The organism is Nocardioides conyzicola, assembly GCF_039543825.1.
GTDB classification, from domain to species: domain Bacteria; phylum Actinomycetota; class Actinomycetes; order Propionibacteriales; family Nocardioidaceae; genus Nocardioides; species Nocardioides conyzicola.
In genome coordinates this window covers 281,067-336,795 of the sequence record NZ_BAABKM010000004.1, presented here as the reverse complement: position 1 = coordinate 336,795, position 55,729 = coordinate 281,067, and the positions used below count along the sequence as shown (strand labels likewise).

The following is a 55,729-nucleotide window of genomic DNA, read 5'->3' as shown; positions in this document are numbered from 1 at the left end:
CCGCGCGCTCGTCGAGCTCGCCGAGGCAGCAGGCACGGACTGGGCGCTGGGGACCGCCGCCCTGATGACTGCGGAGGTCAGCGACGACGAGGTGGCCGAGGCGCACTACCGGGTTGCCGTCGAGAGGCTCAGCTCGACGGGCGTGGACATGGAGCTCGCCCGCACGCACCTGCTGTACGGCGAGTGGCTGGTCCGGACAGGCCGAGCCGCTGAGGCTCGGTCGAACCTCCACCTCGCGCACGACCTGCTGGCCCGCATGGGCGCGACCGCGTTCGTCGAGCGCGCCCGCCGGGCGCTGGCGGCCGCCGGAACCCCTGCCGCCGACCACTCGCCGCAGGCCGTCGTACGGACGGTCGACTCGCTGACGCCCAAGGAGTCCCAGATAGCGCGCCTGGCCGCGGACGGCCTGACCAACCCGGAGATCGGAGCGCGGCTCTACATCAGCGCGCACACCGTCGAGTGGCACCTGCGGAAGGTCTTCGCGAAGCTCGGGATCCGCTCGCGCAGGGACATCGGCGCCGTGCTGGTCAGCGAGACTCCTGCATAGAGATACCGGTAGTCCCCAGGTCGACGACCTCGTGCACGGCTCCGGCGAAGGCTTCCGGTGCCTCCTGGGGCAGGTTGTGCCCGGCGGCGGGCACGCGGTGGTGGCGTCGGGGACCGGTGAACCGCCCGGTGTCGGGCAGCCCCTCATGCACCGGGAAGTTGCCGTCGGCCTCACCCTCCAGCGTCACCGTCGGCACGGTGATCGCCGGGGTGAGCGACAGGGCGCGCTCCAGCACGTCGTACTCGGGTGCACCGGGGGCGTGGCCGAGACGGTGCCGGTACGAGTGCAGCACGACCTCGACGTAGTCGGGGTTCTCGAACGACACCGCGGTGCGGTCGAGCGTCGCCTGGTCGAACGGCCAAGCCGGTGAGTTGCGGCGCCAGATGACCTCGGCGATCCCGCGAGGGTCGGCCGTGAGACCCGCGCGGCCCCGCTCGGTGAGGAAGTAGTAGAAGTACCAGAAGCCCGCCTCGAGCTCCGGCTGGATCGGCCGGCCGGAGGCGGCGATGTCCTGGATGAGGTAGCCGTTCACGCTGACGAGGCCGGTGACCCGCTCGGGCCACGTCGCCGCCACCACACAGGCCGCCCGGCCACCCCAGTCGTAGCCCGCGAGGACGGCTCGCGGGATCTCGAGTGCGTCGAGCAGGGCGACGACGTCGGCACCCAGCGCCGCCTGCTGGCCCGAGCGTGGCGCCTGCTCGTCGAGGAAGCGCGTGGGGCCGTGTCCGCGGAGGTACGGCACGAACACCCGGTATCCCTGCCGGGCGAGGAGCGGGGCGACCTCGGCGTAGCTGTGGACGTCGTACGGGTAGCCGTGCAGCAGGACGACGGCCGGACCGTCCGCCGGTCCGGTTTCGACGTACGCGATGTCCAGGACGTCGGTCCGGGCGTGCTTTAGGGGGGTCATGGGCGGGGTCCTCTCACGTCACGAACCGCGTCGCGGCCCGGTCATCACGAGTGACCGGACCATGTGCCGGTTCGTGACAGGAGGAAGCAGCCATGACCGACGGAGCCAGCCCGCTGCACCGGGAGATCGACGACGAGCTCGACCGACTCCGGATGAGCGGCGACCGGGACGGGGACGACGAGCCGGAGCTCGTGCCTTTCGCGACCCGGCTGACGATCTTGCACGACGCCGTCGTCGCCTCGGAAGAGCGGGAGAAGAGCCGATGAACCGGCCGCCCAGCCCTCGGTACATCGCGCGTCAGGCCCGCAATGCCGAGCTGGTCGAGCGGTTGGCGGACGCCACGGGACGCGACCGCGAGGCCGTCGTCGAGGATCTGGTGCTCGCGAACCTGGAGGTCGCCCGGGCGGTCGCGCGCCGCTACGGCGGTCGGTCGGACTTCCTGGGGGACCTGGAACAGGTGGCGTGCCTGGCACTCGTGCGCGCCGCACAGGACTTCGATCCCAGCCGAGGACACGAGTTCCTCGCCTACGCCGTCACCTCCATGACGGGTGCCATGAAGCACTTCTTCCGTGACTCGGCGTGGATGATCCGTCCGCCGCGACCGGTGCAGAAGCGCCACACGGAGAGCCGTGAGGGCGCCGACCACGTCGCCGACGGGGTCGAGGTCGAGACGTGCTTCCGACCCTGGAGCCTGGACGCTCCGACACCGGGCGAAGGTGCACCCCTCGGTGAGACACTCCCCGCCGGCTGGGACGGGACGTGGGAGGAGTCGGAGGCACGACTGATGCTGTGGCCGCACCTGCGCGCGCTGCCACCCAGGGCACGTCACCTCCTGCACCGGCGCTTCGTCGACGACTGCACCCAGCAGGAGATCGCCGACGAGCTCGGCGTCTCGCAGATGCACGTGTCACGTCTGCTCAACCGCTACGTGGGGGAGCTGCGCGACCGGATGACAGCCGCGGCCTGAGACGCCGATGCTGAACGACTGGGAGTTACGCCAGCTGGCCGGGATCGAGGAGGAGCTGAGTTCCGACAAGCACCTCGGACGGGTGTTGTCCTCGTCGACTGGGATCGGACTCGCGTGCTCTCGCGTCCGGCGGCACTTCTATCCAGCCGGCTTCCTCGCCGGGGCAGTCGCCTACATGGGACTGGTGATGGGTGACGCGCAGCGGGGGACCGTCGGCTGGGCCGTGCTGGTCTTGCTCCTGGTCTGGATCTTCCTCGAGGTGCGTGCGACGGGCCTTAGAGGCTTCCTCCTGCGGGCGATGCAAGGCGCTTCGTCCTCATACCGCCGCGAGTGAGTCAGCCGACAGGTGCTGCGCGCCGAGAACTCCCAGGAGCTCCAGCTTCGCGTGACTCTCGCTTCCTGGTTCCGCGGTGAACACGACGAGTGCCTGTGACTGGTCCGGATCTAGCAAGGTCTGGCCGTGGAGAACCACCTCCCCGACGGACGCGTTCAGGACGCGCTTCGGTTCGCAGGAGGGGCCCGCCACCGGATGCTCCTCCCACAGCGCGGCGAATTCTGGGCTCTCGGTGAGCAGGGCGGCGACGATCGCGTCGGCTCGCGACCTCGGGCCCGAGGTCGCGGCGGCTTCCGCGATCCGCGCCACCAGGGTCCGTGAGTGTGCTGGTCGGTCCTCTGGTGGCGACTGCCTTCGCGCGTCCGGGTCGGTGAACCATCGGTACACACGGCTACGCATCAGGCCGGTGTACGCCGTCTCGTCGCCCAGCAGCGCCACCGCGAGCGGTGTCTGCACCAGGGTCTCGCCGAGGGTGTTCACGATCTGAGCCGGTGTGTCCTGCAACCGGTCGAAGACCCGCATCAGGCCGGCGTTCACGTGGTCGGCCCGCACCTCCGTCCGGGCCGGGGCGTACCCGGCGAGCCGGAAGACGTGGTCGCGCTCTGCCAGCGTCAGGTGCAGACCCCGGCTGATCGCCCCGAGCACCTGCTCGGAGGGCAGCGGCCCACGGGGCTGCTCGATCCGGGTGTAGTAGTCCGTCGAGATGCCACTGAGCGCCGCGACCTCCTCGCGACGCAGACCAGGTGTCCGACGCCGCCGGCCGCGGGGCACCCCGACGTCCTCGGGCTGGAGTGCCTCGCGCCGGGTCCGGAGGAACTCTGCGAGTCGTGCGCGATCCATGTCAGGTCAACGCTCGACGCCTCCTCGCTAGTCCCGTCAGCCATGCCCCGACCGGGCATGGTTGGCGTCCCTGCGACGTCGCATCGTTGGAGCCATGACAGACATCAAGCACGTTCATGAGACAGCAGAAGCGACTCCGATCATGGTCCCCGGACATTGGATCGCCGGGGCCGTGGTCCCCGGCGACGGCGCCGACCTGGACATCGTCAGCCCGGTCAACGGGAGGCTCGTCGCCACCGTCCCGCTCGGATCGGCCGACACGGTCGACCAGGCGGTGGCCGCGGCTCGAGCTGCTTCGCCGACCTGGGCGGCCACCACGCCCGCCGCGCGCGCCGCGATTGTGCGGCGGCTCGCCGAGGAGCTGACCGCGCGGAGTGAGGACGTCGCCCAGGCGGTCTCCACCGAGATCGGCGTCCCCATCACGTTCGCCCGCCTGGCCCAGGCCGGCTTCCCGCCCTTCGTCACGGCCGCGATGGCAGACGTCGCAGAGGAGTTCGAGTGGGAGGAGCAGGTCGCCGGAGCCACGCTCGTGCGTGAACCGGTCGGGGTCGTCGGTGCCATCACCCCGTGGAACTTCCCACTGCAGCAGGTGATCACGAAGGTCGTCCCGGCCATGCTGGCGGGCAACACCGTCGTCCTGAAGCCCGCGGAGCTCGCCCCGCTGACGGGTCCCATCCTGGCCGAAGCGACCGCGGCTGCCGGCATCCCGGCCGGGGTCCTGAACATCGTCTACGGCACCGGTCCGGTCGTCGGTGAGGCCATCGCCACCCACCCGGGAGTCGACATGATCTCGTTCACCGGCTCGACCGCCGCAGGCAAGCGGGTCGCCGCCGTCGCGGCAGGCACCGTGAAGAAGGTCGCGCTTGAGCTCGGCGGGAAGACCGCCAACATCGTCCTGGACGACGCCGACCTCGAACATGCGATCCCGGAGACGCTGAAGTACGCCTGGAGCAACAGCGGCCAGGCGTGTGGCGCCTGGACGCGGCTGCTCATCCCGGCATCCCGTCACGACGAGATCATGGAGAAGCTCGTCGCAGCGGCTAAGGAGTACACGCTGGGCGACCCCTCCGACGAGGACACCCGGCTCGGACCGGTCGCCTCCGAGGCCCAGTGGCAGCGGGTGAATGGCTACATCGAGCAGGGCCTCGCCGAGGGTGCCGACCTCGTGTTCGGCGGCCCCGGTCGCGTGGAGGGCCTGGAGCAGGGCGCCTTCATCCGGCCCACGATCTTCGCCAACGTCGAACCCGACTCGACGATCGCGCAGGAGGAGATCTTCGGCCCGGTCCTCAGCGTCATCGACTACGACGATGACGACGACGCGGTCCGGATCGCGAACGGGACCCAGTACGGCCTCACCGCCTCGGTGTTCGGTACGCCGGACCGTGCCCTCGCGATCGCGCGTCGCCTCGAGGTCGGCCAGGTCCACGTCAACGGCGCCTCGTTCACCCCGCTCGCCCCGTTCGGCGGCCGGAAGCAGTCGGGGCGGGCCGGGAGATGGGCAAGGCCGGCCTCGAGGAGTTCACGGAAGTCAAGGCGATCCTGGTCTGACCCTCTCGCGGATGTCACGCGCCTGCCTCGCTGCCGGTCGGTACATGTACGACCGGCAGTGGAGGGGGAAGACAGTGACAGGGACGACGGAACTGCTCGTGTGGTTCATAGCGAGCGCCGTCGGCGTCCCGGTCGTGATCGGTCTGGGGCTGTGGCGAGCGATCAGGGCGAACGAACCGTCGCGCAACGGACCGCCCCCGGACGACCCATGGTCATCCGGGGGCGAAGTGCGTTGAACAGTCGTGGCGGCCTCTGGTTGCGGCGGGCGCGCCCATCTCGCCTCAGGTCTTTCGATGGCCCAGACGCGGTGAAATGGGGCACACACGGCACATGAGTGCGTTCGTTTGCGGTGCGGCCCCAGCCGTTCTGTTCAGTGGTTCTGCGGCGGCGGTCTTCGCTCTAGCGTCCACGAGCCCCGGTGGTTACGTGCAGTAGGAGTCGGCGTCGCGTGAGCATTAGGGGCTCGAGGTCCAAGGTCGCCGGACGTGGCGGACTGCGCCGTGGAGGGGCGTGCGCTTTTGCAGTTGCTACTCGGGCGACAAAGAGCGGTGGTTCCGGGAGATCTGGGACCGCGTTGTCGACCTCAATAACGCCGGGTGGCGGCGACTCGGCTCTAGAACGGGTATTCGACCTGCGGCGTGGCGCGGACCGGGTCAGCGAACTGCTCGTCGCTGAGGGCAGGTCCATCGATGCCATAGTCAGGATCGTCGTAGATATCAAACCCGCCTCCTCCACTAGGAACGAACCGGAAACGGGGGCTCACGAGAGCGCTCGCGGGAAGGATGAACCGTCGGATGAACGGGTCGGACTCAGCTTCGAGGCGCACGTATGCGCGGCCAATGGGGCCGTTGACGTACTTCGGTCCTGTCCCGTGTGGGTTGAATAGCATGTCGACGATGCCCGCGAGGAGACGGATCGCCTGGAGGGCGGCGTCGCGCGCGTCGCCAGTGTCGAGGTCGGTGTTGTAGTGCACGGTCCGGTTCCGCGCCGTCTTGAGCGCCTTGAAGTCCCGTTTGACGTCGTTGGCGAGCACGCCCCACCCCTCGAGGGCGTGGATGCATCTATCCCACCGGTCGAAGGTGTCTCGGTCGGCGACGTGCTCTGTCGCGGATGGTCGGCGTAGTCACCGCGGAGCGTGAGGACGAGGTGATTCAAGATGCGTTCGCCGAGCGCGCCGGCGCCGACGAGCGCCGGGTAGTAGGTGCCGAACGTGAATGCATCCCTGACCTGGTTGAGGTACTCGTTGTGGAGTGGGACGACCGACCAGGGCGCCGGACCGAGATCGACGAAGTCCTGCAACTTCTGCTCGTAGTTCGCAACACCGAACTGATGGATGAGCTGCTCGCGAAGCCTCGACTTGTTGTTCCGGTTCAGCTCAGCCGTTTGGGTTTCAACCTCGGGGCCGTCGGCGAAGTCGAACAGCATGGCGCGGGTGTCGAACGTCATCGCGATGGGGGTGTACCTCCTGGCCCCATCTTCGGGTCCGCGCGCACGCCCGAGCTCGTCGACCTGGACCACTGCCACGTGTGAAGTGTCGCCGATGCCGCCGACAGCGGTGGCGAGTTGGGGTTACCGGCGTCTCCATGCGTCGGGGCGCGCCAGGGGCTCTGATACACGTACCCGGTGAGTACCTCGGAAGACGAGGCGTGCATGTCGACAAGTCGCCGCAGCGGGTCGCGGGGGAACGGCACGTCGGCCGGATCTGGCGTCGCGACGTCCTCGCGCTGTCCGTCGCGCAGGAGACGGAAGGCGGCCTGATTCCGGGCTTGGTTGAAGTCCCACGGGTGCGGGTTGGTGCCGATGAACCAGAAGTGGTCGGTCGCTCGTCTGGCGAAATCTAGGTCGTCGTTGAGGCTGTCGGTCTCGCCCAGCGTGACGTCGGTGCGGCTCGCCAGCCCGGCGGCGAAATTCACGAGCTCGAGCATGGCGAGGGTGACGACATAGAGAAGGACGAGCTCGCTCGCGTAGTGGTCATAGTGTGGCGTGCTTCCGTCGCGGCTGTCGCCGTAGAGCCTCCGGTGGGTGTGCGAGACCGGGTGGGCGTACGCGGACAGGAAGCGGTAATGAACGCCGAGCCGCCCGACGTCGGCCTCCTCGGCCAGGTCGTTGACCGCAAGATTGTCCAGCAGGGCCGACCACGTCAGGTACGTGCGCCACCTGGCTTCGTTCTCCCGGGCGAGCGCTCGCAGCTCCTGACGGCCGAACCCGACCTCGTCATCCCTGGCTGTGTCGCTCGCTCCGCCGACTGGGCGCCCGATGCTGCCGTCGTATTCCTCAAGGAGGAAGTAGTAGATGCTGAGCCGTTCCCGGTTTCCCTGGTCGTCCGGGTTCGTATAGATCCCCTCCCGGCAGATCCTGACGTCGCCCCTCTTCGTCCGCGTCCACTTAACGATGTATGCGGTCCACTCGGCGCCGGCCTCGCGGTCGGCCTGCCACTGCTCCCACGTCCCAGTCGAGATGCCGCGGACGTTCTGGACCCAGGTACGGCCACGGAAGAGCAGTGCATCCAGGACGACGTGCTCAATGCTGGTGCGTGTGACGGCGAGCGCGGGCGCATACAGATGTTGGTCGACCAACTTGACGGCACCTTCGAGGTGAAGAGCAAGGTTGGCGGCCCTGTCGGCCTTGTCCGCGAACTCCATCAGGTAGGTGTCGCCGAACTCGAGGTTGACGCGTAGGTCGCGAAGCCGGGTGTGCAGGCGCGTCCACGCGGCGCGAAGGAGTCTGTGGTCGTCGTCACCGGTCACGACCCCACCCTGCCGCACAACCCGAGGACTCGCTCGGTTCCACACCTGTGGTGTCTAAGCCGCGGCCCGAGCTCGATCGGGTCGATGGTGGAATCGCTGGCGACTCGTGAACCCGTCAAGAAGACGCGCGGCTCGGCAGGCCGCGGGGAACATGGATATGACGCCGAGCAGCTCGCGGCCACCCTGCAAAGGCCTCAAGGGCTGAGTGATCACGGGGTCCTGCACAATGGCAGATCAGTGTGTCCGACACGCGGCGGGATGCCGCACCTCGGATCCGCGCTCGTCGCGACATCTGGCAGATGCTCCACATGATGTTGGCGCGACGCTCCGTGTGCGGGTGCGGCGGTGAGACTCCGGACGCCTAATTGGGAGGGTTGTCCGCCAACCAGCTCGTCATCGCCTTGTTTTGGATCGACGCCGTGTAGCAGCCAATGGACGCGTCGTACGTGAAGAATCCAGCGTATCCGGTCGGGAGAAGGTTGTTGACGAACTCCCGCCCAGCCATGACTCGGGGTCGATACCCCGACCCATGCTTCTGCTCTCCAAGCGAGCAGAGCTTGGCAGCGCTATTCACCACATTGCCCACGTAGACGATGTCGTTGACGCCGCTTCCATAGAACCCGGTCTTGATCATCAGGGCGCGACCCCAGTCGAGGCCGATCCCCACTCGCAGCGCCTCGTACCCCCTGTACAACAGTCTTGCATTCAAGCCGTCGAGTAGCGACGAAACCCGGCCCGCGGCCTCGACGACTCGGTCAACTTGCTCCTTCAATCTTGCGTCGAAAACGCCCCAGACACCGTCACCCACGATGTTGATTTCGTCGCAGTCGGGGCTACCGTCCAAGACGGCGACTACCTCGGAGATGAATGCGCGGTAGAGCTTGGCGAGCGCTGGCTCGCTGTACTTGCCGGGCAGGTTCGACGAATTGCGGATGTCGACAAACAACGCCGCAACTCGCACGAAGTAGCCGTTGCTAAAGGTGAGGTCGTCGCGTGACGGAAGGTCGTCACGCTGCGGAAAATTTTCGTCCGGCGCCGCGAGAACCTCATCAATACGCTTGAAACTGGCGGTGTAGGTAAAGCTCGTGCCCGAACTCTTCACTTCGGCCACACCGCCGCCGCGCCGATGAGACCAGAACCAATCGTCAGCAGGACCATCGCCAGCTGCAGCGTTGTGTGCTTGTTCCACGAGATCTTGGAGGCGGTAACCAGCTGGGTGGCCAACACTTCGAGTTGCTCATCAATTGATTGGTGCAAGAGCGCGGCCTTTAGGTCTGCTGGCTTCCAGTGCCGCAGGTGCCCGAAGTATACGTAGTTGCTCGGCCAGTTCTTTCTTGCTTGGCGCCGCTTGAGCCTCGGGAAGACAGCAAAAGCAGCGACTAGGACGCCGAGCGCGAGGGCGGCTAGCCCTGCGGTCACAAAGCGGTCGCGCCAACCATGAAGGCCGTCGAGTAGCCGTCCGTCCCCTGTCAAGATGACACAGAATCCGAGGACCGCGCCGCCGAGGCTGAGCACGATGGACGACTTGGTGTCGACCTTAGAGGTCCAATCGCTGATCGCTGCGTGCGTTTGCCAGGCGAATGCCAGTCCTCGCTCGTCCGGCGGAGTCGGAGGTGACTCGACCTCCTTCTCCGCGTGCGACCACCAGCTCATGGCTTCCACCCATAGTTGGACCAATACACCCTGTGGTTCACCCCGCCAACCTCGATCCTGTCGTGAGTCTTCCACCGGCTCTCGGAGCCATCGGAAGAAATCTTCGACGACTCGGCCAAGCGGTCGTGGACACGATCCGTGATGTGCAGATCTGCGCATCGAAGGGCGCTGAGCTTGGCGGCTACGTTCGGCGCCGAACCGATACTAACGAGGTCGTTGTTGTCGCGGACGCCGCCGCGAACCAAGAGAGCTTCGCCAGTATCAATACCGACACCGTGCTTGGTCGTCCAGACGTCACGAAGGTCTGGCCACTTCGTCTTGAGTGCCGGCGCAAGTACGAAGTCCACCGCCCAGTTCAAGGCCAGCGCCGCCCGTGCGGCGTCGGTGTTTTTCGATTTACCGATGTAGATGGCCATCACCCGGTCGCCGTCGAAGCTGCGAATGGCCCCGCCGTAGTTACGGAGAATTCGCGAGGCTGCGTTTAGGTAGGCCCGAATGACCCTGCCCGCGATCTCTGCGTCAACCTGGTGACCGAGCGTCGACGAGTCAGCAAGATCGGCGTAGAAATAGGTCGCGTCGACGCGCACGGCGCCATTCTTGAGCACGACGTCATCCGTCTCCGGGATCACTGTGCCTTTGCGTACGGACCAATCCGCGTCGAGCACATCCTCGACTCCTGCGATCACATCGTCGCGTACTGTCACCGGAACCTCCTCCGCGCTCATTGTGCAGAGTCCCACCGACATTGGCGACCGAGCTCATTGGAACGGCGTCACGGGCGGCTGCTGGAAGCTAACGCGTACGCGGCGTGACGGGCGGCTGCTGGAAGCTAACGCGTACGCGGCGTGACGATGGATCGTTCGGTCCAGGCCTCCACGCCCTTGGCCGAAGTTCGCAGTCGTCGATGACGTCGAACACCTTCGAAACGTCCGAGATATGTCCGGGAGCGCCCGCTCGTGCCTCGCTCTCAGGGTTTGTTCAGTTCCTGGGCACCAAATCATGACTTAGCCAGGGACGCCAATCGACGGATGTACGTGATGTCGGCTTACTGGTCTGTGGCACGGAGCGGTAGGGGTTTGACCTGCCCCATACTGGGCGGCTGGACCGTGACTCTGGCAGTGCGTCTTGCGACGGCGAAGGCAGGCTTCCGAGCCCGGGCCGACGAGCTCCGCGAGCGCGACGGGGTGACGCCAAATGCGTCCATTTAGTGTCCACAAACGATCGTGATTTCTCGGATACAGTCAGTTACGCTCGCAGAGCGGGTGAACGTCAAACCCGCTCTAAATAAGGAAGATCCGTCCTTCACCGTACTTGTCGGTAGTCGCTGAAACTGCCCCAATCCTCCAAGGGGTCGCAGGTTCAAATCCTGTCAGCCCGACTGGAGGACCGCAGGTCAGAGGCCGTTTCCGCTGGTAGCGGGGGCGGCCTCTGCTGCGTTCTGGGGTCAGCAGGTCGCGCGCACCCACGAGTCCTGCTGCCAGACGATGAGGCCGCGGCGTTCGAACTCCTCGAGCCAGCCGCCCATCGGCCAGGTGCCCCAGCGACGTTCGTAGATCTTCGCGTTGCGGAGGATGTCGTCGAGGTGCTCGATCGGGGGGCGGGAGACCGGGTGGTACTGGTGGTAGGCCCGGGCGTCGCCCGTCCAGCTGAGGTCGATGCCGGCGGCGCGCAGGGACTGGCCGAAGTCGGTGTCCTCGCCGCCGTAGCCGACGTACTCCTCGCAGAAGCCGCCGGACCGGCGCCAGGAGGATCCCGAGAGAGCGAACGAGAGCGACCAGAACAGCTCCGGCCGGGCGTCTCCCCGGGTCTCGCCCCGCTCCAGCCGTGGACGGGCCGGGTGGGGATCGTCGAGGTCGGCGAGCGTTGCCAGCGAGTACCCGCCAGCGGGCGGGGGCGGCAGGTAGGTCACCGGTCCCTGCCACACGGTGTCGGGGGAGGTCGAGACGAGACGGCAGTAGTCCGCCACCAGGTCGGGCGAGGCGAGGCAGTCGACGTCGAGGGCGATGACGACGTCGCAGCCGGCCTCGAACGCCGCGTCGATGCCCCGGTTGCGCGCCGCCGCGAGCGGAAGGCCCAGCGGGGCAGTCTCGATCGGCAGGACCCGTGCCGCGAGGCCGCCGTGGGCCGGTCGGTCGTCGAGCTCGGGATCGTCCATGGCGACCACGACATAGACGTCCGGCCGACACGTCGAGACCGCCAGGGAGAGGTGCTGGGACCGGAGGTGGGCGTGTCGACCGTGCGCGATCGTCACGACTCCGACGCCGCTCATGATGAGATCAGCTCCGCGAGGCGCTCGGCGGCGCGCCCGTCGCACCACGACGACCAGGCGTCGCCGTCGAGGTGCTGCGCACGGCGGAGGCGCTCCGACCAGCCACGGTCGGGGAAGCGGTCCTCGACGAGGACCGGCCATCCGCCGGCCGCCAGGGCGGCGGCGCTGGTCCGCTGCTCGTCGTACGGTCTGTCCTGCGGGATCACGATGGCCGCGGTCCGCGCCGCAGCGATCTCCGCCAGGCTGTTCTGGCCGGCGTTGGTGATCACGACGTCGGCGTCGTGCACGTCCGCGCGCGGGTCCTCGCTCCAGCGGCCGTGACGCCCGAGCACGACCCACTCCCACTGCTCCGACTGACGTCGAGCGCTGTCGATCCGGTCGGGGGTCAGGTCGTCGCCACCACCACCGGTCATCAGCACGACCCGCGGGGGACCGGGACGCCGTGAGGTGGGGAGGCGGACGGGATAGCGCGAGAGAGCGCCCAGGGGGCGCACGCGCTCGCGAGACGCGGTCGGTAGCCCCGGGAGCATGTTCTGCGCCTCTGGCGGCCACATCGCGACCAGGTGCGTCGAGATGTCGAAGCCGAGCTGGTGAGCGGCGTCGGCGCGCTGCCCGGGCAGCACGACGGTGACGACGGGTACGCCATGCAGTCGTCCCAGCAGGGCGACCTCGACCGACACGTCGGCGACCAGGACCCTGGGTCGGTGCTCGTCGAGCCAGGCCGAGATCTGCGCGGTCCTCGTGCTGAGCCCGGCGTCTCCCCGAGGTACCCAGTGCAGGCGACCGTGGGCGGTGGGGTCGACGGCCGTCGGTGCGATGTCGTCGCGCTCCAGCTGGACCCACGGACCGGACCACCCCGCCGGGGCGGGCAGCGAGGACAGCCCGGTCACCGGCTCGTCGAGCGCGGCCGCGAGAGCAAGCGCGCGGTGCAGGTGACCGCGTCCGTGGTGGTGGACGTAGTAGCCGATCATGCGGCGGAGCTGCGGACCAGGAGACCGGCATACCGCTCCTCGTAGGCGTCGACCATCCGGCGTGCGCTGAAGTGCCGTACGACGTGGTCGCGGACCGCCCGCCGGTCGCACGTCAGGGACCTGACGATGGCGGCGGCCAGGTCGTTCGGCCGGTCGCCGGACGTCAGGGCGCCGGTGCCCTCGGCGACGATCTCGGGAAGGGCGCCTCGCGCCAGCGCGGCCACGGGCGTGCCGCAGGCCATCGACTCGATGGCCACCAGACCGAACGGCTCCTCCCACGCAGGCGTCACGACGGCGACCGCCGACCGTGCCACCAGCTCGGCCAGCCGCGGGTGGTCGAGGTGACCGGCGTACGTCACGTCACCGCCGAGACGGGGCTCGACCTCGCGCGCGAAGTAGTCCGGGTCCGGGGCGGGACCCGCGAGCACGAGCGGTATGCCGGCGAGCCGGGCCGCGTCGATCGCGAGGTGCGGCGCCTTCTCCGTGACGAGGCGTCCGGTCCACATGGCCGACCTGCCACCCGGGCCGGGCTCCCACCGGTCGATCGCCACGCCGTTGTGCACGACCGTGGCGTCGACGACATGTCTCCATGCGGCGGCCGAGGACCTGCTCACCGCGGTGCAGTGGACGGGCACGGCGGACGCGGCCATCGCTGACTCGAGCCAGGGCGTCGGAGGGGTGTGGAGCGTGGTCAGCACGGGGATGTCGAGCATCTCCGACATCGCGATCGGCAGGTGGTGGAGGCTGTTGTTGTGCACGACGTCGAAACGGCGTGATCCGGATCTGGCCAGGTCGAGCATGAGCGACAGGTAGGCATGGTGGTCGGTCATCCACTCCTCGGACGGTGCGTGCACGTCACGCAGAGCGGTGGAGCTGAACCGGATGCCGTGCACGTCGAGCTCGGCCACGGGCAGGGCCGGATCGGACCCCGGGGCGGCGAAGAGCGTGACCTCGTGCCCGCGGTCGACCAGCTCACCCGCGAGCTGGTGCGTGAGCGACTCGAGCCCGCCGGCGAAGGGCTGGTTGACCGGGTACCTGCTCGACGCGATCAGGCAGATGCGCAGGGGAGTCATCTGCTCAGCGACCGGTAGAGGTGGTCGTGAGCGGCGGCGATCGCCTGGCGCTGCACGCGGCGCTCGTCGAGGCCCGCGCCGAAGGCGGGCCGGTCCCAGTACGCCGTGGCGATGGCGGCGACGAGCGAGTTCGGGTCGAAGTGATCCTCGTCGTGCGTGTAGCTCAGCACCGGTCCCTGGTCGCGGTAGAACCCGCACGTGGGCGCCACGACCGTCGTACCGAGGTCGCGGCACGCCTCCAACCAACCCGAGTGGGTCCCGAAGCGGTAGGGGAGGACGGAGACGTCGAGCGACGCCAGGTAGGTCCAGAGCTCGTCGTCGGGCAGGAAGTCATGCACCCGCAGGTCGATGAGGCCCTCGGCGGCGGCGCCACGGAGGTAGTCGGCGAGCTGGTCGTCCCTGCGGGCACCGTCGTCGTCCATGACGTCGCGGTGAGCGTTGACCTGCAGCACGGCGCCGGGCAGCACGGCGCCGGGCAGCTCGGTGACGGCGCGCACCAGGGTCGGCAGGATCCGCAGGGGCGCCATGCTCGGCCGCAGGCTCTTCACGTGCAGACCGACCCGGAACGCCGCCCCTGGCGAGGGACGGTCGCGCTGCAGGGTCGCCATGTCCTCGAGCTCGACCACGTGCGGGTGCGGGATGACCACGGCCTCACGTCCCCATCGGCGTCGGATCTCCGAGGCAGCGCCCGCGGTGAGCGTGACGAGCGCGTCCGCGGCAGGGATGAGGACGTCGAGCTGGGCGTCGTGCGCCTCCCGCGAGAGGTGGTGCGGGTTGCGCAGGTCGTGCACGGTGAAGACGAAGGGCTTGCCCCGCCGGCGGAGGGTGTCGACCAGGTCGCGCAGCTCCTCCGGGTCGCAGGCGTCGAAGCCGAAGTGCAGGTGGAACACGTCGAAGTCCGCCGTGGCAGCCCAGGACGGCTGCAGCATGACCGGTGGCCACCAGACGGCGCCCGCCGGAGCCGTCGGTCGCAGCGGGTCGGGATCGGGCAGCCGCTCCGGCCCGGGCGTGGACTCGGAGCTCAGGTGACGGACGTACACGTGACCCGCGGGGACCGAGGCGATCCGCAGACGGGGGACGTCCTCGTCGCGCGTGTCGGGGACGGCGATCCGGGCCTGGGTGTCAGTCACCTCGTGTCGGTACCCCGCTGTGCTGAAGGACAGCCTCCACCCTCAAGGGTGGAGCCGGCGCTGCTTGTCGGTGCCGGGAAGCCTTGCTTGACTGGTCCCGTGGCGACGAGCGTGGTGCTGATGGCGGACACGCACCTGCCCAAGCGGGCCCGGGAGCTGCCCGGCGAGCTCTGGGACGCGATCGACACGGCAGACGTCGTGGTCCACGCTGGCGACTGGGTCGACGAGCGGCTGCTCGACGACTGCGAGAGGCGAGCACGCTCGCTCGTCGGGGTGTGGGGCAACAACGACCACGGCGCCTTGAGGGACCGTCTGCCGGAGGTCGCTCGCGTCGAGATCGAGGGCGTGGCCTTCGGGGTGGTGCACGAGACCGGCTCGGCGAAGGGCCGAGAGGCGCGGTGCAGCGCGCGGTTCCCGGATCTCGACGTGCTCGTCTTCGGGCACAGCCACATCCCGTGGGACACCAGGACGTCCACCGGGCTGCGGCTGCTGAACCCCGGTTCGCCGACGGACCGGCGCCGACAGCCGAGCTGCACGTACATGACCCTCCGCGTCAGCGCCGGAGACGTGACGGACGTCGTGCTCCACGCCGTCGCGAGGTAGCAGGTCTCGGCTCAAGGGCGGCGCCGATAGGCGACCGGCTTGTCGCGAACGGCATCGCTCAGACCGCCGAGGACGGTGCGCGGGCGGAGGACCGGAGTCCTGCCGGAGTCGGCGTTCGCCATCGGCTGGACGACCTCCTCGAGGACGGCGACGCCGCTGTGCGTGGGCTGCCAACCGAGGTCACGTTCGGCCCTGCCGCAGTCGAGGAGCGGGACGTCGTGGGCGAGGTCGATCCACCCCGGATCGATCGGCTGCAGGCGAGCGTGCCACGAGCCCGCGACCGCGCCGCGGACGATCCGGCGGGGCACCTGGAGGTGGCGAGCACCCAGTGCCTGCGCGATGTCCGCCGTGGTGACGGGCAGGCCCGCGGCCAGGTTGAACGCGCCGGACTCGCCGGTGGCCAGCACACGACCGAACGCGTCGGCGACGTCGTCGGCGTGCACCATCGGGATCTGGAGAGAACCGTCCAACGGCAGCACGGGAACGAGTCGGAGGACCCGAGCCGGGAGCAGCGCCGGCAGGGCGTAGCGCAGCAGGGCGCTGCCGGCGCTGCGCTGCCCGATGATGCCCGGCCGCATCCGGGTGACCCGGACGTCGGGGCTCGCCGCACTGAACGCGTCGAGGAGCCGTTCGGCCTGGGCCTTGTGCTGGCTGTACGGCGAGCCAGGGACCCCATCGGTCGGGTAGTCCTCGTCCACCGGGGTGTTGCCGCGCTTCGGCGAGTACGCGCCGACCGACGACATGTGGACCAGGTGGGGCACCTGCGCGGCGGCGACCGCGGACAGCACGCGTCGGGTGCCCTGGACGCCCAGCTCGGCCAGGTAGCCCAGGTCGTGGGACGGCTGGAATCCCCACGCCAGGTGCACGACGGCGCCCGCGCCGCGGAAGGTCGAGTCCAGGATCGGCTGACAGCTCGGGTCGGTGAGGTCCGTGCTGACCCACGCGACCCGGCTCCCGCTCGCTCTGTCGGGGAGCCGCCGAGCGATTCCCACCACCTCGTGGTCGGTGTGCTCCACGAGGTGGCGGAGCAGTGCGGTCCCGACGTTCCCGGTTGCTCCGGTGACGACGATCCGCATCAACGCTCCCTGTGCAGCGACGAGTGGGCGAGCCGACCGTGACGGGGTCGAGGGGGGTGGTGGACCATCGCTTGCGACCTCCAGAGGGGGAATCTCTTCCGGTACCCCGTCGGACGGGAAAGAACCGCCCTGGTGATCGGGTGGCCTCAGCCCACCTCGGCCACCACTGCAGGGACCTGTTCCGGCATGTCGCGGGCGAGGTAGCCCACGGTGCCGACAGCGGCTGCGAGCCGTTCGCCGATCCGGGCGTGCACGTAGGCGCCCCACACGGCCGCCTGGGCGGGGTCGGCGCACCGGGCCAGCAGGCCCGTGACGATCCCGGCCTGCACGTCGCCCGATCCCGAGACACCCAGCCCCGGTCCGCCGCCCTCGACCACCCACGCCCGACCGGACGGAGCGACGACGTACTTGCTGCTTCCTCCGCACAGGACGACGACCCGCGAGCGCTCGGCGACCGCGCGAGCGGCAGCGAGCGGGTCGCGCAGGACCTCGTCCTCGTCGGATCCGGCCGTGTGCGCGAGCTCGGACGGATTGACGTTGAGGACCGCTCGTCCCTCCAGGTGATGAAGGCCCTCCGGGTGCTGGGTGAGGTACGCCGACCCGAGGGCATCGACGACGACCGGACAGGTGAGGCGGGGGAGCACACGCTCGAGGAGCGACGTGCTCGCCGCCGGTTCGACGAACCCGGGGCCGACGAGCGCCACATCGGCGGCCTGGGCGCGGTCCACGATGTCGTCGGCGGCCCCGACGGCGATGCTGTCCGCGTCGGTCGCCAGGGCGAGGACCTGCGACTCCGGGACCGCCACAGCGAGCGCGGCCGCGGTCGGGGACACCGTGGCCAGTGCGAGCTTGCCGGCGCCGCCACGCAGTGACGCCTCCCCGGCGAGCCTCACCGCGCCCGGGGTCTGGGTGGAGCCCCCGACCACGAGGACCTGCCCACGCGACTCCTTGCCCGTCCCGGGCTCCGGCAGTGCCCAGTCGCGCAGCGTCGCCGGCGTCACCACCACCGGGTCAGGCGTGGACATCGCCGCTCCCGGTGGGGGAGGCCTCTGCGGTGCGCTCGGTCCCGGCCGCGTCGACGGCGGCGGTGTCCGCGAACACGTCCAGCTCCAGCACGTCGGCGTCCCGGTGGAACCGGGTGAACGACGCGTTCGGGATCTGGACCTCGCGGTCGATGGCGAGCAACGACTGCTCGTCGAGACCCTCCAGGGCGTACCGGAAGCTCATGATGACCGCCTGGTGGGTGAACATCCAGATGCGCTCGCGGTCGTACCCGTGGCGCAGGTCCGTCAACAGGCTGCGCACGCGAAGGACCACGTCCGCCCAGCTCTCCCCGCTGGGAGGCTGGTAGTAGAACTTGCCGAGCTTCTTGCGCCGAGCGGCCTCATCAGGGTGCTGTGCTCGGATGCCGTATCCGGTCAGGCCGTCGAAGATGCCCAGGTCCCGCTCACGCAGTCGCTCGTCGTAGGCGACCTCGATGCCACGGTCACGCATCGCTCGCTCGGCGGTCTCGGCCGCGCGTCGGTACGGCGAGCTGAGCACGGTGGTCGGCAGGTCGGACTCGGCCAGGCCGGACACCCAGGCCGCGACCGCATCGGCCTGCTCCCGCCCGGTGGGCGACAGCTCGACGTCGGCGTCACGCTGGTCCAGGTCGAGGTGCTCCGCCCGGGCCTCGCGAGCCGCGGTGTCGGCGAGGTTGCCCACGCTCTCACCGTGCCGGACGAGGACGATCGTCTGGGGTCCGTCGGTCCATCTGGGTAGCACCATTGTCCTCGTGTACCCCCGCCGGACGCGGGCATTCCCGGCCGTGCCTGGCCGTCAGCGGTCGGTCAGACAAGCACTGGTCAGTCGCCGGGCCACTCGCCGGTCCAGCGCTCGAAGACGCGGGCGCCGCCCCGGTTGATGAGGGCTCGGACGACGGTGAAGATGGCGCCCTGGATGGCGGCCGCGACGAGGATCTTCCGCAAGCGGTACTCCGACTCGAGCGGCTTGGGCGGGTCCTCCGAGCTGTCGGGATCGAGCCGCTTCCAGAGCTGCTGGAAGATCTGGCTGGCGATGAGGCCCCCCAGCAGGCTGGCCACCAGGCCCCAGGGCCGGTAGAGCAGCTTCGCGGACGTGCTGGACGTGGTCTCGGTCGTCATCGGTTCCCTCGCTCGTCTGGGGTGGTGGACGTCTGCGGTCCGTCGGAGTGGTCGGGGTCGTCGTCACGACCGTGGGTGAGGCGGAGCTGGCGGCCGCGTTCGATGTCCTCGCGTTCCTTCTTGGCGGCCTTGTCGCTCTTGCGGGTGTCGCGGGCAGGGAGCTGGATGACCTCCTCGGCCGGCATGCCGGCCTGCAGCTGCCGGCCGCGTTCGAGCTCGGCGTCCAGCTCGGCGCCGAAGAGGAGCGCGAGATTGGTGATCCACAGCCAGAGGAGGAAGACGATGACGCCCGCCAGCGAGCCGTAGGTCTTGTTGTAGCTCGAGAAGTTGGCCACGTAGAAGCCGAACAGCGCTGAGGCGAGGATCCACACGACGATGGCGACGGTGGCGCCGATGCTGATCCATCGGAACTTCGGCTGCTTCACGTTCGGGGTGGCGTAGTACAGCAACGCGACGATGAGGATCACGACGCCGAGCAGGACCGGCCACTTCGCGATGTTCCAGACCGTGACGACGGTGGAGCCGAGGCCGATGGCGTCGCCGACCGCCTGGGCGGCCGGTCCGGTGAGCACCAGTCCGATGGCGACGACGGCCGTGAGGATCACCGTGATGAGGGTGACGAGGAGCATCGCCGGGCGGAGCTTCCAGATCGGCCGTCCCTCGTCGATCTCGTAGATGCGGTTCATGCCGCGGCCGAACGCACCCACGTAGCCGGACGCGGACCACAGTGCGGCGGCGAGGCCGATGATGAGCGCGAGCCCGGAGTTCTGCGTCTGGCTGAGCTCGGTGAGCGTCGGCTCGAGAGAGTCGGCGGCGCTCGACGCGCCGATGTCGCGCAGGATCCCGAGCAGCGTGTCCACGGTGCTGGGGCCCTGGTCGACGAGGCTCACCAACGAGAGGATGGCGATCGCAGCCGGGAAGAGCGCCAGGACCGAGTAGTACGTCAGCGCGGCGGCCAGGTCGGTGCACTGGTCGTCGGAGAACTCGCGAACGGTCTTGCGGGCGACGTAGAACCAGGACCGCTTCCTCAGATCGGCCGGGGAGTCCGGCTTCTCGGCGGCGTCGGGCTCCGGCCGGGGCGGCGACGCGTGCTTTCCTCGGCCGAGCATCAGCGCTTCCGGATCGTGGTCCGTCGCGGCGTGTTGTTGCGACGCCACAGGGCGAGGACGACGACCGCGAGGACGGCTGCGAGGGCGCCCCCGCCGAGGCCGAGTGTCCGGGGGGTCGGCTTGCCCTGGTCGTCCGTGCTCTGGTCGCGCAGCTTCCGCAGCCGTGCGGCGGCCTCGTCCTTCGTCTCGGCGACGCTGGTGCGCACGCGGGTCTTGACGTCGAGCTTCGCGGCGAGCTGGTCGACGGTGTCGGCCAGGTCGGCGCGGGTCCGTTCGATGTCGGCCTGCAGCTCCGCGACCTCCGCGGACGTGCTGTCCGTCGTGTCGCTGGCGTCGGCGCCGTGCCCGGGGCTGTCCGGGGTGTCCTTCGTAGCCATGTCGTGGCCTCTCTCGTGGATCGGAGTGTCAGTGGTCGCGGGCGTGCTTGACCGCGTCGACGTCGCGCTTGACGTTCTCGACGGCCCGTTCGGGTACGGGTGGAGCTGCCTCGGCGACCCGCTTCTTGCCGATCAGGGCCGCGATGCCGGCCACCGCGAGCAGGACGACGCCGACGATGAGCGCGGCCAGCCAGGCGTCGACGACGAGCGCCAGCGCCAGGATGGCCGTGGCAATCAGCACGCCGAGGCCGTAGAGGGCTATGGCCCCCGCCGCCCCGAGGAGGCCGGCGCCGATGCCGGCCTTCTTCGCCTTGCCGGAGACCTCGACCTGGGCGAGGCGCAGCTCGTCGCGCACCAGCCGGGACACGTCCTGCGAGAGCCGGGAGACCAGCTCACCGGTGGAGTCCCCTGCGTCGTGGCTCACGGCAGCTTCCCACCGGTGGTGCCGGGCGTCGTCGACGAGTGGTCGTTCGAGGACCCCGCCGATGCGACCTTCTCCTTCACGACCTGCCCCGCCTGGTCCGCCTTCTCCTTCACGACCTGCTGCGCCTGCGCCGCCTTGTCCTGCACGCGCGGGTCGCGCCACACCTGCTGGGCCTTCCCTGCGATCTGCTGGTACCGCTCGCGACCCGCCCGTGCGCCCAGCACGTATCCGGCTCCGAACCCGACGGTGAATGACAACTTCCCGGCCATCTGGCCCTCCCACGTCTCTCGGCCTCGCCGGCAGCGACTCCCACGCCACTGCCTTACGACGTAAGCCTCTTTCCTCGTCGGTGCCCAGCCCGCCCCCAGGCATGCGGGTGAAGGAGGAGAAAGTCCTGGCGAGCCACCCGGGTGGGTGTGCGCCCGTACCCTCGGCTGCAAGGAGGACCGATGGCCAACGCAACAGGGCGCGGTGACGAGCCCGACGGCTCAGCCGCCGATGGCCTTCCCGACGCGGACGCAGCCGTGGTCCGCGGCGAGGAGCGGCCGTCGGACCGGGTGCCGCTGAATCGCGAGCGCATCGTCGATGCTGCGGTCGCGTTCATCGACGACAACGGGCTCCCGGGCTTGTCGATGCGACGGCTCGGCACGCTGCTCGGCGTGGAGGCCATGTCGCTCTACCGGTACGTGCGCAGCCGGGAGCTGCTCCTCGATGCCGTCGTCGAGCGCATCGTCGACGAGATGGAGGCAGACCCGGACGTGCTGGCGACGCCCGAGCACGGCTGGCAGGACTACCTGCAACGGCTCGCCCACGGAGTACGCCGGGTCGCGCTGACGCATCCCAAGGCGTTCCCCCTGGTCGCCTCCCGACCCGCGGAAGCGCCGTGGCTGCGCCCGCCGTTGCGGAGCCTGCGCTGGGTCGAGGCGTTCCTCACGGGGCTGCAGAGCGAGGGGTTCAGCGACCAGGCGACCGTCGAGGCCTACCGCGCCTTCACCAGTTTCCTGCTCGGCCACCTGCTGCTCGAGGTCGCCGCGCTGGGGGCCGACCTGGGGCCGCTCGACGTGGTCGAGGACGACGTGGACACGTCTCTGGCTCCGTACCCCAGCGTCCGTCGCCTCAAGTCGCCGCTGCGCGAGGACCACTCCGCGATCGAGTTCGAGGACTCCCTCGAGGACCTGCTGCAACGCCTCGCCCTGATCCGCACCGAGTCCTGAGCAGCTCGCTGACGGCGGCCCCGCGACACCCGTGGTGGTGTCAGCTGGCGACGAAGATGCAGAACGGGTGCCCAGCTGGGTCCGCGAACACGTACAGCGGCTCGTCGGAGTCGTCGGAGTCGTCGACCAGCATCCGCGCGCCGAGCGACTCGGCCCGTGCCCGGTGGCGCTCGAGCTCGCCGCGGCCCGTCACGGTGCAGTCGAGGTGCATCTGCATCGGGACATCAGCTGACGGCCACGTGGTCGGCTCGACGTGCTCGGCATACTGGAACGCCAACCGATTGGTCCCGGCCTCGTCCCGCAGGACCAGCCACTCGGCCTCGTCGTCAGCGCGCGGCTCGTCGCCGGGACGGTAGGTGTAGCCGAGCAGCTGGCGGTAGAACTCGGCCAGGCCGCGCACGTCCTCGGCATCGATGACCGTCTGCAGCAGCTGCGGGAAACGGCTCATCGGTGCCGGCCGGAGAGATGCGCTGTCGCCGTCATGCGTTGGTCGTCCCCATCGGTCGGCAGCGCGAAACCGGTGCGAGCGGCCGGTGGCCGGGAGCGCCGTCAGGACCAGGAGGTCTCACCGTGCCGGTCCACGAAGCGCCCGGAGGCGTGGCCCGGGCCCTCGGTCGCGAGGGAGACGACGGCGTCGGTGCCCTCGGTGACGGTCTGCGGACCGCTGTGGGCGTTGAGGTCGGTGGCGGTGTAGCCGGGGTCGGCGGCGTTGACCCGGACGTCAGGGAACGCCTTGGCGTACTGCGTGGTCAGCATGGTGAGTGCGGCCTTGGAGGCCGTGTAGATCGGTGCGACGACCTGTGACTCGGCGCGGGACGGGTCATGGGTGTGCTCGAGGGACCCCATTCCGCTGCTGACGTTGACGATGACGGGGTCGGCGGACCGACGTAGCAGCGGAAGGAAGGCAGTGGTGGTGCGGACGACGCCCGCGACATTGACGTCGAAGACGTCGAGGACGTCGCTCCCGCTCAGGTCGGCCACGTCGACGCCGTAGGTGCCGCCGACGCCGGCGTTGTTGACGAGCACGTCGACGAGGCCCTCGTGGGCCTCGACGTCGGCGGCTGCGGCGCGCACGGAGTGGTCGTCGGTGACGTCGATCTGGACGAAGCGGCCGCCGAGGCGGCCTGCGGCGGCGGTGCCGAGCTCGCGGTCGCGTGCGCCCAGGATGACGGTGTGGCCGAGCTCGAGGAGGCGACGGGCGGTCTCGAGGCCGAGGCCCTTGTTGGCCCCGGTGATGAAGGTGATGGTCATGGGTCGATCGTGCGGACTCGGGCAGCGGTCGGCCAGGGACGAGGCGACGGTAGGAGTCGCCGTACCACCCACGCCGCCGTCGATGGTGCTGTCGCGAGGGATGATGGAGCGATGACGGCGACGAATGCCCTGGGCTCCACCATCCGTGCGTGGCGCGACCGGCTCGCACCGTCCGACGCGGGGCTTCCGGCCCGGCACGGCCGGCGGACCACCGGGCTGCGTCGCGAGGAGCTGGCCGAGCTGGCCGGAGTCTCGGTCGACTACGTCGTCCGGCTGGAGCAGGGCCGTGCCACGACTCCGTCGGCCCAGGTCGTCGCCGCGCTGGCCCGGGCCCTGCAGCTGAGCACCGCAGAGCGGGACCACCTGTTCCGGTTGGCTTCGCTCGTGCCCCCCGACAGCGGCCGGGTCTCGGACCACCTCACTCCCAGTGTCCACCGGCTGCTGTCCCGCTTGGGTGACGCGGCGGTCGCCGTCTTCGCTGCCGACTGGCAGCTGGTCTGGTGGAACCGCAACTGGGCGGCCCTCCTCGGAGACCCTGCCAGGGTCCCGGTTCCGGTGCGGAACTTCGCCCGGTGCGTCTTTCCCCTCGCAGCCGACGGCCCGGCGGTCGCTCAGTGGCTGGTCGTCGTCCAGGACCAGGCCCACACCGAGGCCGCCGTGGCCTCCGACCTGCGTCGCGCCACCGGACGCTTCCCCGACGACCCGCGACTGGCGCACGTGGTCCGCAGCCTGCTGGCCGGCAACGCCCGCTTCGCCGAGCTGTGGGTCGAGGGCACGGTCAGCGCACACCGCGAGGACCGCAAGGTCGTCCACCACCCGGCCGTCGGACCCATCGCCATCGACTGCGACACCCTTACCGACGGCGAGGCCGACCTCAAGATCGTCGTGATGACCGCTGCCCCCGGCACGGAGGACGAGAGCCGTTTCCGGCTGGCGCTGCTCGCCGGCGTCCAGAGCGTCCAGGACGTCCCAGCGACGTCGAGGCGCTGACCGGGGCGGGCGGCGTCAGGGGACGCGGACCGAGCTGACGCGCAGGCCCTTGCCCTTGCCGTAGACCACGTAGACGAGGTTGCGCGTGTCGCCGCGCTGGGAGACCGTCAGGGTCTCGGCGGCTCGGAAGCCGGTGAGGCGGTGCTCCCTGCGCAGGTGGGCGTCGTACCAGACCACCGTCGCGTCGCGGTTAGACGGCCAGGTGGTCGCCGGCTCGATCCCGTAGAGGCGCGTGCCTTTCGCGTTCATGCCCTCGAGGGCGAACTCGTGCTTCGCGGTGATGACCTCCTTCGGCGCCAGCCCGCCACTGGTACGAAAGCGCAGGATGCTCGTCCGGTCCAGCTCCCCGCACTCGCCCTCGCACGCGGACGGCTGACCCAGGAGCGTGACGTAGATCGAGGCCCCTCGTGGCGAGAACATGAGGTCCAGGACCACGAGGTCCTCGTCCTCGCGTCCCGCGACCGTCAACGGGGCCTCGGCCACGGTCGTCAGCGCGGCGTCGTCGGTCTCGTGGCCCGACAGCCTGGAGCGCAGGACCTCGCCGTCGGGGGTGGTCTCCGACGACGTGTCGCCGACCGCCAGCTCGTTGCCCAGGGGCGGTCGCACCGCCAGACGTCTGCCGTCGATCGGTGCCCGGTCGGCGTACTCGGGGAAGCCCGGCACCTCCAGCTGGAACCTGCGGATCCCGCCCTCGACGAGGACGTAGAGGAACCGGCCCCGTCGCGGGCTGATGGCGACGTCGGTGAAGTAGGTCGCCGACGGCACGCGCACGCTCCGCACGAGACGGGGGGTGTCGCGCCGGAGGTCGATGACCCGCAGGACGACGTGGTCGCCGACCTCGTGCGGCATGTAGGCGAACTCGCCGTTGGCATGCAGCACGAACGGATGCGGCGTGGGGTGGAGCTGAGCGAGCTGCGGTGCGGTGCCGAGCCGGACGATTCGGTGAGGGGTGATGCGGTACTTCGTCAGCCCGCGGGGTCCGCTGATGAACAGGAACTTCCCGCTCCTGGTCGCCGCAGCGTGCACGAAGCCGCCGCGTCCGGGGACGGCGGCTGACGCCGTGATGCGTGGTTTCGCCGCCGCTCGGTGCGAGGCGCTCGAGGCCGCGACCCCCGTGTCGGCCGCCACTGCGGTCGGCACAGCGACAAGCGCGAGCGTGGTGAGCAGGCCGGTGGCCATGCCGATCAGTCGCACGAGGACTCCTCCGAGCAGTGATGTCTCCTGCTGTCTGAAGCGTTGGCGGAGGCGCAGGCGTTACAGACCCTCCGCACGACGCCGGTCGCGACGTAGGTCAGCCGCTGGCGCCGACGGCACCGGGTACGGCGTCGACCAGGTCGTGCGTCATGCCGTTCTCCGCCTTGAGCCGGGCCATCTCGACGTCGCGCGCCGCATAGCCGCGGGCGGTGACCCGGTCGCGGCCGAGCACGCGCAGGCGGGCCTGGTCGAGGCCGAACAGCACCGGGCGTACGGCGCGGACCACGTGCTTCGCCGCGCCGTCCGGTACGCCGAGGGCGTCCGCCGCCTCGTCCCCGAGGAAGACCCGCGACATGCCGTACATCGCGCGCCGGGCGACGTCCTCGCGGAAGCGCGCCGGTCCGCGGAGCATGGTGGCGAGCTGCGGTGCGAGGTAGTCCTCGGTGAGGGCTCGGCAAAACTCCTGGCTGTACTGGTCCGGCCCGGGGGAGGTGAGGTGGTAGAGCTCCTCGATCCGGACCTGGTCGGCCTCGTCGACCGGGTTGAGCGCCGGGTCGACGCCGATCACGTGCCCGACGTAGCGCCACAGGTGGTAGATGTCGGCGAGCTCGTCGTCCCGCAGCCGCACGCCGAGGGAGACCATCGCAGCGAGCGAGATGTGCCCGAACTCGGCGAGCGTGAACGCCATGTAGGGCTGGGGGATCGGGACGCCCCACGCCTCCTCGTCCCACTCGGCGTGGGTGCGGATGTGCTTGCGGACGTGCGCGTGGATCATCCGGACGCGCACCGTGTGCTGGAAGCCGGGCGCGTCGATCGCCATGCCGCCCGGTGCGACGACCTGGGAGAGCCACGAGCCGACCTCGATGGAGCGGACGGCGGGCTGCTGGCCGTAGCGGCCCGTCAGCAGCAGCGGCTTGGCGGCGATCCAGTTGTCGGCGCCGGCGAGCAACGAGGCAGCTCCCAGCACCAGCCCCCACTGGGCGCTGTAGCGCACGAGCACGTCGCTCGCGCGGTCCAACCGGTCGCGGTCGAGCCACGCGGGCTCCTCGGTGAGCTGCTCGAGCAGCGCGCCCACGGACGGCTCCGGGTCGGTGACGGCGGCCAGTCCCTCCGTCATCAGGGTGCGCACCGTCCGCGCGGCACCCCTGCCCGTCGGGTCGTTGACCACCGCGTCGGCCAGGGGGTCCGCCTGCCACATCGCGGCCAGCCAGGCCGACCCGGCGTCGCCGTACTCGCTCACCGCCCGGTCGACGCGTCGCAGTGCGGTCGGGGCCGGACGCGCGGTGGGCAGGGTCACAGCCCAGATTCAAGCACTTGTGCCGACAAGTGGGGGAGAGGGCCGATCAGCGGCTGACCCTGACGGTCGCCTTCCTGGTCACCCGACCGCCGTCGTTCGTGGTGGTGGCCGTGAGGGTGAGCGTCACCTTGGCCCCGTGCGCGAGCAGCTTGCGCAGGGCCGCGGACTTCTTTACCTGGAGCCTGGCCGGCACGGTGGTGGCCGGCAGCAGCACGACCCGCGCCGGCCGCAGCGCGAACCTCGTGTGCTTGGTGCGGACCTTCTTGCCCACCTTGACGCGGTACGTCGCGTCGGCGGTGCCGGTGATCCGGGTGACCGCCCGCGCGTCCGAGCGCAACGTCGCCCGGAGCTGGGCGAGCGGCTGCTTCCTGGTGGCCGTCAGCGCGACTGCCGGGGCGGCGACCTGCCGCTTGAGCAGCGCGAGGGCGTGGTCGCTCCATCCGCCGACGTACACGTTGCGGCCGTCGGGGGAGACGGTGAGCGCGTAGCTCCCGTTGAGTCCCTCCGTCGTGCTCGCGCAGGTCGTGTCGCTCTCGTCGGAGTCGGCGATGCATCCCACCGCAGAGGGGGCGCCGTCGGCAGCCCGGTTGAAGCTCGTGACAGCGTTGTCGCCGACCGAGCCGGTCAGCACCTGGTCGTCGTCGGAGTCGATGGTGACGAATGCGACCTGGTTGAGCCCCTCGGTCGACTGCGAGCAGCCGCTCTCGGTGCCGACGTCCTGCACGCAGCCACCGTCGGTCAGCGTGCCGTTCGTGGCACGGTGCAGGTGGGTCAGGGTGTGGTCCGTGCCGGAGACGACGTAGACCGACGAGCCGTCGCCGGAGGCGACGACGCCCAGGGCGCCGGCGATGGCCGGCACCTCGGTGCCGCAGCCGAGCGCGAGGTCTGCTGACACCTCGCTGTCGCCCACGCAGCCCTGGCTGGTCAGTCGCCCGGTGGACGGGTTGCGCTTGAGCATCGCGACCGCGCCGGTCTGGCTGGTCGCGTAGACGGACCGGCCGTCGGCGCTGGCGTCGAGCCAGGTCACCTGGGTGGCGCCGGCCGCGGCGGTGCAGCCGTCCGAGGCGTCGGCGGCGACGCAGGACGTCGCGGTGAGAGCGCCCGACGTGGACCGCCGCAGCTGGACGACCCCGCCGCCCGGGCGCCAGGTCCCGACGTACACGTCCTTGCCGTCCTCGCTCACGTCGACCGAGTACGGCTCGGCCAGCCACGGCGAGGTCGTGGCGCACGGGCCGCTCGGGGCGCTGAGGCAGCCGCCGTCGCTGAGCGAGCCGTCGGCGGCGACGTTCAACCGGACCACGGCGTCGTCCCCCATGCTCGCGGCGTAGAGCTGCTTGCCGTCGGTGCTCAGCCGGATGCCCCACACGTACTCGAGCCCCTGCGCCTCGGCGCAGCCCGCAGGCGCGGGGGCGTCGGCGATGCAGCCCCGAGGGGTCAGCGAGCCGTTGGCGGCGCGGGCGTACCAGGTGACCGTGTCCTCGTCGTAGTTGCTGACGTAGACGACCGTCTCGGCGGCGTTGACGACCGGGACGCCGGTGCCGGCGATGTGCTCGTCGCCGGCGGTGCAGGTGTTGAGGTCGGTGTCCGCGCCGTCGACGAGGTCGCCGATGCATCCCAGGCCCGTGAGCGTGCCCGGACGCGCCGCCTGCGAGGTCGGCGCTGCGAGCAACAGCCCTCCGACGAGGCCGGCCACGACGGCGACGACCAGGGTGCGGAGAGCGGTACGACGTGGCACGGGAGCCCCTTCCTCGGGCGCCCACGCGGGCGCGACTCCGAACGGTAGGACAGCCGCGGGGGTCCGCGAGGCAACGGTCCAGACCGGCGGGCGGGTAGGTTGCGGCCGTGCTCTGCCACTCCTGCTACGCCGAGCCGGCGTCGATGCCGGACTGCGCGGCGTGCCGGGGGACCGGCCGGGCGACCTCGATGCCGTTGTGCGACGAGCCGTGGAGCGAGGTGGCGCCCGGACTCTTCCAGGGCGGCCACGACGTGCGGTCGCAGTCGGGTACGGCGTGCGTCGTCGATGACGAGTTCGACCTGGTCATCAGCCTCGCGACCCGCGACGGCTACGGGCCCGCGGAGGGCGTCGAGCACGTCGTGCTCCGCCTGGCCGACGCGGCGATCGACCCCGTGACGGCGACGCGGGTCGCCGAGGTGGCGGACCGGGTCGCCGAGGCGGTCGGCGAGGGGCGCCGGGTGCTGGTGCGGTGCTCAGGTGGTCTCAACCGCTCGGGTCTGGTCGTCGCCAGCGCGCTGGTCAAGCTCGGACGGACGCCGGACCAGGCGATCGACTCGGTACGCGCGGCGCGCGGGCCGTGGGCGCTGACCAACCCCGGCTTCGTCGTACACCTCCGCGGCCTGGTGCCGCCGGCGAACGCCTGACGCCACCCCGACCAGCCCATCGGGGCTATGGCAGCCGTCCGCCGGCGCGCAATACGGTCGATCGTCGGACCACTCCACTCGGGAGGGAGCTGCGGTGTCGGACATGGCGTTGTCGTTGAACCTGCTGGGTTCCCCGACGCTGGTCGCCGGTGAGGTGCCGGTGGCCCTCTCGCCCAGCTCGACGCTGTTGTGCGCCTACCTCGCGCTCGCGCCGCAGGAGGGCCGGCCGCGCGCGGTCGCGGCCGCGCAGCTCTTCGCCGACTGCTCGGAGCCCGCCGCCCGCCGGCGCCTCAACACCGCGCTGTGGCGGCTCAAGTCGGAGGTCCGTGCGTCCACCGGCGTCGACATCGTGGCCGGCGGCGACGCGCGGCGCCTGGCCTTCAGCACCGCCGTCGACGTCACCATCGACACCTCGGTCTTCGAGCGCCTCGTCGCGTCCGCGCTCCGGCGCCGCCCTGAGGAGCTCACTCCCGCCGAGGTGGACAGCCTGGAGCGCGCCGTCGAGCTGCACCGCGGCGCCCTGGTCGAGGAGTGCCACGACGAGTGGGTGCTCGCCGACCGCTACCGGCTCGAGAACCTCTACCTCACCGCCCTCGACCACCTCGTCCAGCACCACGGCGGGCGCGGGGACCTCGACGCCGTCACCCGGTACGGCGAGATGGCGCTCGAGCACGAGCCGCTGCGCGAGGACGTCCACCGCCACCTGATGCACGCGTACGGCGCGGCCGGGCGCACCGACCTCGTCGAGCGCCAGTTCGAGCGTTGTCGCCAGCTGCTCGTCGAGCAGCTCGGGGCCGACCCGATGCCGGAGACGCTCGCGGCGTACTCCCGCTACCTGCACGATGACGCCCGCGGCCCCGTCGCCGGCCTGGACGAGCTCGTCTCCGAGCTCGAGCGCGCCCGCCGCGAGGTGCAGCGCCTCGCCGCGAGCGTCGATCGCGCGCTCGACCGGCTGCACCACCTCGCCTGAGCGGGGTCATCTGGCGCCGACTCGCGGGTGATCTGGCGCCGACTCGGCGATGGTGAGCGGTCGGTGAGCGGGCGGTGAGCGGGCGCGGCGGGGACGGTGACCGGTCGGTGACTGCGGGGGAGCAGCGTCTCCCCCGAGAGAAGGGTCACGAGTGTGACGCAGCCAGCACGGCGGTTCCGGTTCCTCCTCGATCTATGGGTCGAACCCCGCGAGGTCGAGAGCCTCCCGGTCGTGGTGCGGGGGCGGGTCCGTGACCTCGAGACCGATGAGGAGAAGTACGTGGGCTCGTTCGCCGAGGTGGAGCAGGTCGTCGAGGCACGCCTCGACGCCGGTGGCGTCGCCCCGCGACGGTGGGAGCGTCCGTGATCGCCGAGGTCTCCGACGCGCTCGTCGACGTCATCCACCAGGCCACGCCGGACCTCGCGCCGTGGGTGCTGCAGCACTCGCTCTCGCAGGGCGAGACCTCCCCACCCACCGACAGCAAGGGCATCCTCGCGCTGCTGGCCGTCGAGGAGCACGAGCACCTGCGCAACGCGCCGCTGGTCGAGGGGATCGCCGGTCTCGTCCGGCCGCCGCTCGCGCTGCGGCTGCACTACCTGGTCACCTACTGGGGCGTCCACGACGAGGCCCAGCGCCGCCTGGCCCGAGTGGTCCAGGCCTTCCACACGACCCCGATCCTCCGGGCGTCCGACCTGCAGCCGCCCCTCGCGGACCAGGTCGAGTCGCTGACGGTGCGCTTGGCACCGGCCGACCACGACCGGCGCAACCAGATCTGGGGCGCGCTCGGGCGGTCCGGCCGGCTGGCGCTCTTCTACGACGTCGACGTCGCGCCCGTGCCGGTCCTCGAGCGCGAGGGCGCCGGCCGGGTGCGCGAGCACCGGCTCGACTACGTGGGTGCGCCGTGAGCACCACTCCGGTCGCCACGACGACTACCCGCCTGCGGCACGTGGTCCGGCTGCTGCACGCCTCCACCGGTACGCCGTTGGGCCCGGTGCGCGGCCGGCTCGACCCGCACCCGCACGGCTGGGCCGTCCGACCGGTGACCGGTGGTCTCGTCGTGACCTCGCGCGACGGCGTACCCCAGCCGGCTGCGGAGCCCGTGCTGGAGGTGACCCTGGACGACGCTCGCTGGGGGACCGTCCTCGACCTGGCCGGCCGGACCACCCTGGTCGACCTCGACGGCGCCGACGAGGTGGTCGACGTCGCCGTCGACCCGGTGCCGATGACGCTCGTCGCCCGCCTCTCCACGCCGTCCACCGGCGCTCCCCGGACGGGGCGCACCGTGGTCGCCCGCGCGACCAGCGGCCCCACGCCGCGACCGACGGTCTCCCTCACCGAGGGGGACCCCGGGACCTACACGTCGGCTGCCGTCGTCTGGACGGCCGCGCTGACCCCCTGCGAGCTGCTGGTCGACGGCAACCCGCTGCGAACCCTGTCCATGGACTTCACGTCCAGCGCGACCAGCATCCGGCTGGTCGACACCGCCTGACCACGAGCCGAGGAGGCCATCGTGACCTACCTATCACCAGGGGTGTACATCGAGGAGGTCCCGTCGGGACCCCAACCGATCGCCGCCGCGCCGACCAGCGTCATGGCCATCCTCGGGACCACCCGCAAGGGGCCGGTGCTCGACCCGACCCGCGTCACCAGCTGGGCCGACTACGTCCGCACCTTCGGGGCGCCGTCGTCGCGCGGCTTCACCGGTGAGTCGGTCTTCGGCTTCTTCGAGAACGGCGGGCCGGCGGCCTGGGTGGTCCGGGTCGACCCGTCGACCGCGTCCACCTGGACCGTGCGGGACGTGTCCGGGGCCGCGAGCTTCGCGGTCACGGCGCTCACGCCGGGGGCCTGGAGCAGCGGGCTGAGCGTCGGCGTCGCCCCCGACGAGGGAGCGGCGACCGGCACCTTCTACCGCGCCACCACCTCCGGCGCGACCGTCGCCGTGACCAGCGCCGGCACCCACGAGCTCACGGTGGGCTCGACCGCCGGCCTCAAGCCGGGCGACAGCCTGGTGCTCGTCCCGATCCCGGCCAGCGGCGCGATCTCCGCGCCCGTCGCCGCGACCGTGGCGTCGCTGACCCCCACGACCGTGACGGTGTCGGCCTCCGGCGCCGCCTCGATGGCCGCAGGCTCCGTGGTGGCCACCGCCGCCGCCAACGGCGCGACCACCCTGGTGCTCGCCAACACCGGCGGCTTCAAGGTCGGCGACGTCGTGGTCGCCACGGCGCCCAACGGCACCCGCACCGGCGCCGTCGTGACCGGCGTCGCCGCCGCCGGCAGCGGGGCCACGCTCACGCTCGACGCCGGGCTCGGTGCCGCCGTGCCCGGCGCCGCCTTCGTCCAGCGGCGGACGACGTACCGGGCCGTCGCCACCGTCGCCGGCCCGCCCGCCGGCGGACCGCCGCTGCGGACCAACATCGCGCTGTCGGCGCTGGTCTTCGACCGGCCGCTGACGGCGCCCAACGCCGACGACCTCGGTCCCGGCAATGCCGGGCGCGAGGTAGGCCGGATCACGACGACCGACGGCCGCTCGGCGAGCTGGGTCGGCGGCAACCGGTTCGAGGTGGTCGGCACGACCTCGCCGCCCAGCGGCCCGGTGACCGTCGAGGCGGCCGTCTCGGCGGTGCGGCTGACCGACACCGGCCTGTCGCTGACCGGCCTCCAGGAGAGCGACGCGCTCGCGGCGTACGGCTTCCTGCCCACCGGTGCCGCGATCCTCTTCAGCGGGACCGGACCGGACGTCACCGCCACCCGGACGGCCACCGGCTTCACGCTGGCGCCGGCCCCGGCTCCCGCCGACACCTACACGACCGCGACCTTCGTGCTCCAGGCGACCGCCGACGCGGGCATCGCCGTGCGCAGCGCGGTCAAGCCGCGCGTCGGCGACCGGTTGGGCATCGGTACGACGTACGCGCCGATCACCGCGGTCGAGGAGCAGGGCGGCGACACCTACGTGCTGCGCTTCGCCGCAGCGACCGCCGTCTCGCCGTTGAACCAGACCCGGTTCGGGCTGTACGCCGTGGAGTCCGCCTCGGTGCGGTCGTCGCGCTTCCAGCTCACCGTCTCCCAGGACGGCATCCCGGTCGAGCAGATCGGGGGGCTCTCGCTGGACGAGTCGCACCCGTCGTACTTCGCCAAGGACGACGTGGTCAACGACGTGTCGGCCTACGTCACGGTCGCGCCGCGACCGCCGGCCGCACCTGCGGTCTCGCTCGCGGCGGCGCCGTACTACGTCGAGGCCGGGCAGGTCGGCAGCGACCGCGCTCCGACCAACGCCGACTTCCGCAACGGGCTGACCCAGCTCGAGGCGGTGCCGGAGCCGGCGATGGTGCTGTGCCCCGACGCCCTGAACCTCGGCGATCCGCTGCTCACGGCCGACCTGGTCGGCCAGGTGGTCACGCACTGCGAGAACTTCCGGCGCTTCGCCATCATCGACCCGCCGGACTTCGACGCCGACGAGGACGAGGACCTGCTGGACTGGCGCAACACCAACCTGTCGTCGACGTACGCCGCGACGTACGGCCCGCACCTCAAGATCGTCAACCTGGTGCCCGAGTCGTCGGACCGCTTCGAGGTCGTGCCCGCGTCCGGGTTCGTGGCCGGCGTCTTCGCCCGCACCGACCGGTTGCGCGGCGTCCACAAGGCGCCCGGCAACGAGACGATGACCGGCATCGTGGGGCTGACCCAGGCCTACACGCAGCGCCGGCAGGACGCGCTCAACCCCAACGGCGTCAACCTGATCCGGGCCTTCCCGGGCCGCGGCACCCGCCTGTGGGGCGCGCGCAACGCCACCGACGACGCCACCTGGCGCTACGTCAACGTGCGGCGGCTCTTCAACATGATCGAGACGTCGGTCGACCGGGCCACCCAGTGGGTCGTCTTCGAGCCCAACACGGCCCAGACCTGGATCCGGGTGAAGGTGTCGATCGAGAACTTCCTCGACCAGCAGTGGCGCGCGGGCGCCCTCGCGGGCACCAAGCCCGAGCAGGCCTACCGGGTCCGGGTCGGGCTCGGCGAAACCATGACCGAGACGGACATCGACCTCGGCCTGATCATCACCGAGGTCGCGATCGCCCCCGCCAAGCCGGCGGAGTTCGTGGTCTTCCGCTTCAGCCACAAGCGCCTGTCCGAGTAACGGCGACCACGAGAGCGAAGGAACCGACATGACCGTCTACCCGATGACGACGCTGAACTTCACGGTGAGCTGGGGTGACCAGCAGCAGACCTCCAACTTCTCCGAGGTCAGCGGCCTCACCATGGAGTCCGAGGTCGTGGAGTACCGCGGCGGCGCGGACCCGCAGCTGTCCACCCACAAGCAGCCCGGCCTCAAGAAGTTCTCCAACATCACCGCCAAGCGCGGCATCGCGCCGCGCGACTCCGGCAACGGGCTCTTCGAGTGGTTCAACGCCGTGACCGTCGGCGCCGCCGACCGGCGCGACGTCACCGTGAGCCTCCTCAACGAGGAGCGCGCCCCGGTGATGACCTGGAAGATCAAGGAGGCCTGGCCGGTCAAGCTCGAGGGCCCCGGCCTGAAGTCGACCGGTACCGACGTGGCGATCGAGTCCGTCGAGTTCGCCTGCGAGGGCATCGCGATCGAGGTCTCCTGACCATGTCCCTGCTGCCCGCGCTCGCCTCGCCGCTCGTCTCGCCGTACACCACGGCGCGGTTCGTGCTGGCCATCGACGGCCTGGCCTCGGTGAACTTCTCGAAGTGCACCGGCCTGGCCGGCGAGGTGAGCGTGGAGGAGTACCAGGAGGGCGGCGAGAACCGCTTCGCCCACCGGTTCCCCAGCCGCGCGACATTCCCCAACCTGGTCCTCAACCAGGGGGCGGGTCCGACCCAGGAGCTGTGGGAGTGGTTCTACGAGTTCCACGTCACCGGCCTGGTCGCGCCGCGCGACGGCACGGTCGTGCTGATGAGCACGGTCGAGGGGGTGCTCGCGCCGGTCCGCGTCTGGGCCTTCACCCGGGGCTGGCCGGTCAAGCTGACCGGCCCCGACCTGGACGCCCAGGCGGCCGCGGTCGCCATCGAGGCCATCGAGATCGCCCACCACGGGCTGACCTTGAAGAAGGTGTTCTGAGATGGCCGTCGTGATCGGCGAGATCATCACCGAGACCGTGCTGCGGCCCACCGAGCCGCAGCCGGCCGCGGGCGGGGGAGCGACCCCGGACACCGACCTCGACCTCGTCGTACGACGGGCCGTGGAGCGGGTGCTCGAGGTGCTGCGACGGGAGTGGGACCGATGAACCTCACCGCCACCCAGCTCACCAAGCTCACCATCGACGCCTACACGGACCTGAAGTTCGAGAAGCCCGCCGGCATCCAGTGGCGGGCCCTGCTCAACCCGACCGAGCTGTCCTTCTCGCGCAAGAACAACTACGAGGCCACCCAGTCGGCCGGGACGTCCGCGCCGCAGCAGTCCTTCAGCGGCGGTGAGCCCGACCAGGTGCAGCTCGACCTGCTCCTCGATGGGACCGGGGTCGTCGGCGAGCCCGGCCCGGTCGGCGACACGCTCGACGCGCTGCTGGCGCTCACCAAGTTCCAGGGCGACACCCACCAGCCCTACTACGTGCACGCCTACTGGGGCCGCTTCAGCTTCCGCGGGATCCTCACCCAGGCCGACGTCACCTACAAGCTCTTCGACCGCTCGGGCGAGCCGCTGCGCGCCACCGTGAAGCTGTCGCTCAAGGAGGCGCTGTCGCCGGAGGAGGTCACCGCCCAGGACCGCCCTGCCTCGCCCGACCTCTACCAGACCTGGCTGGTCCGCGACGGCGAGACGCTCGAGGGCATCGCCGCGCAGGTGTACGGCGCGCCGGCGTACTGGCGCCCGCTCGCGGCCGCCAACCGGCTGGCCAACCCGCGCGGCCTGGTCACCGGCCAGCTGCTGATGCTCCCTCCGCTGGCGGTGGCGTGATGACCCAGTCCACGACAGAGCCGGACCGTCCCGCCTTCGAGGTCCGCGTGGCCGGCTCGGCCATCGCGCCGCTGGACGCCGCCGACGTGGTCGAGATCGACGTCCACGAGGAGGTCGGCCGCCACGGCCGGTGCACGCTGCTCGTGCAGAACTGGAACGCCGACACCCGCACCGTGCGGCACAGCGACAGCGGCCCGTTCACGCCGGGTGCCGCCCTCGCGGTGTCGCTCGGCTACCACGCCCAGCTCACCACCGTCTTCGAGGGCGTCATCGCCGCGCTGACCACCCACTTCCCGCGCTCGGGCCGCCCGGTGCTGCGGATCGAGGCGAGGTCGAAGTCGATCCTGCTCGAGCACCCGCCGCGCTCGCGCCAGCTCGCCGAGGCGTCGGACGCCGACCTGGCCTCGGCGATCGCGGCCGACTACTCGCTCGGCACCGACGCCGCGGACGGCGTCACCCGCGAGCAGGTCGTGACCGACCGGGTCAGCGACTGGGACGCGCTCAAGGCCCGGGCCGGGGAGCTCGGCTGGGTCACCTACGTCCGCGGCGACACCTTGGTGCTGCGCCCGCCGGCCGCCCAGCAGGACCCGATCCAGCTGGACTACACCAGGTCGGTCGTCGAGCTCGAGCTCACCGAGGACCTCACCCACGCGATCGACGGCGCCGTCGGCGTCGCGTGGGACATCGACTCCCTGGAGGCCGCCGAGTCGGAGCAGAGCGCGTCGGCCGCCGGCATCGCCACCGGCGACCGGCCGGCACACGACGCGGCCGTCGGCGACGCCGGCTGGCCGTTGCGCACGGCGCGCACCGAGTCGCCCGCGATGGCCGCGGCCGACGCCGCCGACGCGGCCGCGCTGGCCGCCCAACGCGGCGCGGCGCTCGCCCACCACCACGGGTCCGGCGTCGTCCAGGGTGACCCGGCGCTCCGGTGCGACTCCTGGCTGTCGATCCAGGGTGTCGGCACCCGGATGTCCGGGCCGCACTACGTCAGCGCCAGCCGGCACCGGCTGTCGGCGGGCCGCTACCTGACCGAGTTCCAGGTCGGGGCGCCGCCCCGGCTCACCCCGCCCGGCGACAGCGCGCGCCCGGCGTACCCGTCGAGGGGGACGGTGCTCGGGGTCGTCGAGTCGCTCGACGACCCCGAGTCCCTCAACCGCGTCCAGGTGCGGCTGCCCTGGCGGACCGACAACGGTGCCGGCGTGTGGGCCCGTCTCTGCTGCCTCGACGCGGGGGACGGGTACGGCGTCGTGATGGTGCCGTCCGTCGGCCAGGAGGTCGTCGTGGCGTTCGTCGACGGTGACCCGTCGACCGCGCTCGTGCTCGGCTCCGTGCACAACGGGACCCAGCAGCCGCCCGAGGCCGTGGACGCGAGCACCAACGCCGTGCGGACCATCGTCACGCCCGACCAGCACCTGCTGCGGCTCGAGGACGGCAGCTCGGCCGCCGTCACCCTCGCCACCGGCAAGGGGCACAGCCTCGTGCTCAACGACACCGACTCCGAGGTGGTCCTGACGCACGCCGACTCCGGCAACGCGATCCGGATCTCCGCCGACGGCATCGAGCTCACCGCCGCGCAGGGCGACATCACGCTCACCGCCAGCGCGGGCGCGGTGAAGATCGACGCCCTCACCCTCGAGGGCAAGGCCAGCGGCACCGCCAAGCTCGAGAGCTCGGCGACCTTCGACCTCAAGGCCTCGGGCTCGCTGGGCCTCAAGGGCTCGCTCATCACCATCAACTGACACCGGACGGGAGGACGACATGCCAGGCGCAGCGCGGGTAGGAGACACCACGGTCCACGGCGGCACCGTCGTCGGCCCCGGCGTGGCCACGGTCCTCGTCGCCGGCCAGCCGGCGGCGGTGCTCGGCGACATGCACGCCTGCGTGATCCCGCCCCCGAACGCCCACCCGCCGGCCACGCCCTTCACCGCCGGGTCCGGCACCGTGATGATCGGCGGCCGGCCGGCGCTGCGTGCCGGCGACGCCTGCGGCTGCGGCGCCTCGGTCGCCGTCGGCAGCCCCACGGTGGTCATCGCATGAACGCCGACTACCCCCAGGTCGGTGTCGGCTGGGCGTTCCCGCCCCGGTGGACGGCCGAGCCGGAGGGCCCGGCCGCGGTCGCGACCAACGACGGCGCCGCGCATGTGATGGAGGCGATGGTCATCCTCCTGCGCACCGCCGTCGGCAGTCGGGTGATGCGCCCCGACCTCGGTGCGGGCGTCGACCGCTACGTCTTCGAGCCGCGCACCGCCGACTCCTGCCACCGCCTCGCCGACGACGTACGCCGGGCCCTGGTGCTCGGTGAGCCCCGCGTCATCGTCGACACGGTGGACGCCGCGCCGTCGGCCACCGCCGAGGAGCAGGTCGACGTCACGATCGAGTTCCGCATCGACCGGCACCGGCGCCCGACCAGCCTGGTCGTGCCGTTCTACCTGGTGGGCCAGTCATGAGCCGGACCCCCGCCCAGGTCCTCGCCGACCTCGCCGGCGCCGCGGAGCTGACCGCCTTCGACGGCCACCGGACCTGGCGCGACGTGCTCTTCGGGCCCGGGGACACGCTGGACCCGACCGGCCCGGACCGCGCGCTGCTGATCGCCCTCGCCGACGAGTACGCCGCCCTCGACGACCACCTCGACACCCTGCCCGCCGCCGCACACCGGGCGTGGCTGACCGAGATCCTCGGCGTACCCCGGCTGCCCGTCGTCCCCGACCGCGTCGTCGCCCACGTGACCGTCGACCCCAAGCTCGCGCCCGCCGTGGTCGCCCGGGGCACCCTGCTGCGCGGGGGCAAGGACGCCTTCGGCAACGAGCGCCGCTACACCACCGTCGACGCCCTGACCGCCCACGGTGCCGCCCTCGCCGGCGTCCGGAGCCTCGCGCCCGGGGGCGACCCCGACGGGCTGCCCGGGGTGGCCGCGTCCGCACCCGACTTCCCCCTCGACCCGCTCGACGGGCCGGACGCGCCGCACGTGCTCCGGATCAGCTCGCCGGCCCTCGCCTTCACCGGCGGCGCCCTCCTGGCGAGCCTGACCTTCGACGACGCCACCGGGGCGAGCGGCCTGACGGGCGAGGGCTGGCGCTACTCGCGGGCCGACGGGTCGGTGAGCCCGGCGCCGGCCGCCGTCATCGGGACGACCGTCCGGGTGTCGCTGTCGGGGGACTGCGGCCACCCGGACGGCGACCCCTGGCTGGAGTGGGCGGTGCCCGCGAGCACGCCGCTGCCCGAGGACTTCGGCTTCACCCGGGTCCGGGTCGCCGTGGCCGACCGGACCGCGTACGTCCCCGAGGCCGCCTACTACAACGACGGCGCGGTCGACGTGGCCAAGGAGTTCCAGCCGTTCGGCGCGGTGGCCAAGCGGGGGGATGCGTTCTACGTGCGCTCCGACGAGGCCTTCGCGAAGGACGTCGACCACCTCTCGATCGCGGTCAGCGAGCTCCAGTCCGGCGGCACCGCCGTGCAGCCGTCGCTGGCGGGGAGCGGCATCCCCGTCTTCTACGCGCTGCAGATCCAGGGCGCCGTCAGCACCGCCCTCGGCAAGCTGAGCACGCCGCAGAAGGCGCAGGTGCAGGGCGACTTCGACCACATCCTGGGGCTGCTGTCGCCGTCCACCTCCCCGAGCGTGCGCTGGCAGCGGCGCGAGGACGGGCAGTGGAAGCAGTTCGGCGACCCGAGCAGCCGCTTCGACGGCGTCTCCGAGGACGACGTGGGCGGCTCCGAGCGGACCGTCGTGTCGGGTCAGGAGGGCCACTACGTCCGCGCGTTCCTGGCCCAGGGTGACTTCGGCTGGACGAAGTACCAGAGCGACGTCGCCGCGTTCGCGACCCAGGCCGTCTCGGCCGGCGGCGCGGACCCGGTCATGCCGGTGCCGCCGTCGCCGCCGATCGCGTCGAGCATCACGCTGCGCTACACGACCCGGCCGGTGCCGGCGAGCCGCGTCGAGTCCACCAGCGGCTGGCGGCACACCGTGAAGCCCGCCCAGCTGACGGCGTACCTGCCGTTCCGGCGCGCCGTCTCCGACGAGGGTGCGACCGGGATGGTAGCCCTCGGCCTGGTGCTGCCGGAGTCGGCCGCCGGGTCGACGGTGTCGGTGTGGCTCGAGGTCGACTCGGCCGCGCCCTGCGGGGCGACCGACCCGGTCGACGCCGGCTGGCAGTGGTGGGACGGCACCGGGTGGCACCCGCTGCCCGTCGCCGACGGCTCCCGCCAGCTGCGTGAGTCCGGGCTCCTCCGGTTCGTCGCGCCGCGCGGGTGGGCGGACGGCTGCACCGACGTCGGTGCGTCCGGTCCCGGGCGCTGGGTCCGGCTCGTCACCGCGGCCCCCGACCGCCTCGGCACCGTGCGCGCCGTGCTCGTCGACGCCGTCGTCGCGGAGTTCGTCTCCGCGGCGGCCGACCCCGGGTCCGACCCCAGCCCGGCCACCGCCTTGCCGCCCGGCACGATCAAGGGCACCCTGGCGCCGATCCGCGGCGTCAAGAAGGTGACCAACCCGGCGTCGGTCCGCGGCCGCGGACCCGAGGCGGACCCGGCGTACCTCGCCCGCGCGTCCGCGCGCACCCGGCACCGCGACCGGGCGCTGGCGCCGTGGGACTACGAGCAGCACGTCGCGCTCGCCTTCCCCGAGGTCGCCGCCGTGCTCTGCCTGCCGCACACCGACCGCGACGGCGGTCACGCGCCGGGGGTGGTCGGCCTGGTGGTCGTCCCGGACCGCCCCGACGACCCGGCGCCGAAGCCGTCGGTCAGCCTGATCGGCCGCATCGGCGACGTCCTCACCCCGCTGAGCCCGGTGGGCGCGCAGGTCGCGGTCCTCTGCCCCAGGTACGCCGCCGTGAGCGTCGCCGCCACCATCCGGCTGCGCCGCGGGGTCGCCGCGCTGACCGGCCAGGAGGAGATCCGCGCCGCGATCGAGGGTGTGCTGCACCCGACCGCCACCGGCGCTCCCCGGTGGGGCCGGTCGCTCTACGCCTCCAGCCTGGTCGCCTTCCTCGAGCAGCAGCCGAGCGTCGACGTGGTCACCGCGTTCGAGCTCCGGGACGCCAGCGGCACCGTCGTCGACGTGGTCGAGGTGGACCCCTGCCGCGGCCTGACCTGCTCCACCGGAGCGCACGCCCTGACCTGTGAGGAGCAGCTGTGACGACCACACCCGCCCCCATCACGCCCTTCGTCCCCGTCGCGCCGGACGCCGACTGGGAGACCGTGCGCGCCCGGATGGCCGACGTGCTGACGCGCCTGGTGCCGACCGCCTGGAGCGACCACAACGCCGCCGACCCCGGCATCACGCTCGCCGAGGCGGCGGCGTTCGGCGTCGCCGACCTGCACTACCGGGTGGCCGAGCGGCACTACGACGCCTGGCCGCTGGAGGTGTCCGGCTGGCTGCCGGACGCGGAGCGGCACTGGGACCGGTCCTTCTCGGTCGAGACGCTGGCCGCGGTCGCCGACGCGCTCGCGGCGTCCGCGACCTCCGCCCGGGTGCTCGAGCGCCGGGTCCGGGCCAGTGCCTCGCTCGGCGACGCGACCGCCCTGCTCGGCAGTGCCCCGTGGTCGACGGTCTTCGACGCCGACGACCGGGCCGCGGTCGTCGCCCTGATGCGCGGCCGCCTGGTCCGCCAGGTCGCCCACGAGCAGGCCCAGCTGGTCGCGGCCGTGGTGGCCGACCAGCGCCGCCTCGGTGGCACCGTGGAGGTGCGCGACGCCCGCGCGGCCGCCGAGCTCGCGCTCGACCTGCCGCTGTGGGACGACGAGGTGCGTGCCGTCGTACGCCGTGAGCGGCGCCGCCTGTCCCGCGACGCCCTGGTCGCCCGGCTCGCCGAGGTGCGGGCGGTCACCGCCGCCACGGCGTCCGGCGTCCGGGACCTCCTCGACGCCGAGGACCTCACCGACGACGAGCTGGACGTGGCGATGGCCGCCGGCACGCAGCCCCCGGGCCTGCTCCCCGAGCAGCTCGAGGACGACCACGGGCGGACCACGGTCTGGCCGCCGCACCCGGTGCAGGCGCTGACCTGCGAGCCGGTCACCGCCGAGGACTACGCCCGCCGGGCGCGGGCGCACCCCGACGTACGCCGGGCCTGGGCCGTCCCCGGGCGGCTCGAGGGCGTCGCCTGGAACGGCCTGCCCACCGGTGCCGTCCCGGCCGTCGAGGTCGACGAGCACGCCGCCGCCATCACCCTCGTCGTCGAGCACTCCGAGCCCCGCCAGCTGACGGTGCCCGCGACACAGGAGTTCCTCCGTGACGTGCTCTCGGTGGCGATCGGACCGGAGGTGCGCGCGCCGTTCCCGGACTGGCGGGTGCCGGCCGACCTCGACGAGCTGCCGCCGCGGCGCACCATCTGCGACGAGGTCGGCGCCAGCCTGCTCGACACCGCTGCCGTGATCGTCCAGGCGACCCTGGTGACCGGCATCGGGGTCGACCCCGACGCCCTGATCGCCGACGTCCGCGACCGGATCGCGGCGTTCTTCCTGGCCGGTCGCCCGGAGACCCGCGCGCCGGACCCGACCGGTGACGTCGACGGGCCGTGGCCGCGGCTGGAGCAGCCGGCGGACGGCTGGGTGCCGGGGGAGCCGGTGCGGTTCACCGAGGTGGTCGCCGCGATCGTCGGCAACCCCGACGTGTGGGGCATCGAGCGGCTCGCGATGCTCGTCGACACCGGCGACGTCACCGCGACCTTCGTCCCGCAGTCGGCCGGCAGCCTGCCGATCCCGCCCAACGCCGTACCCGTGCTCGCTCCCGGACGCTGCCTGCGGGTGCGCTTCTCGCTGACGGGCAGGTGCGCCGATGCGTAGCGCCGACTACACGCGGCTCGCCGCCCAGCTGCCGCCGATCTACCAGGAGGACGCGGCGTCGTACGCCCAGGTGGACGCCTACCTGGGCCTCGCCGACGAGCTCAACCACGCCGTCGTGGAGCGTCTCGAGGACCTGATGCTGGGGCTCGGCCCGGACGCGACCCTGCGCTGGCCCACCGCGCTCCCGCTGGACGCCGGTCGCGACGCGCTGCTCGGCTCCTACCTCGCGACGTACGACGAGGTCGCGCGCTGGGTCGGCTACACCTTCCCGGCCAGCTGGGGCACCGACGTCGACGGGCTGGTCCGCCGCCGCGAGATGCTGGCCCGGTCCGCTCGCCTGTGGCGCCGGCGGGGCACGCCGCGGGGGTTCCTGAGCTGGTTCGCGCTCTACTTCGGGCTCGAGCCCGACGTGGTGGAGCTGCCCTACCTGCTGGAGCACTACCAGGCACCGGGCGCGGCCATCACCGGCGAGCCCTACACGGCGACCCTCTTCGTCCCGCTCACCGAGACCTTCGAGCCCTGGGGGCGGCGCGAGGAGGCGACCGAGTTCGCCCGCCGGTACGCCCCGGCCCACGTGCTGATGCGGGTCTGCTTCGTCGACCCCGCGACCTTCGCCGCGCTCGGGGTCCTCACGGCGACGCCGACGCTGCCGTCGTCGCCGAGCACGACCGACCTGGACACCTACCTGGCCGACCTGTCGACCCGACAGGCCGACCTCAACCAGCTGCTGTGCTCCGTCGTCTCCGTCGTGAACCACGGCAGTGCCATCCACATCTACGAGTGCATCGACCAGGGCGAGCACAAGGACCGGCTCGACGTCGGCCGCCTGCCGACCACCTGAGCGCCGAGGTCAGGAGAACCCATGCCCGACAACCAGTACCCCGTCTTCGAGAGCGGTCAGACCCTCACCGCGCCCGACCTCAACACGCTGCGTGCGTTCCTGCACGAGCGCGACCGCCTGGTCGGCCGGATGATCGGCTTCGGCATCAACGCCGGGCTCGCCGGCTCCGTCAGCGGGTCCACGCTGACCATCGAGCCCGGCCTCGCCATCGACCAGTACGGCGAGCCGCTGGTGCTCACCGCCGCCCAGACGATCACGCTGCCGCCGACGACCGTCACCCCGTCGTACGACTTCATCGCCACGGGCCCGGGCGGGTTCAGCGTCGTGCTCGAGGCGTCGGAGACGGTGAACCCGGCGCCGGCGTGCGGTGAGGCCGACTGTGCCGGTCACGCCGAGCACCACACGCGCGACGTGACGCTGCGCGTGGTGAACGGACGGGTCACGGGCACGGTCTTCGACTTCCCCAACGACCCGCTGCTGAGCGTCGAGCCGGTCCGCGTCGCGCTCGACTCCTCCCCGGCCAACTCCTTCGACGACCTCCAGACCGCGCTCGTCGGCCGGCTGACCAACGCGCCCGGGCCGGCGGTCATCCGGACGGACCTGATCAGCAAGCTGGCCGGCGTCCACGTCCTCGGCGGCGACACCCCGGCGGTCAAGGGCTACAAGTGCGGCTGGCTCAACATGGTCCTGTTCGCGACCCTCGACCTGCTGCGCACGGAGTCGCTGCTGCGCCTGACGGTCGACCGCGACCCGGCGCGCGCGGGCGTCGTGGTCGGCTGGGTCGAGCAGGTGCTCGGCACCTGGGTCTTTCACTGCGGCTACCGCCACGCGTGGCAGCCGCCGCGCGGGTTCACCGAGGCCTTCCTCGGGGGCACCTGCGGCGACCCCGCCGGATTGTTCCGGGACCGGCTCGAGGCCCTGATCGACGGCTACGCCCCGCCCGACCCACCGGTCCAGGGCAACCCGCCCCAGCCGCCGGTCCTCTGCCCGGCGGGGTGGATCCGGGTCAACGGGACCTGCCGTCCGGTCTACCCGCCGGTGGAGGTCGACCCGACGTGGCTGGACCCGTGGGTCGTCTTCGACCCGATCGGCCCCATCTGGCAGCCGCCGATCGAGGAGCCCGACTGGCTCGTCGACCCGGCCGACTTCTACGGCCAGCCGCCGCTCGACTTCTACGGCGACGGCCTGATCGGCGGCTGGCAGTACGTCGGGCAGCCCGGCGTCGACGTCGAGGGCGTCCTGAACACCTACCTCGACGACCGGGGCTTCACCGCGGACATCAAGGTGGTCAGCCATGCCGAGGCGCAGGGCCTGGACGGCTACCTGCCGTCGTCGGCCTTCAGCCCGGCGGACACGATCGTGCTGTCGGTCAACCAGGCCGGCAACGTGGTCGCGACCGGCCGCGTGCCCGCGACGTACAACTCCCGCCAGGTGAGCACCGCCCTGCCCGCGGCCCAGGCGGCCGTGGCCGAGGCGCAGGAGGCCGTCGTCACGCTCCAGGGGCTCACCGAGGGCGTGCGCTCCGACTTCACCCAGCTGCAGGGCAGCTTCTCCACCTTGGAGGGCAGCTTCACGACCCTGCAGGGCCAGTTCGCGGACTACCGCGGTGGTCAGTTCGACCAGAGCGGCTTCGGGGTGCGGATCAACACGCTCGAGCAGGACCTGAAGGGGATCGAGGACGTCACCGAGCGGCTCGCCAAGCTCGAGGGCAAGGTGGACGTCATCGGCACGCGCGGCCTGACGGCCGGTGGGGGCAAGGTCATCGACGCCACCATCGGTCGCGGGATCTCCGAGTTCACCGAGACCGCGGTTGCGGCTGTGCGGGCCATCGGCAAGGACAACCGGCAGCTGGAGCGCTACGTGAAGGACGTCGAGCGCGCCCACGCCCGCTTCGAGGTGGACGTCAACACCGAGGACCCGAGGCTGATCGGCGCGAGCACGCTCGACGTGCTCAAGTCGATGCGCACCATGGTGAAGTCCGCGCTCAAGGACACCCCCGAGGCCGCCACCATCGGCAGCCAGCTCGACGCCCAGATCCGCGACATCCAGCTGCTGATCGGCTGAGCGTGACCGACATCGCCATCGACCGGCTCCGGCTGCGCGGCCCGCAGGCCGCGCGGCTGGCGGCGGTCGCGGCCCGGGCGCTGCCGGCCGCGCTCGAGCGCGCCCTGGCCGACCTGCGCGACGTCGAGCTCGACGGGCTGCGCGTGGTGCTCGAGATGGACCCCGCGGCGTACGACGACGAGACGCTGGCCGTGCTGTGGGCCGACCTGATCCGCGCGGAGGTCCTGCGCATCCGCGCCGCCGACGGACCCGGGGGACCGGTGGCCGGCTCCTCCGGCCCGCGGGGCTCGGCATCCCTCGCCGGCGCGGAGCGGTACGCCGCGGGCAGATCGCCGCTGCCCACGGCGGAGCGGGTCGCGACGGACGCGCGGCTCTGGCTGTCGACCGCGCCGGACGGGGCATCCCGGGTCCCGGTCACCCTGCTGTCGCTCGCCGACCCGGCGCTGGCCCAGGAGGTGGCACGGCTGCTCAGGCCCACGACGTGGGCCCGCCTCGTCGACGTGCTCGCCCGGGTGCTGCCTCAGGTCGGCTGGCGGTCGGACGTCGGCCACGCGTCGACCGCCGAGCCGTCCGGCACCGACGAGGCCGATCCGGGCGCGGTCGGCTCGCCGGCGTCCGCCGATCTCGTCCGGCGTCCGTCGTCGGACCCGACGACCTCCGGCGACGACAGCGCACCGCCGGCCGCCCGGGTGCCCGACCTGCTGCTGGCGCTCGCCGAGCTGCACTCCGGCGAGCGGGACGACCTCGACCGGGCCGCGGTGACCCGTGCCGCCGGGCTGGTGCTCCTCTACCCGTGGCTGGCCGACCACTGCCGCCTGGCCGAGTCGCTGCACCCCGGCCTGGACCCCGTCGCCGTCCGGGAGGCCGCGCTCGCAGCCCTGCTCGACGACCCGTCCCTCGTCGACGACCCGCTCGTCCGGCTGCTGGCAGGCCGGGACCTGCTGACCGTCGAGAGCGCCGATCGCAGCCCGTTGCCCCGGCTCGACGAGGTGGCGGCCTCGGCGGAGCGGGTGCTGGCCGCCTTCGCGGCCCTGCTGCCCGGCTTCCGCGACTCCACCCCGGGCTTCGTCCGCGACGGCTGGCTGTCCCGGCTCGGCGTGCTCGACCTCGACCGTGACCCGGTGCTGCTCACCGCGGCAACCCACCCGCTCGACGTGCTGCTGCCGATGCTGCCCTACCCGCTCGGGCTGGTGAAGCTGCCCTGGTCGCCCCTGCTGTCGATGCGGTTCCGGCCATGACCGCGACGCCGGCCCCCGTCGCCGAGCTCCGCGCGGCGCTCGAGGTCCTGGACGCGCTCATCGACGTACGGATCGAGGAGCGCCGGGCCTGCTGCCTCGGCCTCGACGCCGACGACGAGGGGCTCCCCGACGGCCGCCGGTTCGACGGGGTCGGCCCGCTCGCCGAGGTGATCTCGACCGCCCACCTCACCGTCGCGGAGGCGGTCGTCCTCGTCGCCGCGATCGCGCCGTACGTCGACGAGCGGTTCGCCGTGCGCTACGGACGGCTGACCGACCGGCCCGACGTCATCGGGCTCACCGGCGAGGTCGCGCGCACCCTCGTGGCGCGCACGTTCCCCGCGCGCCTCGACGCGACCGTGCTGCTGTCCGAGCACGGCCGGCTGCGCGAGAGCGGGCTGCTCATCCTCGACGGCGCGGGCGACCTGACCGGCCTGCTGGTGCCGGACCCGGCGCTGGTCGCCTGGGTGACCGGGCAGCCACCGACCCGGCCGGTCGCGTCGAGCGACTTCCCGGCACGGCCGCTCACCACCGTGCACACGCTCACCGACGTGGTGCTGCCCGCCGCCGCCCGGCTCCGGGTCGAGGACCTCGAGGCGCGGATCGCGCACCGCACGACGGTCGTCGACGACTGGGGCTTCGGCGCGCACCACGACAACGCGGCCGGGCTGATCGCGCTCTTCCACGGGCCGCCGGGGACCGGCAAGACGATGACGGCGGCCGCGCTCGCGGCGTCGGTCGGGCTGCCGGCGTACCTCATCGACCTGTCCGCGCTGGTGTCGAAGTACATCGGCGAGACCGAGAAGACGCTGGCCAAGGTCTTCGACCGGGCGGCGCGCGAGCGCTGCGTGCTGGTCTTCGACGAGGCGGACGCGATCTTCGGCGCGCGCACCGGCGTGGACGACGCGCACGACCGCTACGCCAACCAGGAGGTGTCCTACCTGCTCTCGCGCATCGAGCAGCACCCCGGGATCGTGGTCCTGACCAGCAACCTGGTCGCCAACATCGACACGGCCTTCCAGCGGCGCATCCACGTGATGGTCGAGTTCCCCGAGCCGGGGCCGGGGGAGCGCACCCGGCTGTGGGAGACGGTCATGCCGGGGGAGCTGCCGGTCCAGGTGGGCATCGACCTGCCGGACCTGGCCCGCCGCTACCCGCTCACCGGCGCCCAGATCCGGGAGGCCAGCATCGAGGCGGCGTACCTCGCCGCCGCCGACGGACGTGTCGTCACCGAGGCCCACCTCGTGACCGGCATCCGCCGCCAGTACGAGAAGGCCGGGAGGACGGTGCCGAGTTGAGCCCGCCCGTCGCGACCCGAGAGCAGACCACGGCGTCGACGAGCACGGCGACGGGAGACCGCGCGCCCGAGGCCGTCCCGGTGCTGACGACGGTGCCGCGCCCGATCGGCGACGCGAGCGTCGTGACCGTCACCGGGTTGGCCGGCGGGCTGCAGGCGGTGCAGGCGGAGTGGGGCGTCGACGGCGGCGCCGTGGTGCTGTCCGGGCAGGCACCGTTCACCGAGCTGACCGGTCACGCCGGCTTCCGGTCCGACGGCTCGCTCGACGGGACCGTTCGCATGCAGGCGACGGTCGGGCTGCTCGGGCTCGACCTCGGCGAGGCGACCTGGACCGTCGACGGGTGGACGCCCGAGATGACGCTGGCGGTCCCCGGCGTCGCCCTGCGCGGGACCACGCTCGCCATCGACCTGCGCGAGCTCCCGCCCGGCACGGCCTTCACGGCGCGGGAGGGCGTCGACGCCCCCCGCACCGACACCGGCGCGACCATCCACCTGCCGCAGGACGCCGTACCCGCCGGGGAGCCGCTGAGCCCACGACTGGTCGAGGTCTACCGCGGCCTGCTGGGCGTCGACCTGGCCGCCGACCCGCACCGGCTGGAGGTGCACGCCGACGCCGCGGTCGCCGGGGTGCCCGCGTTCGTGACCGACGGGCACCTGTTCCTCGCTCCCGGCATCTACGGCGTGGACGCGCCGGAGCCCCTGCGGATGCTCGATGCCGCGATCCGGGCTGCGGTCGCCGGCCTGGTCGGCGCCGTCGCCGGTCCGCCCGCCCCGGTGGATCGACCACCGGCGGCAGCGTCGGCGCCGGCCGCCGCGACCGACCTCGTCCCGGCCGACGTGCCCCCGGTGCCGACCGCCGAGGCGGCGCCGGCCGAAGCGACGCCGGCCGAGGGGGCCGCGGGGGCCGCCCCGACCGAGGCGGCGCCCGCCGACGTTGCTCCCGCGGCGGAGGAGGCCCCGCCCGAGGCCGCCCCCGAGGAGGCACCGCCGCCGGTCGAGCTGATCATGCCGGAGCCGCCGACCGCGCTGACCCGGGCCGCGGCGGCACGCGGCGGCGGGGTCGCCGGGGGCGCGGGCGGCGCAGCGCGGGCGGCCCGCGACCTGCCGTCGGCGGACGCCGACGTGGCGGACGCGCGGGGCGCGGTCACCGAGCCGGTGGCCGAGACCGCGGCCCGGGCCCGCGAGGAGCTGGCCGCCGAGCTGGGGGAGCGACCCGCGCCCAGCCCCGAGATCGTCGCCTTGTGCGAGCGGATCCGGACGGCGATCCGGGAGAACCGCCCCGAGGACGAGGACAAGCTCCTCGAGACCGACCCGACCCAGGAGGCGCAGAACGCCGGCGCCACCATCACCGGGTCCGTGGAGGGTCAGGTCGACCAGGTCAGCTCGTCGTACGACGCGATGGCGACGCCGCCGACCGGCACACCCGCCCTCACGCCCACGCCGGTGGTCGCGCCCAGTCCCACCTCTCCCGGGATGGGCGTCGACGCGGCGAGCGCGGCCCCGGACCCGATCCCACCGGAGAACACCTCCCTGGATGCCGACGTCGCCGCCACCGACCAGCGCATCGCCGACTCCGGGATCGACACCCGCGTCACCCGGGAGATCCCCGACGGGCCGTTCGCGGAGGCGCGCGCCGCCCGCGGCGAGCTCGGCGAGGCGGCCGAGCGCACGCCGCAGCAGATCCAGGCCGAGCAGCAGCAGGCGATCGAGAGCGCGCAGGGCGACATGGCGGCCCTCCAGCAGCAGGCGGTCGCCGCGATGCGCAGTGCCCGGTCGGGCACCGTCGAGACCGTCGGCGGCGGCCAGCAGGGCGCGGTCACCACCGAGCAGAACACCCGGGAGGCCGTCTCCCAGCGGGCGCAGGGGATCTACGACAACGCGCAGCGTCAGGTCGACGCGCTCCTCCAGCCGCTCAGCCGGACGGCGATCGCCCGGTGGGAGGCCGGTCTCACCCAGCTGTCCCAGACCTTCCACGACGCCCTGCACCGGGTGCAGCTCTGGATCGAGGACCGGCACTCGGGCGTCGGCGGCACCATCCTCGCGATCGGCGACTACATCGGAGGCCTGCCCGACTGGGTCACCGACGAGTACAACCGGGCCGAGCGGGAGTTCGGGGACGGCGTGACGACGCTGCTGACCGACATCTCCAGCGACGTCAACGGCGTCATCGCCGCCGCCCAGGCACTGATCCAGCACGCGCGCACCGACATCGACGCCGCCTTCACGGCCATGGAGGCGGAGTTCCCCGAGTGGGCCGCGCAGGAGCGAGCCCGCTTCGGCGGGATGCTCGACGGCCTCAGCCAGCGCGTCACGGCGGCACAGACCAGCTTCGTCCGGGACGTGTCGGCGCGGGCGATCACCGCCGTGAACGACGTGCACGCGGAGGCCCAGGCCCTGCGCGACGCCGCCGGCGGCCTGATCGGCCGGGTGGTCGCCGCGATCGAGGAGTTCATCGACGACCCGGTCCGGGCGATCATCAACGGCCTGCTCCGCCTGGTCGGCATCCCACCGTCGGCGTTCTGGGCGCTGATCGCCAAGATCGAGCAGGTCATCTCGGACATCGCCGACGACCCCGAGAACTTCATCAACAACCTGACCGCCGGGGTCAAGCAGGGCTTCGAGCAGTTCTTCGACAACTTCGGCACGCACGTGCTGCACGGCTTCTGGGACTGGCTGTTCTCGGGCCTGGAGACCCCGATCCCGATGCCGCGCGACTTCTCCGCGCGCTCGCTCTTCGGCTTCGCGCTCGACCTGATGGGCATCACCTGGCCGCGGATCCGGGAGATCCTGGTCCGCCACATCGGGCCGACCGCGGTCGAGGTGATCGAGGCCGCGTGGCAGCTGATCTCGGTGCTGATCGAACGCGGCCCGGACGGGATCGTCGAGCTGATCAAGGAGCAGCTCAGCCCCGAGAACATCGTGGGGATGATCCTCGAGGCGGCCGTCGAGTACCTCACCCAGACCCTGATCGAGCAGGTCATCGTCCGGGTCGTCGGGATGCTGAACCCGGTCGGCGCCATCGCGCAGGCGATCGACCTGATCTACCAGGTGTGCTCGTGGATCTTCCGCAACGCGGCCCGGATCTTCCGGTTCGTCGAGGCGATCGTCAACGGCATGGCCGACGTCATCGCCGGCAACATCGGCGGCCTCGCCAACGCCGTCGAGCGCGCGCTGGCCTCGCTCATCCCGCCGGTCATCGACTTCCTGGCCGGGCTGCTGCACCTCGGTGGCCTCCCCGGTGAGGTCGCCGACGTCATCACCCGCCTCCAGACGATGGTGTACGGCGTCCTCGACCGCGTCATCGGCTGGCTGGCCGAGCGCGGCCGGGCGCTGCTGCGCCGAATGGGCATCGGCGGCGACGAGGAGCCGGGCGAGGGGCACAACGGCGACGACGAGCTCGGCAAGACGGTGCGCTTCTCTGCCGACGGGCACAGCCACCGGCTGTGGTTCCAGGTGGCCGGCGACGACGCCACCCTCATGGTCGCCTCCGTCCCGAAGCCCATCGCCGACCAGATCGCCGAGTGGCGGACCAAGGTCGACGACCTCCCCGAGGAGCACAAGGCGACGGCGCCGGGCAAGCTCGACGCGCTCACGACGGTCGCCGACCAGGCCAGCGTCGAGGGTGACCAGCTCGCGCACGCCTTCAACGAGGCCAACCGCGACAAGACCGACACCAACGAGCCGCCGGACGACACCGCCCTGGAGGGGCGCGAGCAGGCCATCGCCGGGATGATGAACGAGCTGTTCGAGATCTTCGGGCGGACCGGGTCCGAGGCCGAGCAGCTGGCCGACATCGCGGCCAACCTGCCGGCCCACGGCCGGGCCCGCGCGGACGCCATGTTCCGGATCTGGGAGTCGCGCTACCTCGCGCACGCCACGCACATCCCCACCGGCACCGAGACCGCTGTGCCGATCTGGGCGGCCGGCGCGGTCTCCGACCCCGCCCTCCGAGCCGGGCTGGCCTACCTGGCGCAGGAGTCGGTGCACCGGCAGCTGCTGCCCTACCTCCAGGAGGGCTCCGGCCGACGGAGCGCCGGGACCGGCGCCTTCCGCGCGTACGCCCTGTCGGACGCGAGCGCCCCGCACCCGGTGCGCACCGAGTTCGCCAGCGCCGTCGGCAACGCGTACGCCGATGCCTTCCGCGCGAACCCGCCCCAGGGCCTGGACCCCGTGGACACGCAGCTCCCGGCCACGGTCGCGTCGATCGCCTACACGCCGGGTTCACCGGCGCCGTACGGCGGGTTCAACCCGTTCCCCGGGCGCGAGGACCCGGACCCGGCCCTGGTGACGGCGGCCGGCGGCGACTTCAAGGCGTTCCTGCTCGGCATCGCCCAGAGCGCGACGTACAACGGGTTCACCCGGGCTCGGATGAACTGGGCCTGGACGCACCCGCCGAGCAAGACCTGGATCGAGGGTCGTTTCCGGCAGCCCCGCATGCACGAGTGGATCCCCACCAACCTGCTGCCGACCCTGTTGCGCGCGGCCTTCGACGCGCGCGATGCCGCCGGGCTCAAGCTCGCGGTCAAGTGGCTGGTCTTCCAGTACGCGCTGCGCAGCGAGACCAGCCACGTGCTCTGGCACTTCGACCCCAACCCGGCGGGTCACGTCGGCGCGTTCACCCGGACCGACGACGGGCACGACCACTACGGCACGGCCCTGTCGGACGAGTTCCACGACTGGCTGCGGCAGACGTACGCCCAGCAGCGCGACGCCGGCCCCTACGCGTTCTCGATCGCGATCATGCAGCGGATCGAGCAGTGGGTGTGGAACGGCCGGCTCACCGGGATCCCGGCCGCGAACGTCGAGGACCAGATCACGGTCTGGTACCACGTCCAGGGCGTCGGCCGCGTCGCCGGTCTGACGTTCGGGGACCTGGGTGCGCTGCAGAGCGGCAACTACATCGAGATCATCCGCAACTTCGAGTCGGCGCTCGACGCGGTGAGCTGGGAATGACGGCCGACGAGCTGCGGGAGACCTGGCGCCGGGCCGTCGACCTCGCCGCCCGGAGTGTGTCTCCCGACCCCGCCGTGCGCACGGCGGCGCGGGAGGAGGCGGCTGCCTGGCAGTCCGAGCTCGAGGCTGCGCCGTCGGCGGGTCGGCGCCTTGCTGCGACCTTGCGGGAGGCAGCGTCCCGGATCGCGTGACAGGCGCCACAACGGGCAGTACCTTGCAGGGACAAGAACCTGTTCTACTTTGCCGAGGGAGTCGCCATGAAGACCCGCGCCGCCATCCTGTGGGAGCCGCACACCGACTGGAGCGTCGAGGACATCGAGCTCGACCCGCCCAAGAAGGGCGAGATCCTGGTCAAGCTCGCCGCCTCGGGCCTGTGCCACTCCGACGAGCACATGGTCACCGGGGACATGGTCCTGGACCCCGAGCTCGCCGAGGCCTTCGGCCTCAAGCAGTTCCCGGTCATCGGCGGTCACGAGGGTGCCGGCGTCGTCCAGGAGGTCGGCGAGGGCACGGTCGGCTTCGAGGTCGGCGACCACGTCGTCTTCAGCTTCATCCCGTCGTGCGGCAAGTGTCCGTCGTGCTCGATCGGTCAGCAGCACCTCTGCGACCTGGGCGCCTTCCTGCTCAGCGGCATGCAGCTCTCGGACTTCTCCTACCGCCACCACGCCAAGGACGGCCGCGACCTCGGCATCATGGTCGGGCTCGGCACGTTCTCGCCGTACACCGTGGTCAACATCGACAGCGCCGTGAAGATCCGCAAGGACGTGCCGCTCGAGCGGGCGGCGCTCGTGGGCTGCGGCGTGACGACCGGCTGGGGCTCCTCGACGTACGCCGCCGACGTGCAGTCCGGCGAGACCGTGGCCGTGATGGGTCTCGGTGGCATCGGCATGAGCGCCGTGCAGGGTGCGGCGATGGCCGGCGCCCGCTTCGTCGTGGCGGTGGACCCGGTCGACTGGAAGCGCGAGAAGGCGCTGACCCTCGGCGCGACCCACACGGCGGCCTCGATGGCCGACGCGCAGCCGCTGATCAGCGAGATCACCAACGGCGCCATGGCCGACAAGGCGATCCTCGCCGTCGGCCTGGCCGAGGGCGACCTGATCGCGCCGATGATGAGCCTGGTCAAGAAGGCCGGTCGCGGCGTCGTGACCTCGGTCGCCAACATGATGGCCGACGACGTGAAGCTCAACCTCTTCGAGTTCTCGATGATGCGCAAGGAGCTCGTGGGCTGCATCTTCGGCAACGCCAACCCGCGCTACGACATCCCGCGCCTGCTCGACCTCTACATGGACGGCAAGCTCAAGCTCGACGAGATGGTCACCCAGACGTACACCCTGGACCAGATCAACCAGGGCTACCAGGACATGCGCGACGGCAAGAACATCCGCGGCGTCATCGTCTACGACCAGTGAGGTCCTAGGTCGTCGAGAGACGCGAAACGGCCCCCGGGAGGATCTCCTGGGGGCCGTTTCACGTCTCTCGACGGTCTGCTACGCGACGTCGGCGTCCATCGCGGCGACGTACTCGCGCTTGACGGCGCGCCAGGCCTCGTCGGTCATGGTCCGGCGCCAGTAGGGCGAGCAGGACATGTCGGCCCGCGGCACGCCGCGGTCGCTGATCAGGTGCCGGCGGATGGCGCGGATCTCGTCGGCCTCGCCGTGCACGAACGCGTGCACGCGCCCGGCGGGGAAGTCCACGTCCGCGACCGCGTCGGCCAGCAGGTCGACGTCCGCGGCGCTGCCGGTGCGGTGCAGCCAGACCAGGTCGAGCTCGCCGGGGCAGGTGAGGGGGACCTCGTACGCCGGTCCGTCGCAGACCAGGCGCACGACCGCGCGGCTGCCCGCGCGGACGGCCTCCAGCGATGCGGCGATCGCCGGCAGTGCCGACTCGTCGCCGACGAGCAGGTGCCAGTCGGCCGACGGGTCGGGGCGGAAGCCGCTGCCCGGTCCCTCGAAGACCAGCACGTCGCCGGGCTTCGCGCCGGCGGCCCACGGTCCGGCCACGCCCTGGTCACCGTGGACGACGAAGTCGACCGTCAGCCGGCTGCCGTCCCAGTCGCGCACGGTGTAGCGGCGCCGCGCCGGCCACAGCTCCTTGGGTTGGGTCTCCCGGACCTCGGCGGGCTCGAACACCCCGCCGTACGGCGCACCCGCGGGCGGGATCGCCACGTTGACGTAGGTGTCGGTCGCGTCGGGCGCCGTGAACCCCGCGAGACCGTCACCGCCGAGCACCACCCGCACGAGGGTGGGGGTGAGCCGGGTGACCGTGTCGACCGTTCCGTAGTACGCCATGCTAGTAAGGGTATCCTTACCACGGTAGGCTTCCAGCATTCACGTCTCGTGGAACAGGAACCCGGTGCGACTCCGGGGCGGTTCCGCCACTGTGAGGCCCCTCGCTGCGAGCAGCGATCGGCCGAAGCCAGACACTGACCACGAGACCTCCGACCAACGACGGGCGAGAACCCCGAGGAGGATCCATGCGCATCGCGCTGCTCTCGACGTCCGACACGGACCTGCTGTCGGCCCGAGCCTCCGGGGCCGACTACCTGGTCGCCAACCCCGGGCGACCCGGCCACCAGTCCGTGGCCCAGGCGATCGAGGCCGCCGACCTCGTCGTCGGCCGCATCCTGGGCTCGCCGCAGGACCT

At 71.9% G+C, this 55,729-nt stretch carries 57 protein-coding genes and 1 riboswitch (2 of these 58 only partly in view); of the genes, 32 read left to right on the top strand and 25 right to left on the bottom strand.

Translation table 11 applies throughout. The features are described from left to right. Positions 1–547 carry the end of an ATP-binding protein gene (locus ABEA34_RS21415; RefSeq protein WP_345523704.1) on the top strand. 2,228 nt of this gene lie to the left of the window's left edge, so the window shows 547 of its 2,775 coding nt (coding positions 2,229–2,775); its start codon lies off the left edge, out of view; it ends in the stop codon at positions 545–547. On the opposite strand, the gene ABEA34_RS21410 is transcribed toward ABEA34_RS21415, so the two are convergent. Further along, positions 528–1,454 carry an alpha/beta fold hydrolase gene (locus tag ABEA34_RS21410; RefSeq protein WP_345523702.1) on the bottom strand — a complete coding sequence of 309 codons (927 nt, stop codon included), beginning with the start codon at positions 1,452–1,454 and terminating at the stop codon, positions 528–530. The genes ABEA34_RS21415 and ABEA34_RS21410 overlap by 20 nt on opposite strands. 92 nt (positions 1,455–1,546) lie before the next feature. Here ABEA34_RS21410 and ABEA34_RS21405 point away from each other — a divergent pair, with 92 nt between their 5' ends. From ABEA34_RS21405 to ABEA34_RS21395, 3 genes are read left to right on the top strand one after another with little or no spacing between them, the layout of a single operon-like run. Beyond that, positions 1,547–1,720 (top strand): hypothetical protein, encoded by a 174-nt coding sequence (locus ABEA34_RS21405; protein WP_345523700.1) that lies wholly within the window; start codon positions 1,547–1,549, stop codon positions 1,718–1,720. Beyond that, on the top strand, positions 1,717–2,421 hold the full coding sequence (locus ABEA34_RS21400) for a sigma-70 family RNA polymerase sigma factor (protein ID WP_345523698.1): 705 nt from the start codon (positions 1,717–1,719) through the stop codon (positions 2,419–2,421). The genes ABEA34_RS21405 and ABEA34_RS21400 overlap by 4 nt, the downstream gene beginning before the upstream one ends. A 7-nt stretch (positions 2,422–2,428) precedes the next feature. After that, positions 2,429–2,755: a hypothetical protein gene (locus ABEA34_RS21395; protein WP_345523697.1), complete on the top strand. Its 327-nt coding sequence runs from the start codon at positions 2,429–2,431 to the stop codon at positions 2,753–2,755. On the opposite strand, the gene ABEA34_RS21390 is transcribed toward ABEA34_RS21395, so the two are convergent. Next, entirely contained in the window at positions 2,738–3,595 is an 858-nt protein-coding gene (locus ABEA34_RS21390) for a helix-turn-helix transcriptional regulator (RefSeq protein ID WP_345523696.1), read from the bottom strand. The genes ABEA34_RS21395 and ABEA34_RS21390 overlap by 18 nt on opposite strands. Positions 3,596–3,689: 94 nt before the next feature. Between ABEA34_RS21390 and ABEA34_RS21385 the strand changes: the two genes are divergently transcribed. Then, positions 3,690–5,477, top strand: a complete 1,788-nt coding sequence (locus tag ABEA34_RS21385; RefSeq protein ID WP_345523695.1) for an aldehyde dehydrogenase family protein — start codon at positions 3,690–3,692, stop codon at positions 5,475–5,477. A 279-nt stretch (positions 5,478–5,756) separates the two neighbouring features. On the opposite strand, the gene ABEA34_RS21380 is transcribed toward ABEA34_RS21385, so the two are convergent. Next, entirely contained in the window at positions 5,757–6,176 is a 420-nt protein-coding gene (locus tag ABEA34_RS21380) for a hypothetical protein (RefSeq protein WP_345523694.1), read from the bottom strand. Between the two features lie 77 nt (positions 6,177–6,253). On the opposite strand from ABEA34_RS21380, the gene ABEA34_RS21375 reads away from it, so the two are divergent. Continuing rightward, positions 6,254–6,673 (top strand): hypothetical protein, encoded by a 420-nt coding sequence (locus ABEA34_RS21375; protein WP_345523692.1) that lies wholly within the window; start codon positions 6,254–6,256, stop codon positions 6,671–6,673. On the opposite strand, the gene ABEA34_RS21370 is transcribed toward ABEA34_RS21375, so the two are convergent. The 8 genes from ABEA34_RS21370 to ABEA34_RS21335 form a co-directional block, all read right to left on the bottom strand. Next, the gene (locus ABEA34_RS21370) at positions 6,586–7,890 is read right to left on the bottom strand and encodes a hypothetical protein (protein ID WP_345523691.1); all 1,305 of its coding nucleotides are present in this window, start codon (positions 7,888–7,890) and stop codon (positions 6,586–6,588) included. The genes ABEA34_RS21375 and ABEA34_RS21370 overlap by 88 nt on opposite strands. 361 nt (positions 7,891–8,251) lie before the next feature. Then, complete coding sequence (locus ABEA34_RS21365; protein WP_345523690.1) at positions 8,252–9,001, bottom strand: adenylate/guanylate cyclase domain-containing protein; 750 nt, start codon at positions 8,999–9,001, stop codon at positions 8,252–8,254. Next, positions 8,989–9,543 (bottom strand): Pycsar system effector family protein, encoded by a 555-nt coding sequence (locus ABEA34_RS21360; protein ID WP_345523689.1) that lies wholly within the window; start codon positions 9,541–9,543, stop codon positions 8,989–8,991. The genes ABEA34_RS21365 and ABEA34_RS21360 overlap by 13 nt, the downstream gene beginning before the upstream one ends. After that, positions 9,540–10,247, bottom strand: a complete 708-nt coding sequence (locus tag ABEA34_RS21355) for an adenylate/guanylate cyclase domain-containing protein (RefSeq protein WP_345523688.1) — start codon at positions 10,245–10,247, stop codon at positions 9,540–9,542. The genes ABEA34_RS21360 and ABEA34_RS21355 overlap by 4 nt, the downstream gene beginning before the upstream one ends. 740 nt (positions 10,248–10,987) lie before the next feature. Beyond that, positions 10,988–11,812 (bottom strand): glycosyltransferase family 2 protein, encoded by an 825-nt coding sequence (locus ABEA34_RS21350; RefSeq protein WP_345523687.1) that lies wholly within the window; start codon positions 11,810–11,812, stop codon positions 10,988–10,990. Continuing rightward, the gene (locus ABEA34_RS21345; protein ID WP_345523686.1) at positions 11,809–12,783 is read right to left on the bottom strand and encodes a glycosyltransferase; all 975 of its coding nucleotides are present in this window, start codon (positions 12,781–12,783) and stop codon (positions 11,809–11,811) included. The genes ABEA34_RS21350 and ABEA34_RS21345 overlap by 4 nt, the downstream gene beginning before the upstream one ends. Further along, complete coding sequence (locus ABEA34_RS21340) at positions 12,780–13,856, bottom strand: glycosyltransferase family 4 protein (RefSeq protein WP_345523684.1); 1,077 nt, start codon at positions 13,854–13,856, stop codon at positions 12,780–12,782. The genes ABEA34_RS21345 and ABEA34_RS21340 overlap by 4 nt, the downstream gene beginning before the upstream one ends. Continuing rightward, the gene (locus ABEA34_RS21335; RefSeq protein ID WP_345523683.1) at positions 13,853–14,986 is read right to left on the bottom strand and encodes a glycosyltransferase family protein; all 1,134 of its coding nucleotides are present in this window, start codon (positions 14,984–14,986) and stop codon (positions 13,853–13,855) included. The genes ABEA34_RS21340 and ABEA34_RS21335 overlap by 4 nt, the downstream gene beginning before the upstream one ends. 99 nt (positions 14,987–15,085) lie before the next feature. On the opposite strand from ABEA34_RS21335, the gene ABEA34_RS21330 reads away from it, so the two are divergent. Next, positions 15,086–15,589 carry a metallophosphoesterase family protein gene (locus ABEA34_RS21330; protein WP_345523682.1) on the top strand — a complete coding sequence of 168 codons (504 nt, stop codon included), beginning with the start codon at positions 15,086–15,088 and terminating at the stop codon, positions 15,587–15,589. Positions 15,590–15,600: 11 nt separating this feature from the next. Here ABEA34_RS21330 and ABEA34_RS21325 read toward each other — a convergent pair whose 3' ends face one another. The 8 genes from ABEA34_RS21325 to ABEA34_RS21290 form a co-directional block, all read right to left on the bottom strand. Beyond that, positions 15,601–16,665 carry an NAD-dependent epimerase/dehydratase family protein gene (locus tag ABEA34_RS21325; protein ID WP_345523681.1) on the bottom strand — a complete coding sequence of 355 codons (1,065 nt, stop codon included), beginning with the start codon at positions 16,663–16,665 and terminating at the stop codon, positions 15,601–15,603. A gap of 146 nt (positions 16,666–16,811) precedes the next feature. After that, positions 16,812–17,690 (bottom strand): NAD(P)H-hydrate dehydratase, encoded by an 879-nt coding sequence (locus tag ABEA34_RS21320; protein WP_345523679.1) that lies wholly within the window; start codon positions 17,688–17,690, stop codon positions 16,812–16,814. Then, a complete protein-coding gene (locus ABEA34_RS21315; RefSeq protein WP_345523677.1) occupies positions 17,677–18,432 on the bottom strand; it encodes a histidine phosphatase family protein in 756 nt (251 codons plus the stop codon). The genes ABEA34_RS21320 and ABEA34_RS21315 overlap by 14 nt, the downstream gene beginning before the upstream one ends. Positions 18,433–18,509: 77 nt before the next feature. Next, positions 18,510–18,806 carry a DUF4235 domain-containing protein gene (locus ABEA34_RS21310; protein ID WP_345523675.1) on the bottom strand — a complete coding sequence of 99 codons (297 nt, stop codon included), beginning with the start codon at positions 18,804–18,806 and terminating at the stop codon, positions 18,510–18,512. Continuing rightward, positions 18,803–19,915 (bottom strand): YihY/virulence factor BrkB family protein, encoded by a 1,113-nt coding sequence (locus ABEA34_RS21305; RefSeq protein ID WP_345523673.1) that lies wholly within the window; start codon positions 19,913–19,915, stop codon positions 18,803–18,805. The genes ABEA34_RS21310 and ABEA34_RS21305 overlap by 4 nt, the downstream gene beginning before the upstream one ends. Beyond that, on the bottom strand, positions 19,915–20,292 hold the full coding sequence (locus ABEA34_RS21300; RefSeq protein ID WP_345523672.1) for a DUF3618 domain-containing protein: 378 nt from the start codon (positions 20,290–20,292) through the stop codon (positions 19,915–19,917). Before ABEA34_RS21300 ends, ABEA34_RS21305 begins: the two co-directional genes overlap by 1 nt. A gap of 28 nt (positions 20,293–20,320) precedes the next feature. Beyond that, entirely contained in the window at positions 20,321–20,716 is a 396-nt protein-coding gene (locus ABEA34_RS21295) for a phage holin family protein (protein ID WP_345523671.1), read from the bottom strand. After that, positions 20,713–20,940: a hypothetical protein gene (locus ABEA34_RS21290; RefSeq protein WP_345523669.1), complete on the bottom strand. Its 228-nt coding sequence runs from the start codon at positions 20,938–20,940 to the stop codon at positions 20,713–20,715. The genes ABEA34_RS21295 and ABEA34_RS21290 overlap by 4 nt, the downstream gene beginning before the upstream one ends. Before the next feature lie 225 nt (positions 20,941–21,165). Between ABEA34_RS21290 and ABEA34_RS21285 the strand changes: the two genes are divergently transcribed. Further along, on the top strand, positions 21,166–21,930 hold the full coding sequence (locus ABEA34_RS21285; protein WP_345523667.1) for a TetR/AcrR family transcriptional regulator C-terminal domain-containing protein: 765 nt from the start codon (positions 21,166–21,168) through the stop codon (positions 21,928–21,930). Between the two features lie 40 nt (positions 21,931–21,970). Here ABEA34_RS21285 and ABEA34_RS21280 read toward each other — a convergent pair whose 3' ends face one another. Together ABEA34_RS21280 and ABEA34_RS21275 are read right to left on the bottom strand one after the other, a co-directional pair. Next, positions 21,971–22,378 carry a VOC family protein gene (locus ABEA34_RS21280; RefSeq protein ID WP_345523666.1) on the bottom strand — a complete coding sequence of 136 codons (408 nt, stop codon included), beginning with the start codon at positions 22,376–22,378 and terminating at the stop codon, positions 21,971–21,973. Positions 22,379–22,479: 101 nt separating this feature from the next. After that, positions 22,480–23,181 (bottom strand): SDR family NAD(P)-dependent oxidoreductase, encoded by a 702-nt coding sequence (locus ABEA34_RS21275; protein ID WP_345523665.1) that lies wholly within the window; start codon positions 23,179–23,181, stop codon positions 22,480–22,482. 111 nt (positions 23,182–23,292) lie between these two features. Here ABEA34_RS21275 and ABEA34_RS21270 point away from each other — a divergent pair, with 111 nt between their 5' ends. Continuing rightward, positions 23,293–24,171, top strand: coding sequence for a helix-turn-helix transcriptional regulator (locus ABEA34_RS21270; protein ID WP_345523664.1), 879 nt, complete (start codon positions 23,293–23,295; stop codon positions 24,169–24,171). A gap of 15 nt (positions 24,172–24,186) precedes the next feature. Here ABEA34_RS21270 and ABEA34_RS21265 read toward each other — a convergent pair whose 3' ends face one another. The 3 genes from ABEA34_RS21265 to ABEA34_RS21255 form a co-directional block, all read right to left on the bottom strand. Next, positions 24,187–25,365 (bottom strand): hypothetical protein, encoded by a 1,179-nt coding sequence (locus ABEA34_RS21265; RefSeq protein ID WP_345523663.1) that lies wholly within the window; start codon positions 25,363–25,365, stop codon positions 24,187–24,189. A 97-nt stretch (positions 25,366–25,462) separates the two neighbouring features. Further along, positions 25,463–26,662, bottom strand: coding sequence for an oxygenase MpaB family protein (locus ABEA34_RS21260; RefSeq protein WP_345523662.1), 1,200 nt, complete (start codon positions 26,660–26,662; stop codon positions 25,463–25,465). 46 nt (positions 26,663–26,708) lie between these two features. Next, a complete protein-coding gene (locus ABEA34_RS21255) occupies positions 26,709–28,397 on the bottom strand; it encodes a lactonase family protein (RefSeq protein WP_345523661.1) in 1,689 nt (562 codons plus the stop codon). A 107-nt stretch (positions 28,398–28,504) separates the two neighbouring features. Here ABEA34_RS21255 and ABEA34_RS21250 point away from each other — a divergent pair, with 107 nt between their 5' ends. The 22 genes from ABEA34_RS21250 (at position 28,505) to ABEA34_RS21145 (ending at position 54,495) form a co-directional block, all read left to right on the top strand. Then, complete coding sequence (locus tag ABEA34_RS21250; protein ID WP_345523660.1) at positions 28,505–29,041, top strand: protein-tyrosine phosphatase family protein; 537 nt, start codon at positions 28,505–28,507, stop codon at positions 29,039–29,041. A 103-nt stretch (positions 29,042–29,144) separates the two neighbouring features. Further along, on the top strand, positions 29,145–30,011 hold the full coding sequence (locus ABEA34_RS21245; RefSeq protein ID WP_345523659.1) for an AfsR/SARP family transcriptional regulator: 867 nt from the start codon (positions 29,145–29,147) through the stop codon (positions 30,009–30,011). 153 nt (positions 30,012–30,164) lie between these two features. Then, positions 30,165–30,377, top strand: a complete 213-nt coding sequence (locus ABEA34_RS21240) for a hypothetical protein (RefSeq protein ID WP_345523658.1) — start codon at positions 30,165–30,167, stop codon at positions 30,375–30,377. Continuing rightward, positions 30,374–30,916, top strand: a complete 543-nt coding sequence (locus tag ABEA34_RS21235) for a Pvc16 family protein (protein ID WP_345523657.1) — start codon at positions 30,374–30,376, stop codon at positions 30,914–30,916. The genes ABEA34_RS21240 and ABEA34_RS21235 overlap by 4 nt, the downstream gene beginning before the upstream one ends. After that, positions 30,913–31,500, top strand: coding sequence for a hypothetical protein (locus ABEA34_RS21230; protein WP_345523656.1), 588 nt, complete (start codon positions 30,913–30,915; stop codon positions 31,498–31,500). Before ABEA34_RS21235 ends, ABEA34_RS21230 begins: the two co-directional genes overlap by 4 nt. 21 nt (positions 31,501–31,521) lie before the next feature. Then, positions 31,522–34,143 carry a phage tail sheath subtilisin-like domain-containing protein gene (locus ABEA34_RS21225; RefSeq protein ID WP_345523655.1) on the top strand — a complete coding sequence of 874 codons (2,622 nt, stop codon included), beginning with the start codon at positions 31,522–31,524 and terminating at the stop codon, positions 34,141–34,143. 28 nt (positions 34,144–34,171) lie between these two features. Next, entirely contained in the window at positions 34,172–34,615 is a 444-nt protein-coding gene (locus tag ABEA34_RS21220; protein WP_345523654.1) for a phage tail protein, read from the top strand. Positions 34,616–34,617: 2 nt separating this feature from the next. Continuing rightward, entirely contained in the window at positions 34,618–35,088 is a 471-nt protein-coding gene (locus tag ABEA34_RS21215) for a phage tail protein (protein ID WP_345523653.1), read from the top strand. 1 nt (position 35,089) lies between these two features. Beyond that, positions 35,090–35,254, top strand: coding sequence for a hypothetical protein (locus ABEA34_RS21210; RefSeq protein ID WP_345523652.1), 165 nt, complete (start codon positions 35,090–35,092; stop codon positions 35,252–35,254). Beyond that, a complete protein-coding gene (locus tag ABEA34_RS21205; RefSeq protein WP_345523651.1) occupies positions 35,251–35,922 on the top strand; it encodes a CIS tube protein in 672 nt (223 codons plus the stop codon). The genes ABEA34_RS21210 and ABEA34_RS21205 overlap by 4 nt, the downstream gene beginning before the upstream one ends. Next, on the top strand, positions 35,922–37,661 hold the full coding sequence (locus ABEA34_RS21200) for a phage baseplate assembly protein V (protein WP_345523650.1): 1,740 nt from the start codon (positions 35,922–35,924) through the stop codon (positions 37,659–37,661). Before ABEA34_RS21205 ends, ABEA34_RS21200 begins: the two co-directional genes overlap by 1 nt. 19 nt (positions 37,662–37,680) lie before the next feature. Beyond that, on the top strand, positions 37,681–37,959 hold the full coding sequence (locus ABEA34_RS21195; RefSeq protein ID WP_345523649.1) for a PAAR domain-containing protein: 279 nt from the start codon (positions 37,681–37,683) through the stop codon (positions 37,957–37,959). Next, the gene (locus tag ABEA34_RS21190) at positions 37,956–38,369 is read left to right on the top strand and encodes a GPW/gp25 family protein (protein WP_345523648.1); all 414 of its coding nucleotides are present in this window, start codon (positions 37,956–37,958) and stop codon (positions 38,367–38,369) included. The genes ABEA34_RS21195 and ABEA34_RS21190 overlap by 4 nt, the downstream gene beginning before the upstream one ends. Then, positions 38,366–41,050: a baseplate J/gp47 family protein gene (locus tag ABEA34_RS21185; protein ID WP_345523646.1), complete on the top strand. Its 2,685-nt coding sequence runs from the start codon at positions 38,366–38,368 to the stop codon at positions 41,048–41,050. The genes ABEA34_RS21190 and ABEA34_RS21185 overlap by 4 nt, the downstream gene beginning before the upstream one ends. Further along, positions 41,047–42,696, top strand: coding sequence for a hypothetical protein (locus ABEA34_RS21180; protein ID WP_345523644.1), 1,650 nt, complete (start codon positions 41,047–41,049; stop codon positions 42,694–42,696). The genes ABEA34_RS21185 and ABEA34_RS21180 overlap by 4 nt, the downstream gene beginning before the upstream one ends. After that, positions 42,689–43,537, top strand: coding sequence for a hypothetical protein (locus ABEA34_RS21175; protein ID WP_345523642.1), 849 nt, complete (start codon positions 42,689–42,691; stop codon positions 43,535–43,537). Before ABEA34_RS21180 ends, ABEA34_RS21175 begins: the two co-directional genes overlap by 8 nt. Positions 43,538–43,558: 21 nt before the next feature. Further along, a complete protein-coding gene (locus ABEA34_RS21170; protein ID WP_345523640.1) occupies positions 43,559–45,601 on the top strand; it encodes a hypothetical protein in 2,043 nt (680 codons plus the stop codon). Between the two features lie 2 nt (positions 45,602–45,603). After that, complete coding sequence (locus ABEA34_RS21165) at positions 45,604–46,839, top strand: contractile injection system tape measure protein (RefSeq protein WP_345523639.1); 1,236 nt, start codon at positions 45,604–45,606, stop codon at positions 46,837–46,839. Then, positions 46,836–48,134, top strand: a complete 1,299-nt coding sequence (locus ABEA34_RS21160; RefSeq protein WP_345523638.1) for an ATP-binding protein — start codon at positions 46,836–46,838, stop codon at positions 48,132–48,134. Before ABEA34_RS21165 ends, ABEA34_RS21160 begins: the two co-directional genes overlap by 4 nt. Next, the gene (locus ABEA34_RS21155; protein WP_345523637.1) at positions 48,131–53,086 is read left to right on the top strand and encodes a phage tail protein; all 4,956 of its coding nucleotides are present in this window, start codon (positions 48,131–48,133) and stop codon (positions 53,084–53,086) included. Before ABEA34_RS21160 ends, ABEA34_RS21155 begins: the two co-directional genes overlap by 4 nt. After that, positions 53,083–53,277, top strand: coding sequence for a hypothetical protein (locus ABEA34_RS21150; protein WP_345523636.1), 195 nt, complete (start codon positions 53,083–53,085; stop codon positions 53,275–53,277). Before ABEA34_RS21155 ends, ABEA34_RS21150 begins: the two co-directional genes overlap by 4 nt. A gap of 66 nt (positions 53,278–53,343) precedes the next feature. Then, a complete protein-coding gene (locus ABEA34_RS21145; RefSeq protein WP_345523635.1) occupies positions 53,344–54,495 on the top strand; it encodes an NDMA-dependent alcohol dehydrogenase in 1,152 nt (383 codons plus the stop codon). 78 nt (positions 54,496–54,573) lie between these two features. Here the strand turns inward: ABEA34_RS21145 and ABEA34_RS21140 are convergent, their stop codons facing one another. After that, positions 54,574–55,374: a siderophore-interacting protein gene (locus tag ABEA34_RS21140; protein WP_345523634.1), complete on the bottom strand. Its 801-nt coding sequence runs from the start codon at positions 55,372–55,374 to the stop codon at positions 54,574–54,576. Positions 55,375–55,379: 5 nt separating this feature from the next. Next, positions 55,380–55,531, top strand: a riboswitch (cobalamin riboswitch). A gap of 28 nt (positions 55,532–55,559) precedes the next feature. On the opposite strand from ABEA34_RS21140, the gene ABEA34_RS21135 reads away from it, so the two are divergent. Next, on the top strand, positions 55,560–55,729 hold the start of the coding sequence (locus ABEA34_RS21135; protein ID WP_345523633.1) for a cobaltochelatase subunit CobN. The gene runs 3,397 nt beyond the window's last position; the window shows 170 of its 3,567 coding nt (coding positions 1–170); the start codon lies at positions 55,560–55,562; its stop codon lies off the right edge, out of view.

Excerpts from the sequence above, each read along its gene's own strand:
- ABEA34_RS21390 (WP_345523696.1), bottom strand. The coding sequence starts at position 3,595 with ATGGATCGCGCACGACTCGCAGAGTTCCTCCGGACCCGGCGCGAGGCA.
- ABEA34_RS21160 (WP_345523638.1), top strand. The coding sequence starts at position 46,836 with ATGACCGCGACGCCGGCCCCCGTCGCCGAGCTCCGCGCGGCGCTCGAG.
- ABEA34_RS21170 (WP_345523640.1), top strand. The coding sequence starts at position 43,559 with ATGCCCGACAACCAGTACCCCGTCTTCGAGAGCGGTCAGACCCTCACC.
- ABEA34_RS21150 (WP_345523636.1), top strand. The coding sequence starts at position 53,083 with ATGACGGCCGACGAGCTGCGGGAGACCTGGCGCCGGGCCGTCGACCTC.
- ABEA34_RS21285 (WP_345523667.1), top strand. The coding sequence starts at position 21,166 with ATGGCCAACGCAACAGGGCGCGGTGACGAGCCCGACGGCTCAGCCGCC.
- ABEA34_RS21340 (WP_345523684.1), bottom strand. The coding sequence starts at position 13,856 with ATGACTCCCCTGCGCATCTGCCTGATCGCGTCGAGCAGGTACCCGGTC.
- ABEA34_RS21300 (WP_345523672.1), bottom strand. The coding sequence starts at position 20,292 with ATGGCTACGAAGGACACCCCGGACAGCCCCGGGCACGGCGCCGACGCC.
- ABEA34_RS21275 (WP_345523665.1), bottom strand. The coding sequence starts at position 23,181 with ATGACCATCACCTTCATCACCGGGGCCAACAAGGGCCTCGGCCTCGAG.
- ABEA34_RS21320 (WP_345523679.1), bottom strand. The coding sequence starts at position 17,690 with ATGTCCACGCCTGACCCGGTGGTGGTGACGCCGGCGACGCTGCGCGAC.
- ABEA34_RS21205 (WP_345523651.1), top strand. The coding sequence starts at position 35,251 with ATGAACCTCACCGCCACCCAGCTCACCAAGCTCACCATCGACGCCTAC.
- ABEA34_RS21140 (WP_345523634.1), bottom strand. The coding sequence starts at position 55,374 with ATGGCGTACTACGGAACGGTCGACACGGTCACCCGGCTCACCCCCACC.
- ABEA34_RS21270 (WP_345523664.1), top strand. The coding sequence starts at position 23,293 with ATGACGGCGACGAATGCCCTGGGCTCCACCATCCGTGCGTGGCGCGAC.
- ABEA34_RS21385 (WP_345523695.1), top strand. The coding sequence starts at position 3,690 with ATGACAGACATCAAGCACGTTCATGAGACAGCAGAAGCGACTCCGATC.
- ABEA34_RS21395 (WP_345523697.1), top strand. The coding sequence starts at position 2,429 with ATGCTGAACGACTGGGAGTTACGCCAGCTGGCCGGGATCGAGGAGGAG.
- ABEA34_RS21400 (WP_345523698.1), top strand. The coding sequence starts at position 1,717 with ATGAACCGGCCGCCCAGCCCTCGGTACATCGCGCGTCAGGCCCGCAAT.
- ABEA34_RS21195 (WP_345523649.1), top strand. The coding sequence starts at position 37,681 with ATGCCAGGCGCAGCGCGGGTAGGAGACACCACGGTCCACGGCGGCACC.
- ABEA34_RS21345 (WP_345523686.1), bottom strand. The coding sequence starts at position 12,783 with ATGATCGGCTACTACGTCCACCACCACGGACGCGGTCACCTGCACCGC.
- ABEA34_RS21210 (WP_345523652.1), top strand. The coding sequence starts at position 35,090 with ATGGCCGTCGTGATCGGCGAGATCATCACCGAGACCGTGCTGCGGCCC.
- ABEA34_RS21245 (WP_345523659.1), top strand. The coding sequence starts at position 29,145 with ATGGCGTTGTCGTTGAACCTGCTGGGTTCCCCGACGCTGGTCGCCGGT.
- ABEA34_RS21200 (WP_345523650.1), top strand. The coding sequence starts at position 35,922 with ATGACCCAGTCCACGACAGAGCCGGACCGTCCCGCCTTCGAGGTCCGC.
- ABEA34_RS21325 (WP_345523681.1), bottom strand. The coding sequence starts at position 16,665 with ATGCGGATCGTCGTCACCGGAGCAACCGGGAACGTCGGGACCGCACTG.
- ABEA34_RS21410 (WP_345523702.1), bottom strand. The coding sequence starts at position 1,454 with ATGACCCCCCTAAAGCACGCCCGGACCGACGTCCTGGACATCGCGTAC.
- ABEA34_RS21310 (WP_345523675.1), bottom strand. The coding sequence starts at position 18,806 with ATGACGACCGAGACCACGTCCAGCACGTCCGCGAAGCTGCTCTACCGG.
- ABEA34_RS21405 (WP_345523700.1), top strand. The coding sequence starts at position 1,547 with ATGACCGACGGAGCCAGCCCGCTGCACCGGGAGATCGACGACGAGCTC.
- ABEA34_RS21360 (WP_345523689.1), bottom strand. The coding sequence starts at position 9,543 with ATGAGCTGGTGGTCGCACGCGGAGAAGGAGGTCGAGTCACCTCCGACT.
- ABEA34_RS21175 (WP_345523642.1), top strand. The coding sequence starts at position 42,689 with ATGCGTAGCGCCGACTACACGCGGCTCGCCGCCCAGCTGCCGCCGATC.
- ABEA34_RS21375 (WP_345523692.1), top strand. The coding sequence starts at position 6,254 with ATGGTCGGCGTAGTCACCGCGGAGCGTGAGGACGAGGTGATTCAAGAT.
- ABEA34_RS21305 (WP_345523673.1), bottom strand. The coding sequence starts at position 19,915 with ATGCTCGGCCGAGGAAAGCACGCGTCGCCGCCCCGGCCGGAGCCCGAC.
- ABEA34_RS21280 (WP_345523666.1), bottom strand. The coding sequence starts at position 22,378 with ATGAGCCGTTTCCCGCAGCTGCTGCAGACGGTCATCGATGCCGAGGAC.
- ABEA34_RS21350 (WP_345523687.1), bottom strand. The coding sequence starts at position 11,812 with ATGAGCGGCGTCGGAGTCGTGACGATCGCGCACGGTCGACACGCCCAC.
- ABEA34_RS21220 (WP_345523654.1), top strand. The coding sequence starts at position 34,172 with ATGACCGTCTACCCGATGACGACGCTGAACTTCACGGTGAGCTGGGGT.
- ABEA34_RS21185 (WP_345523646.1), top strand. The coding sequence starts at position 38,366 with ATGAGCCGGACCCCCGCCCAGGTCCTCGCCGACCTCGCCGGCGCCGCG.
- ABEA34_RS21145 (WP_345523635.1), top strand. The coding sequence starts at position 53,344 with ATGAAGACCCGCGCCGCCATCCTGTGGGAGCCGCACACCGACTGGAGC.
- ABEA34_RS21190 (WP_345523648.1), top strand. The coding sequence starts at position 37,956 with ATGAACGCCGACTACCCCCAGGTCGGTGTCGGCTGGGCGTTCCCGCCC.
- ABEA34_RS21215 (WP_345523653.1), top strand. The coding sequence starts at position 34,618 with ATGTCCCTGCTGCCCGCGCTCGCCTCGCCGCTCGTCTCGCCGTACACC.
- ABEA34_RS21315 (WP_345523677.1), bottom strand. The coding sequence starts at position 18,432 with ATGGTGCTACCCAGATGGACCGACGGACCCCAGACGATCGTCCTCGTC.